Source organism: Pectobacterium actinidiae, from assembly GCF_000803315.1.
Taxonomy (GTDB): Bacteria; Pseudomonadota; Gammaproteobacteria; order Enterobacterales; family Enterobacteriaceae; genus Pectobacterium; species Pectobacterium actinidiae.
Window position 1 is genome coordinate 2995834 of sequence record NZ_JRMH01000001.1, and the last position, 57671, is coordinate 3053504.

At 52.2% G+C, this 57671-nt stretch carries 55 protein-coding genes (2 of these 55 only partly in view); 17 read left to right on the plus strand and 38 right to left on the minus strand.

Annotated elements, in window-relative coordinates; genetic code table 11:
* The 5 genes from cydA to KKH3_RS12810 all read left to right on the plus strand — a co-directional run.
* Positions 1-1390, plus strand: the 3' portion of a protein-coding gene (gene cydA / locus KKH3_RS12795) for a cytochrome ubiquinol oxidase subunit I (RefSeq protein ID WP_039360184.1). It extends 188 nt beyond the left edge of the window; the window shows 1390 of its 1578 coding nt (coding positions 189-1578); its start codon lies beyond the left edge, outside the window; the stop codon is at positions 1388-1390.
* A gap of 14 nt (positions 1391-1404) precedes the next feature.
* Positions 1405-2544, plus strand: a complete 1140-nt coding sequence (cydB, locus tag KKH3_RS12800) for a cytochrome d ubiquinol oxidase subunit II (RefSeq protein ID WP_039362419.1) — start codon at positions 1405-1407, stop codon at positions 2542-2544.
* A gap of 19 nt (positions 2545-2563) precedes the next feature.
* Complete coding sequence (gene cydX / locus KKH3_RS21835; RefSeq protein WP_010295317.1) at positions 2564-2668, plus strand: cytochrome bd-I oxidase subunit CydX; 105 nt, start codon at positions 2564-2566, stop codon at positions 2666-2668.
* Positions 2669-2809: 141 nt separating this feature from the next.
* On the plus strand, positions 2810-3175 hold the full coding sequence (locus KKH3_RS12805) for a YidH family protein (RefSeq protein ID WP_039360187.1): 366 nt from the start codon (positions 2810-2812) through the stop codon (positions 3173-3175).
* 3 nt (positions 3176-3178) lie between these two features.
* Positions 3179-3505: a DUF202 domain-containing protein gene (locus KKH3_RS12810; protein ID WP_039360190.1), complete on the plus strand. Its 327-nt coding sequence runs from the start codon at positions 3179-3181 to the stop codon at positions 3503-3505.
* A 54-nt stretch (positions 3506-3559) separates the two neighbouring features.
* Here the strand turns inward: KKH3_RS12810 and fdhE are convergent, their stop codons facing one another.
* The 9 genes from fdhE to KKH3_RS12850 all read right to left on the minus strand — a co-directional run bounded on the left by fdhE (position 3560) and on the right by KKH3_RS12850 (position 12397).
* Positions 3560-4489 carry a formate dehydrogenase accessory protein FdhE gene (gene fdhE, locus KKH3_RS12815; protein WP_039360193.1) on the minus strand — a complete coding sequence of 310 codons (930 nt, stop codon included), beginning with the start codon at positions 4487-4489 and terminating at the stop codon, positions 3560-3562.
* Between the two features lie 214 nt (positions 4490-4703).
* Positions 4704-4829 carry a hypothetical protein gene (locus KKH3_RS22510; protein ID WP_268807918.1) on the minus strand — a complete coding sequence of 42 codons (126 nt, stop codon included), beginning with the start codon at positions 4827-4829 and terminating at the stop codon, positions 4704-4706.
* Between the two features lie 10 nt (positions 4830-4839).
* On the minus strand, positions 4840-6291 hold the full coding sequence (locus KKH3_RS12820; protein WP_039360196.1) for an aminotransferase-like domain-containing protein: 1452 nt from the start codon (positions 6289-6291) through the stop codon (positions 4840-4842).
* Positions 6292-6400: 109 nt separating this feature from the next.
* Positions 6401-7123, minus strand: coding sequence for a glutamine amidotransferase (locus KKH3_RS12825; protein WP_039360199.1), 723 nt, complete (start codon positions 7121-7123; stop codon positions 6401-6403).
* A 189-nt stretch (positions 7124-7312) separates the two neighbouring features.
* Positions 7313-7789: a YlaC family protein gene (locus tag KKH3_RS12830; RefSeq protein ID WP_039360201.1), complete on the minus strand. Its 477-nt coding sequence runs from the start codon at positions 7787-7789 to the stop codon at positions 7313-7315.
* 157 nt (positions 7790-7946) lie between these two features.
* Positions 7947-8576: an NAD(P)H-binding protein gene (locus KKH3_RS12835; protein ID WP_039360204.1), complete on the minus strand. Its 630-nt coding sequence runs from the start codon at positions 8574-8576 to the stop codon at positions 7947-7949.
* A complete protein-coding gene (gene hutX, locus KKH3_RS12840) occupies positions 8573-9073 on the minus strand; it encodes a heme utilization cystosolic carrier protein HutX (RefSeq protein WP_039360207.1) in 501 nt (166 codons plus the stop codon). Before hutX ends, KKH3_RS12835 begins: the two co-directional genes overlap by 4 nt.
* 14 nt (positions 9074-9087) lie before the next feature.
* A complete protein-coding gene (hutW, locus tag KKH3_RS12845; protein WP_039360209.1) occupies positions 9088-10401 on the minus strand; it encodes a heme anaerobic degradation radical SAM methyltransferase ChuW/HutW in 1314 nt (437 codons plus the stop codon).
* Between the two features lie 403 nt (positions 10402-10804).
* On the minus strand, positions 10805-12397 hold the full coding sequence (locus KKH3_RS12850; RefSeq protein ID WP_072034532.1) for an ABC-F family ATPase: 1593 nt from the start codon (positions 12395-12397) through the stop codon (positions 10805-10807).
* A gap of 117 nt (positions 12398-12514) precedes the next feature.
* On the opposite strand from KKH3_RS12850, the gene KKH3_RS12855 reads away from it, so the two are divergent.
* The 4 genes from KKH3_RS12855 to treC all read left to right on the plus strand — a co-directional run bounded on the left by KKH3_RS12855 (position 12515) and on the right by treC (position 17726).
* Positions 12515-13411 carry a PhzF family phenazine biosynthesis protein gene (locus tag KKH3_RS12855; protein WP_039360215.1) on the plus strand — a complete coding sequence of 299 codons (897 nt, stop codon included), beginning with the start codon at positions 12515-12517 and terminating at the stop codon, positions 13409-13411.
* Between the two features lie 14 nt (positions 13412-13425).
* The gene (locus KKH3_RS12860) at positions 13426-13971 is read left to right on the plus strand and encodes a GNAT family N-acetyltransferase (RefSeq protein WP_039360218.1); all 546 of its coding nucleotides are present in this window, start codon (positions 13426-13428) and stop codon (positions 13969-13971) included.
* 568 nt (positions 13972-14539) lie between these two features.
* Positions 14540-15958: a PTS trehalose transporter subunit IIBC gene (gene treB, locus KKH3_RS12865; RefSeq protein ID WP_039360221.1), complete on the plus strand. Its 1419-nt coding sequence runs from the start codon at positions 14540-14542 to the stop codon at positions 15956-15958.
* A gap of 70 nt (positions 15959-16028) precedes the next feature.
* Complete coding sequence (gene treC, locus KKH3_RS12870) at positions 16029-17726, plus strand: alpha,alpha-phosphotrehalase (protein WP_039360223.1); 1698 nt, start codon at positions 16029-16031, stop codon at positions 17724-17726.
* Positions 17727-17873: 147 nt separating this feature from the next.
* Here treC and elaB read toward each other — a convergent pair whose 3' ends face one another.
* The 15 genes from elaB to lrhA form a co-directional block, all read right to left on the minus strand.
* Complete coding sequence (elaB, locus tag KKH3_RS12875; protein WP_039360224.1) at positions 17874-18185, minus strand: stress response protein ElaB; 312 nt, start codon at positions 18183-18185, stop codon at positions 17874-17876.
* 257 nt (positions 18186-18442) lie between these two features.
* A complete protein-coding gene (gene nuoN, locus KKH3_RS12880) occupies positions 18443-19900 on the minus strand; it encodes an NADH-quinone oxidoreductase subunit NuoN (protein WP_039360227.1) in 1458 nt (485 codons plus the stop codon).
* Between the two features lie 6 nt (positions 19901-19906).
* Positions 19907-21442: an NADH-quinone oxidoreductase subunit M gene (nuoM, locus tag KKH3_RS12885; RefSeq protein ID WP_010278855.1), complete on the minus strand. Its 1536-nt coding sequence runs from the start codon at positions 21440-21442 to the stop codon at positions 19907-19909.
* 99 nt (positions 21443-21541) lie between these two features.
* Positions 21542-23389, minus strand: coding sequence for an NADH-quinone oxidoreductase subunit L (gene nuoL, locus KKH3_RS12890; RefSeq protein WP_039360230.1), 1848 nt, complete (start codon positions 23387-23389; stop codon positions 21542-21544).
* Positions 23386-23688: an NADH-quinone oxidoreductase subunit NuoK gene (gene nuoK, locus KKH3_RS12895; protein ID WP_005969835.1), complete on the minus strand. Its 303-nt coding sequence runs from the start codon at positions 23686-23688 to the stop codon at positions 23386-23388. Before nuoK ends, nuoL begins: the two co-directional genes overlap by 4 nt.
* Positions 23685-24245, minus strand: a complete 561-nt coding sequence (gene nuoJ / locus KKH3_RS12900) for an NADH-quinone oxidoreductase subunit J (protein ID WP_010278881.1) — start codon at positions 24243-24245, stop codon at positions 23685-23687. The genes nuoK and nuoJ overlap by 4 nt, the downstream gene beginning before the upstream one ends.
* A gap of 9 nt (positions 24246-24254) precedes the next feature.
* Positions 24255-24797, minus strand: a complete 543-nt coding sequence (gene nuoI, locus KKH3_RS12905; protein ID WP_039360233.1) for an NADH-quinone oxidoreductase subunit NuoI — start codon at positions 24795-24797, stop codon at positions 24255-24257.
* Positions 24798-24814: 17 nt separating this feature from the next.
* Positions 24815-25789, minus strand: a complete 975-nt coding sequence (gene nuoH, locus KKH3_RS12910) for an NADH-quinone oxidoreductase subunit NuoH (RefSeq protein ID WP_010278889.1) — start codon at positions 25787-25789, stop codon at positions 24815-24817.
* A complete protein-coding gene (gene nuoG / locus KKH3_RS12915) occupies positions 25786-28512 on the minus strand; it encodes an NADH-quinone oxidoreductase subunit NuoG (protein WP_039360236.1) in 2727 nt (908 codons plus the stop codon). Before nuoG ends, nuoH begins: the two co-directional genes overlap by 4 nt.
* A gap of 186 nt (positions 28513-28698) precedes the next feature.
* Positions 28699-30048 (minus strand): NADH-quinone oxidoreductase subunit NuoF, encoded by a 1350-nt coding sequence (nuoF, locus tag KKH3_RS12920; RefSeq protein ID WP_039360239.1) that lies wholly within the window; start codon positions 30046-30048, stop codon positions 28699-28701.
* A complete protein-coding gene (gene nuoE / locus KKH3_RS12925; RefSeq protein WP_052201340.1) occupies positions 30045-30590 on the minus strand; it encodes an NADH-quinone oxidoreductase subunit NuoE in 546 nt (181 codons plus the stop codon). Before nuoE ends, nuoF begins: the two co-directional genes overlap by 4 nt.
* A gap of 2 nt (positions 30591-30592) precedes the next feature.
* Positions 30593-32392 carry an NADH-quinone oxidoreductase subunit C/D gene (gene nuoC / locus KKH3_RS12930; RefSeq protein ID WP_039360241.1) on the minus strand — a complete coding sequence of 600 codons (1800 nt, stop codon included), beginning with the start codon at positions 32390-32392 and terminating at the stop codon, positions 30593-30595.
* A gap of 98 nt (positions 32393-32490) precedes the next feature.
* Positions 32491-33165 (minus strand): NuoB/complex I 20 kDa subunit family protein, encoded by a 675-nt coding sequence (locus tag KKH3_RS12935; RefSeq protein ID WP_005969846.1) that lies wholly within the window; start codon positions 33163-33165, stop codon positions 32491-32493.
* A 17-nt stretch (positions 33166-33182) separates the two neighbouring features.
* Positions 33183-33623, minus strand: coding sequence for an NADH-quinone oxidoreductase subunit A (locus tag KKH3_RS12940; protein ID WP_039360243.1), 441 nt, complete (start codon positions 33621-33623; stop codon positions 33183-33185).
* Between the two features lie 677 nt (positions 33624-34300).
* Positions 34301-35251, minus strand: a complete 951-nt coding sequence (gene lrhA, locus KKH3_RS12945; RefSeq protein WP_039362425.1) for a transcriptional regulator LrhA — start codon at positions 35249-35251, stop codon at positions 34301-34303.
* A 501-nt stretch (positions 35252-35752) separates the two neighbouring features.
* Between lrhA and KKH3_RS12950 the strand changes: the two genes are divergently transcribed.
* Both KKH3_RS12950 and yfbR read left to right on the plus strand, forming a co-directional pair.
* Positions 35753-36967 carry a pyridoxal phosphate-dependent aminotransferase gene (locus tag KKH3_RS12950; RefSeq protein ID WP_014916029.1) on the plus strand — a complete coding sequence of 405 codons (1215 nt, stop codon included), beginning with the start codon at positions 35753-35755 and terminating at the stop codon, positions 36965-36967.
* A gap of 142 nt (positions 36968-37109) precedes the next feature.
* Positions 37110-37709, plus strand: coding sequence for a 5'-deoxynucleotidase (yfbR, locus tag KKH3_RS12955; RefSeq protein WP_039360246.1), 600 nt, complete (start codon positions 37110-37112; stop codon positions 37707-37709).
* A 13-nt stretch (positions 37710-37722) separates the two neighbouring features.
* Here yfbR and KKH3_RS12960 read toward each other — a convergent pair whose 3' ends face one another.
* From KKH3_RS12960 to yfbV, 4 genes are all read right to left on the minus strand, one after another.
* Positions 37723-39555, minus strand: coding sequence for an SLC13 family permease (locus KKH3_RS12960; RefSeq protein WP_039360249.1), 1833 nt, complete (start codon positions 39553-39555; stop codon positions 37723-37725).
* Between the two features lie 196 nt (positions 39556-39751).
* Positions 39752-40408, minus strand: a complete 657-nt coding sequence (locus tag KKH3_RS12965; RefSeq protein ID WP_039360252.1) for a sugar phosphatase — start codon at positions 40406-40408, stop codon at positions 39752-39754.
* Between the two features lie 21 nt (positions 40409-40429).
* Entirely contained in the window at positions 40430-40924 is a 495-nt protein-coding gene (locus tag KKH3_RS12970; RefSeq protein ID WP_039360255.1) for a YfbU family protein, read from the minus strand.
* A gap of 167 nt (positions 40925-41091) precedes the next feature.
* Positions 41092-41547: a terminus macrodomain insulation protein YfbV gene (yfbV, locus tag KKH3_RS12975; RefSeq protein WP_039360258.1), complete on the minus strand. Its 456-nt coding sequence runs from the start codon at positions 41545-41547 to the stop codon at positions 41092-41094.
* A 441-nt stretch (positions 41548-41988) separates the two neighbouring features.
* Between yfbV and ackA the strand changes: the two genes are divergently transcribed.
* The 3 genes from ackA (at position 41989) to KKH3_RS12990 (ending at position 46590) form a co-directional block, all read left to right on the plus strand.
* Positions 41989-43191 carry an acetate kinase gene (ackA, locus tag KKH3_RS12980; protein ID WP_039360259.1) on the plus strand — a complete coding sequence of 401 codons (1203 nt, stop codon included), beginning with the start codon at positions 41989-41991 and terminating at the stop codon, positions 43189-43191.
* A 79-nt stretch (positions 43192-43270) separates the two neighbouring features.
* Positions 43271-45409 (plus strand): phosphate acetyltransferase, encoded by a 2139-nt coding sequence (gene pta, locus KKH3_RS12985; RefSeq protein ID WP_039360262.1) that lies wholly within the window; start codon positions 43271-43273, stop codon positions 45407-45409.
* A gap of 320 nt (positions 45410-45729) precedes the next feature.
* The gene (locus KKH3_RS12990; protein WP_039362428.1) at positions 45730-46590 is read left to right on the plus strand and encodes a DUF817 domain-containing protein; all 861 of its coding nucleotides are present in this window, start codon (positions 45730-45732) and stop codon (positions 46588-46590) included.
* Between the two features lie 71 nt (positions 46591-46661).
* On the opposite strand, the gene yfcD is transcribed toward KKH3_RS12990, so the two are convergent.
* Positions 46662-47327 carry an NUDIX hydrolase YfcD gene (yfcD, locus tag KKH3_RS12995; RefSeq protein WP_076995010.1) on the minus strand — a complete coding sequence of 222 codons (666 nt, stop codon included), beginning with the start codon at positions 47325-47327 and terminating at the stop codon, positions 46662-46664.
* Positions 47328-47450: 123 nt separating this feature from the next.
* On the minus strand, positions 47451-48002 hold the full coding sequence (gene yfcE / locus KKH3_RS13000) for a phosphodiesterase (RefSeq protein WP_039360265.1): 552 nt from the start codon (positions 48000-48002) through the stop codon (positions 47451-47453).
* 262 nt (positions 48003-48264) lie between these two features.
* On the opposite strand from yfcE, the gene yfcG reads away from it, so the two are divergent.
* The 3 genes from yfcG to KKH3_RS13015 all read left to right on the plus strand — a co-directional run bounded on the left by yfcG (position 48265) and on the right by KKH3_RS13015 (position 50451).
* Positions 48265-48891, plus strand: a complete 627-nt coding sequence (gene yfcG, locus KKH3_RS13005) for a GSH-dependent disulfide bond oxidoreductase (RefSeq protein ID WP_010295413.1) — start codon at positions 48265-48267, stop codon at positions 48889-48891.
* A 123-nt stretch (positions 48892-49014) separates the two neighbouring features.
* The gene (gene folX / locus KKH3_RS13010; protein WP_039360268.1) at positions 49015-49386 is read left to right on the plus strand and encodes a dihydroneopterin triphosphate 2'-epimerase; all 372 of its coding nucleotides are present in this window, start codon (positions 49015-49017) and stop codon (positions 49384-49386) included.
* A 159-nt stretch (positions 49387-49545) separates the two neighbouring features.
* A complete protein-coding gene (locus KKH3_RS13015; protein WP_039360271.1) occupies positions 49546-50451 on the plus strand; it encodes a TIGR01777 family oxidoreductase in 906 nt (301 codons plus the stop codon).
* Between the two features lie 414 nt (positions 50452-50865).
* Here the strand turns inward: KKH3_RS13015 and hisP are convergent, their stop codons facing one another.
* The 8 genes from hisP to dedD form a co-directional block, all read right to left on the minus strand.
* A complete protein-coding gene (gene hisP, locus KKH3_RS13025) occupies positions 50866-51639 on the minus strand; it encodes a histidine ABC transporter ATP-binding protein HisP (protein ID WP_039360274.1) in 774 nt (257 codons plus the stop codon).
* 16 nt (positions 51640-51655) lie between these two features.
* Positions 51656-52372: an ABC transporter permease gene (locus tag KKH3_RS13030; protein ID WP_039360277.1), complete on the minus strand. Its 717-nt coding sequence runs from the start codon at positions 52370-52372 to the stop codon at positions 51656-51658.
* Entirely contained in the window at positions 52365-53054 is a 690-nt protein-coding gene (locus KKH3_RS13035) for a histidine ABC transporter permease HisQ (protein ID WP_039360280.1), read from the minus strand. Before KKH3_RS13035 ends, KKH3_RS13030 begins: the two co-directional genes overlap by 8 nt.
* A gap of 140 nt (positions 53055-53194) precedes the next feature.
* Positions 53195-53974, minus strand: a complete 780-nt coding sequence (locus tag KKH3_RS13040; protein WP_039360283.1) for a lysine/arginine/ornithine ABC transporter substrate-binding protein — start codon at positions 53972-53974, stop codon at positions 53195-53197.
* 419 nt (positions 53975-54393) lie between these two features.
* Complete coding sequence (locus KKH3_RS13045; RefSeq protein WP_010298530.1) at positions 54394-54966, minus strand: UbiX family flavin prenyltransferase; 573 nt, start codon at positions 54964-54966, stop codon at positions 54394-54396.
* Positions 54967-55180: 214 nt separating this feature from the next.
* Positions 55181-56698, minus strand: coding sequence for an amidophosphoribosyltransferase (gene purF / locus KKH3_RS13050; RefSeq protein WP_039360287.1), 1518 nt, complete (start codon positions 56696-56698; stop codon positions 55181-55183).
* A gap of 21 nt (positions 56699-56719) precedes the next feature.
* Positions 56720-57220, minus strand: coding sequence for a colicin V production protein (cvpA, locus tag KKH3_RS13055; protein WP_039360289.1), 501 nt, complete (start codon positions 57218-57220; stop codon positions 56720-56722).
* 309 nt (positions 57221-57529) lie between these two features.
* Positions 57530-57671, minus strand: the end of a protein-coding gene (gene dedD, locus KKH3_RS13060; RefSeq protein WP_039360292.1) for a cell division protein DedD. Its footprint extends 593 nt past the window's final position; only the last 142 of its 735 coding nucleotides appear in the window; the start codon falls outside the window, past its right edge; its stop codon occupies positions 57530-57532.

Genomic DNA, 57671 nt, shown 5'->3' on the forward strand with positions numbered 1-57671 from the left:
TGCGCTGGGCGTGGCAACCGGTCTGACGCTGGAATTCCAGTTCGGTACCAACTGGTCTTACTATTCTCACTACGTGGGCGATATTTTTGGTGCGCCGCTGGCAATGGAAGGGCTGATGGCGTTCTTCCTCGAATCCACGCTGATCGGCCTGTTCTTTTTCGGCTGGGATCGTCTGACCAAAGTCCAGCACATGCTGGTGACCTGGTTCGTCGCGCTCGGCTCCAACTTTTCCGCATTGTGGATTCTGGTCGCTAACGGCTGGATGCAAAACCCGATTGCCGCTGAGTTCAATTACGAAACTATGCGCATGGAAATGCTGAGCTTCGCCGAGCTGGTGCTGAACCCAGTCGCGCAGGTGAAGTTTGTGCACACCGTGGCAGCAGGCTACACCGCCGGTGCGATGTTTGTTCTCGGGATCAGTTCTTACTACCTGTTGAGAGGCCGCGATATTGCCTTTGCCAAGCGCTCATTCGCCATTGCCGCCAGTTTCGGTTTGGCCTCCGTGCTGTCCGTCATCGTGTTGGGTGATGAATCCGGCTATGTGATGGGCGACGTACAAAAAACCAAGCTGGCAGCCATCGAAGCCGAATGGGAAACACAGCCTGCCCCCGCCTCTTTCACACTCTTCGCCATCCCCAATCAGGAAACGATGCAGAATGATTACGCGATCCACGTTCCCTATCTGCTGGGGCTCATCGCCACTCGTTCGCTCGACAAACCCGTCGTCGGCATTAAAAATCTGATGGCGCAACATGAGATACGCATTCGCAACGGCATGACGGCCTATGGTCTGCTGGAGGAACTGCGCTCAGGTAACACCGCCCCCGCCGTTCGCGCACAATTTGAGGCCACCAAGCACGATCTTGGCTACGGCCTGCTGCTTAAGCGCTATACCGATGACGTCGCCAACGCCAGCGAAAATCAGATTCAGCAGGCAACCAACGATTCGATTCCTCGCGTCGCGCCGCTGTATATCGCGTTTCGTCTGATGGTGGGCTGCGGCGTGCTGATGCTCGGCATTTTTGCTCTGTCGTTCTGGAGCGTCATACGCGGCCGCATGGGGCAGCGCAAATGGCTGCACCGCGTGGCGCTCTATGGCATCCCCCTGCCCTGGATCGCGATTGAATCCGGCTGGTTCGTCGCCGAGTACGGCCGCCAGCCGTGGGCAGTCGGTGAAGTTCTGCCTACCGCCATCGCCAATTCGTCTCTGGAAGCACACGACATCCTGCTGTCGATGGGGCTGATTTGCGGACTGTATACGCTGTTTCTAATCGCAGAAATGTATCTGATGTTCAAGTTTGCCCGACTGGGGCCAAGCAGCCTGAAAACGGGTCGCTACCACTTTGAACAACCGACGACACAATCCCTCGCGACACCTGCAAAACCTTAACGGGAGCCATAATGATGCTGGATTATGAAACATTACGTCTGATTTGGTGGGGATTGATTGGCCTGTTGTTCATCGGCTTCGCCATCACTGACGGCTTTGACATGGGCGTGGGCATTCTGCTGCGCCTGCTGGGCAAGACCGATACCGAACGACGGGTGATGATTAACGTGATCGCCCCACACTGGGACGGCAATCAGGTCTGGCTGATCACCGCGGCGGGCGCACTGTTCGCCGCCTGGCCGATGGTTTATGCCGCCGCGTTTTCCGGTTTCTACTTCGCCATGATTCTGGTGTTGGCCGCGCTATTTTTCCGCCCGGTTGGCTTTGATTACCGCTCCAAGCTGGAAAACCACCGCTGGCGCAACATGTGGGACTGGGGCATTTTCATCGGCAGCGTCGTCCCCACGCTGGTGTTCGGCATCGCATTAGGCAACCTGTTGCAGGGCGTGCCGCTGAGCGTCGATAAATATTTGCGACTCACCTACCACGGCGGGTTCTTTGGCTTGCTGAACCCGTTCGGGGTGCTGGCAGGTATCGTGAGCGTCGCGATGATCGTCGCACACGGCGCGGTTTACCTGCAAATGCGCACCACCGATGCACTTCAGCGTCGCGCGCAAAAAACCGTCCTAATCGCCAGCGCGCTGATGAGCATCACCTTCTTACTGGCTGGCCTGTGGGTTGTTACCGGAATCGACGGCTACCTGATTACCTCCACGCTGGATAAAGCGGCTCCATCTAATCCACTGAATAAAGACGTGGTTCAGCAGGCCGGAGCCTGGTTAACCAACTTTAATGCGTATCCGTCGCTGTGGGCGATCCCCACATTGGGTGTCGTTTTGCCGTGGTTCACCTGTCTCTTCTCGCGCATGAACCGCTGCGGCTGGGGTTTTCTGACCTCATCATTGACGATTGTCTGCGTGATTCTGACGGCAGGAATTACGCTGTTCCCATTCGTGATGCCTTCCAGCTTCGATCCCAATGTCAGCCTGACCCTCTGGGATGCGACGTCCAGCCAGCTTACGCTTCAGGTGATGACCATTCTGGCCTGCATTTTTGTCCCCACCATCCTGCTTTATACCAGTTGGTGTTACTACAAGATGTTCGGTCGGGTCGATGCGCGTTACATCGAAGAAAATAAGCACGCCCTTTACTAACGATTTGAGGAGAAAGAAAATGTGGTATTTCGCCTGGATACTGGGCACGCTGCTGGCCTGCGCGTTCGCGCTGGTCACCGCGCTGGCGGTTGAGAACCATGAAGCGGGAAAAGATGCCCCTTGAGAGAAGGAAGCGCCACCATCGGGCGCTTCATCATTTCGTACTGAGACAGTCATCAGGGCAGACGAAACCCGCCAAGGGCGCTAGAATGCAGACGCTGTGCCCAATCGGAAGCCCTCTTTTAACCTGAAATCAGACGACGACATGACAACACCCAGACAGGACAAAACACCGTGGTGGCGTCAGGGGAAAACCCCGGACTACCGTTTTTCATTAGCGAATGAGCGCACCTTTCTGGCGTGGATTCGCACCGCGCTGGCGTTTCTTGCGGGTGCCGTGGGTATCGATCAATTTACCGTTCATATCGATCCGCTGGTGCGTCAGGGGCTGGCTCTGCTGCTGGTCGTCTGCGCAGCGCTACTCGGCGGTCTGGCCTATCGTCGCTGGGTCAGCAATGAAAAAGCCATGCGACAGGAAAATGATATGCCGTATACGCCGATGCTGCTGATTGTGACGCTGTTTATCACCCTTATTGCCCTCGCGCTTGCCGCCATGATCCTGTTAGGGTAACGCATGGAAACCACTCGCGACCCGGGGCTACAGCCGCAGCGAACCGGCATGGCCTGGACACGTACCCTGTTTGTGATGTTAATCAACAGTCTGCTGTGTTTTCGCCTGAGTATGGTAGACGGCAGTCGTGCCATTTTTGCCTGCGCCATTCTGCTTCTGTGCGTTTCTGCCCTGATGTCGGTGCTGGCGATTCTGCGCTATCGCTTTAACGCTTGCTGTCAGCCTAGGCTATCACGCGCCAGCCACGGGCTGATCGCACTCACATCCGCATCAATGGTGATTACTGCACTGGTGTTATTACTGCATTTTAGCGGCATGTGGCAGGAGTAGGTTTTCAGAGAGGAAAGGCGGTGAAGCACAAACGCGCTTCACCAATCAGGATGGTTATTCGATGGAACTTTCCGGGAACAGGAAAGGATTGATGCTGCTGCGAGAAAAACCTTCTTCCTCCATTTTCACATCGAGCACCAGAGAAGCCAAATCGTCGGCGACGGCTTCCACTCGGTGATCTTTTTCCTGATATAGCAATTTCAGATACGTGCCGCAGTGGCCGCAGCTTTCTGCTTTAATCGCGGAATTTTCGCTATCCAGCGACCAATAATTCAGTTCGCTCGACTCTTCACAGTTGCTGCATTTCACCCGCACCATGTGCCATTCGCTCTCGCACAGATTACAGTGCAGATAACGCAGACCACTGGAGGTGCCTAATTGCACTACGCCCGATACCGGAATACTGCCGCACACGGGGCAAAACTGGCGATGTTCGCCGGGTACGGCACGCGCTTTACCAGGTAATTGGCTTGCCATCTGCGCCCAAAACAGCGACAGCGCCGCCCAGATGAACGGGGCTTTATCATTGCTCTCGGCACGAAATTCGTGTTGCAGCAGTGCTGTCGCCTGTTCTTCCAGCTCCTGCTCTGAGGCTTTTTCCAGATTCTCCAGCGTGGATAACACCTGTCCGCTGGCATCCGGTTTTAATTCTTCAATCAGTGCACGCAGCAGCGTGTGCCAGTGCGCATCACGCGGGAACACCGCAATATCGAGCGGCGGACGTTCGCCAGACTGTTTCAGCACGTCGCTCAGGTCAAGCTTCAACGGATGATCGTGCAATACCTTCTGCTGGGCCTCCACCACGCCTGCGGCGAAGGTGAGGTAATCTCCCAATGGGTGATTTTCAGCTAACTGACGCAGACGCTCCGCGCGACTGCTGTACAGGCTTTTCAGATTGGCAAAAAGCAGCGGAGGGATATTTCCTTCCATCATCGATTTTTCGTTCTGTTCTAACTGTTCCTGAGGAACAATGCGAATACTCATCAGGGTGGTTTTTCCTGTTGTTTGCGTTGTCTATCCGAGAGATTTCGGGGTGCAGGAAGGCCGCCAGCGCGGTCCGGGTATAATAGCTAATGCCAATCGCTAAAGAGCGAGATACACGGGGCGACCACAGGGGTGAGGCCTCCCTGCGGGAACCTCCCCCTGTGTTTCCCATAAAAACGAGCTTAAATGATCAGCATTCGGGTATCGCTCACCTTTAGCCGGGATTATACGCATCGTGCCTGTCGACTTCCTGATTTCCGGCAAGGTTAGGGCTGTTTTTCGCCATCGATGCCGTCACCTTCCGCCATGACGGAAACAGTAGCAGAAAAGCGGCAAACATCTCCACACCTCTAAAGGGGTGATCGCGTCAGGCGCTCGCCTATCTGCGTCCGAATCAGCGATGCTAAGACGATCGCACTTTGTTCGCAGCGATCGTCCCATTCGTAGGACGCGTTGAAGCGGAAATAGCGATCGTATTTGTCGCCGGTCGTGAACATTTTCCCCGGCGCAATGCTGACGCCCCGCTCCAGCGCACGGCGGTATAGCTCCGTGCTGCTGACACCTTCAGGCAACTCCAGCCAGAGAAAATAACCGCCTTGCGAATGATTAATGCGGACGTCGCCCGGAAAGTGTCGGCGTAGTGACTGTAATGCAGCATGTTTGCGCTGCTCCAGCGCCCGCCGCAGGCGGCGCAGGTGGCTATCATAGCTGCTGGTTGCCAGATAATCCGCAATCGCCAACTGCATCGGTGCACTGGTTGATAATGTACTCATCAGTTGTAAACGCTGAATACTGCCCGCATGGTTCCCTGCCGCTACCCAGCCAATGCGAAACCCTGCCACCAGATTTTTAGAAAACGAGGAACAGTGCAGAATCGTCCCTTTTTTATCCAATGCCTTCGCGGGTCGCGGACGTTGCAGACCGGTATAAAGCTCGCTGTAGACGTCATCTTCTACCAGCCCGACGCCGTGTGTTTCCAGCATCGCCACCAGCCGCTGTTTCTTCTCCCAAGACAGCGTGCAGCCAAGTGGATTATGAAAATTGGTCATCAGCCAACAGGCTTTGATCGGGTAATCATTCAGCGCCTGCTGCAACGCATCAAGATCGATGCCCTGCTGCGGATCGGTCGCTATCGCAATTGCTTTGAGTTTAAGGCGTTCAATGGCCTGTAGCGCGCCGTAAAAAGCCGGAGATTCGATCACCACGTAATCACCCGGCTCCGTCAGCGCCTGAAGACTGAGATTGAGAGACTCCATCGCCCCCGCCGTAATCACAATCTCATCGGGCGAGACAGCAATCCCCTGCAACGCATAGCGCTGCGCGATGTTCTTCCTCAGGCTCTCATTACCCGGCGGCAAATTATCCAGCGCGCTGTGTGGCTGCATATGGCGCGCCACCGAGGCCAGCGAGCGCGTCAACTGACGCTGTGGAAAGAGCTGCGGATCGGGAAAGGCCGATCCGAACGGCATCACTGCCGGATCTTTGCTAGCCTGAAGCACATCAAAAATGAACGCATTGACGTCCACATCTTCAGTCAACTGAACGCGCTCCTGCCCAACGGGCGAACGCAGGCTGTCTGCCGGTAATACGGACAGCTGCGGTGCCGCGTAATAACCCGACTGCGGACGCGACACAATCAGCCCCTGACTTTCCAGCAGTTGATAGGCGTGCAGCACGGTCATCAGGCTCATGCCCGAATGCAGTGATTTTTCCCGCAGCGAGGGCAGTTTGTCGCCCGGCTGCCAGATCCCTTCCTGAAGCTGCTCACGGAGCTGGTGAGCGAGCTGTTCAAACTTTGCCATAGCGTTACGGTTTCGGTGGGATAAATCTGTCATGATTTTTGGCTCGATCCCCACCGAGAGGTAGCGATCGAGAAGGACATTTAGTCGATAATAACGCGTTATTTGAGGGCTATTTCGCCGCGTAGCGTTGTACAAAATCCAGCAGGATCTTGCGCGCCCAAACGGGTTCCTGCGGGATATCCATCATTCGATCGACATCCCAACCGCCCTGTCGCAGCGCCGTTTCATTATGACGCAGGCACGTCAGCATGATGTTCGCGCTGAATTCCGGGTGGAATTGTACGGTCAAGACGTTATCGCTATAGCGAATAATCTGGCAGCCATCCATTTCTGAGCTCGCCAGCACCTGTGCGCCCGCAGGCGGTTCCAGCACGGATTGCTGATGCGTCAAATAAGCGCCAAACTGCTGCGGATAATCACGCAGTAATGGGTCTTGTGCTGCGGCTTCATGAGTTGTCACGACCTGAACGCCAACTTCCTTACCGTTCGGGTTATCCCCTACTTTGCCGCCCAGCGCATCGGCGAGCAGCTGATGCCCATAGCACACGCCCAGCAGCGGAACATCCGCGTAATACGCTTCACGCAGCCAGCCAGCGGTATATTCACTCCAGTCCAGCCGATCCGTGACCATCGACCACGAGCCGGAGATAATCACCGCCGCTAGCGTATCAAACGGCGGCAACAATTCGCCCAGATCGGGACGCACCACCCGTACTGGCTGCGAATTCCCCTGTACCGCATCACTAAACCATTTCCCCTGTTGCCCAACCTGAGACGCAATCCCTTCCGGTGGTTGTCCCAACTGAATCACCAGCAATACCTTTTCGCTCATCGTCCTGTTCTGCCCGTATTTGAAAAACCATCAACCTGAAAAACCACAAGAATGCGGCGCTCGCTGCTTATAACGAACGTAGCACTATGCCTACATGAAAACCAGCCACCATGAAAATCTGCGCATAGGAAAAACTATGCGCATTATTTGCTCATCGCGAAATGGGGCGGTTTGAGGGCAGAAAATCAGCTAAATGGAAGGCTGTTGGCGGTAGGCCAGCGAGAAGACGTCGTAGAAATCAACGTCACCTTTCGTGCGTCGAATCTTCTCGATCCCCGTTTTTACGGCAGCTGGCACCTGCTCGTTGCGTAACAGTTTATCCAGCGTGTCCTGAGATACGTGACGGATGGTAAACCACTCGCCGTTGTAGCAAACGCGTAAATCCAGCGTATCGATGTCTTCAAAACGATAGGTCGGGTTGATATCCACGGAGAGTGCCAGCGTCATCACCAGCAGGAAAACGGTAAAGCCGATCAGGTAGGACAAACCAAAATAAGGGGCATAAAAAAGGATAATTGCGACCGGCACGTAGCTCACCAGCATCGCGGCAAACAGATAGGGGTGAGACTGCATGAATTTGCGGCTAAAACGTATTTTATTGTCGCGTTTTTCTTCCCGATTAATACGTTCGATCTCTTCGGTCAGAAGGCGTTTTACTTCATCCATCGTCATCACCATCGTGCTTGAGGAATACAACACTGCTGGCATCGATTAGAACATAGCCACCTGAGAGATAACAGATACAGTTTTCGACAGATTGGCTATAACAGTTTTCCGATTGCCAGGAAAGATTATCCCGGCAACCTTGATGACAAGACGGCAATTAAGGAATAGCAGGCATCGTGAGATCGGGATCGATCAGATTGTAGATGTGATTGCCAAACACGGGTTGCTGCAACAGCTGATCAACCGCCAGCGCGACATCCCTACGTGACACCAATCCCAGCGTAGCAGCCCCCTGCGTCAGTTTTGCATTGTGCGTTGCGACCACGTCCAGCAGACCGCCGGGACGGACAATACAGTGATCCAACGTACTGCTTTGCAACCAGCTTTCTGCCAACGATTTCTCACGTACCGCGAAGCCAAACGCGGCTCTGGCGCGTGGCGACAACAGCGGCCAGGTATCGCCGCAGCCCAGTGACGTCACCAGCAGCATGCGTTTGATGCCTGCCTGCTCTGCGCCATCGATCACCGTTCGGTGACCCTGATAATTTACCGTGCCGCCGCCCATTGTCGATACCACAATGGCAGAAGGCCCCGCCACACGGCAGGCTTCCGCTACCGTTTCCGGGTCGCAGGCATCGCCTTCCACCACGGCTATACCCTGCTCACGCCAGTGTTTAGCCTGCTCAGGATTACGCAAGACGAGTACAACCGCCTGCTCGCACTCAATAGCGCGCTGTAATAAGCAGGCGCCGACCCCATTGCCTGCGCCGAAAAGTAACCACGTCATACCTGCTCCGGTTGTAATTCACTCGCCAGCGCGCGGAACGCCTCAACCTGAGCGCTCAGCAGTTGGCGGTGGCTGTCTCGTCCAAGGAAAATTTTAAACATCGCTGCACCGCTGGCATTAAAGAACACCACGGACGCCGTGTCCATCCCCATGAACTTACGCTCAATAAATGCAATATGCTGACAGCTCGTTGCACGGATATGACCGCTCAGGCCATTTTTACCGCGCAGGTTAAAATAACCGTGGCGGTGTGTACCGGTTGGCAGCTCGCTCTTGAATTCCAGAATCGCGTCTGCCGTGTGGCTGATGAGCGTCACTTCCCCCCAGGTCGCAATGGTGTCCCAGACCTGATCGAAACGATCGCCCGCCGCCAGCGTACGCTGTGCCGCAGGCAAGGCCTCAACGACAGCAAACAGCGACGTATTATACTTTCCGGCAATCTCTTCCAATGTGCCATCAGGGTTGGTTGCCAGTAATTCATTCAGTGTCATGGTCATCGTTGCGTCTCCGGTTAGTGCGCATGCTCTTCGGCATTAAGCTGGGGGATAATTTGTTGTAATGCCTGCATCAGGTTATTCGCCCAGAAGCGACCATCGTTGGTCAGGCGCAGGCAGGTGGAATCGTCACAGGTCAATCCGGCCTGATGCCACTGGCTGAGCAACGGCTGAAGTTCACGGGCATGTCGAGTAAGTTGAGGAAGTTTGATACGACCGACTTCAATCCCCGCCTGAAGCTGATGCTGCCAGGGTCCGGTAGGGCTGGCTGGCGTCATCATCATGATCGGTTTTTGTCCCTGATCGATATGCTGATAGTAGCGCTCCAGGCTGCGTTCCATCATGTAGGCTTGCCCGTTGATATTGCCACCCGCACCGCTTCCCATTGCCAGGCAGTCCGCGCCTTGTTTAATCAGCAGATTGTACAAGTTGCGTTCACGCGTGGTGCGCGCCCAGTGACTGTTGCTAAGCTGGTGCCAGCCCGCATCGGCCAGAAATGCCGCGCCAGTCCGGTAAAAATCACGACGGGCAACCACATCAGGCAGCGCGACGCGCTGGTTTTCGGCCGCTTTCGCCAGCGGTGTAGTCGGTAACAGATTAAGCGCATACAGATCGACGCCGTCTAACGGTAAATCACTGACGATCGCCAGATCTTTTCGCCAGATTTCCGGTGTTTGGTCCGGCAGGCCGAACATCAGATCGCACACTACGGCGGCTCTGTCTCGCTCGCACAGGCGCTCAAGGAAGCGAATTGACTGCTGTTTATCCGACGTACGCGCCATACGCTGACGAATGCGGGTATCGAACGTCTGAATCCCAATGGAGAAGCGGTTCGCTCCCGCATCCAGACAGGCATCGATTCGATCATCATCAAAATCCATCGCCCGCCCTTCTACTGTGATTTCACAGTCCGGTGCCAGCGGCAGAGAGGTACGGATCGCGCGAATGATCTGTGACAGTTCATCAGCCGCCAGTGCCGTTGGCGTCCCCCCGCCAAAATATACCGCATGAATCGGCGCAGACTGATGCAACGGGCTGTCCGCTTCCATCGCCAATTCCTGCAACAGATAGCGGGTATAGGTCGCCGTGCTGTCATCACGCAGTTTGTTTTGATAAAAGCCGCAGAACGTGCAGTGCGTGGCACAGAAAGGAATGTGCAGGTAGAGCAGACGCTTACGCGCAGGCACAGTCTGCTGCTTCAGCGTCTGCCAGCCGGCCGGAATCTGTTCTGGTGAAAGCGGCACATGGTTACGCCACGGCATTGCCATACGTCGGGCGCTAAAAGGCTGCTCACCGGGCTCGGCATAATACGGCGTCAAATCGATGTTCATTAACGGCCCCCAAATAATCAATAAAATAAATTAAATGATAATTATTTTTATTTGGCAACGAGGAGAAAACGTAAATGAATGGGCTGAATTTGAATACAGAAAAATAGCGACAGGGATTAACAAACTGTTTTCTTTTGTGCAAACTGAAAATCATACCCAAAAACCATACTGCTATTTTATTTCAGAGGGTTACGGTGCATCCTGCTTTGTTTTTTTAACAAGTAAGAAAAAAAAGCAGCGTTTATTAAAGTTCGTTAATTTGGGTAATCAAGACAGGCAGGATCGGTGAATATTTACGTCCGATGAGATCGGCGAAAAGAAATAAAAGAGAATAGAGAGAACGAAAGAAACGAAAAATACCGACCTTCAGGCCATGATTTAGGCCTGAAGGTCGGTATAGAGATTACTGAATACCCTGACTGCGCAGGTAATCTTCATAGTTACCGGTGAAATCGATCACTTTATTTGGCGTAATTTCCAGAATACGGGTCGCCAATGAGCTGACAAATTCACGGTCATGAGAGACGAACAGCAGCGTCCCTTCATACATTTCCAGCGCCATATTCAGCGATTCAATGGATTCCATATCAAGGTGGTTGGTCGGTTCATCCATCACCAGAATATTCGGACGCTGCATCATCAGCTTACCGAACAGCATGCGGCCTTTTTCACCACCGGATAACACCTTCACTTTCTTCTTGATATCGTCCTGGCTGAACAGCAAACGACCGAGTACGCTGCGCACGGCTTGCTCGTCGTCTTTTTCCTGTTTCCACTGGCTCATCCAGTCAAAAACGGTCAGCGTCTCATCGAATTCGTATTCGTGATCCTGCGCGTAGTAGCCAATTTTTGCGTTTTCAGACCATTTCACCGTACCGCTATCCGGTTCGACATCACCGACCAGCGTTTTCAGCAGTGTCGATTTACCGATACCGTTGGCACCCAAAATAGCGACTTTTTCACCCACTTCAACCATCAGACCCAGCTTGCTAAACAGCGGACCATTATCAAAACCTTTGCTCAACGCTTCAACTTCCAGCGCATTACGGAACAGTTTCTTATCCTGATCAAAACGGATAAACGGGTTTTGACGACTGGACGCTTTCACTTCATCCAGCTGGATTTTATCGATCTGGCGCGCGCGTGATGTCGCCTGCTTGGATTTAGAGGCGTTGGCACTAAAGCGGCTGACGAACGACTGCAATTCGGAAATCTGTGCTTTCTTCTTGGCGTTATCGGACAGCAAACGTTCACGAGCCTGCGTCGCTGCCGTCATGTATTCATCATAGTTGCCGGGATAAATACGCAGCTCACCGTAGTCCAGATCCGCCATGTGCGTACAGACCATGTTCAGGAAGTGACGGTCATGCGAGATGATGATCATGGTGCTGTTACGCTCGTTCAGCACCTGCTCCAGCCAGCGGATCGTATCGATATCCAGGTTGTTGGTCGGTTCGTCGAGCAGCAGGATATCGGGATCGGCAAACAGCGCCTGCGCCAGCAGGACACGCAGTTTCCAACCAGGAGCAATTTCACTCATCAAGCCATAATGCTGCTCAACGGGAATCCCCACGCCCAGCAACAGTTCGCCCGCGCGTGATTCTGCGCTGTAGCCATCCATCTCACCGTATTGCACTTCCAGATCGGCAACTTTATAGCCGTCGGCTTCACTCATTTCAGCCAATGAATAGATACGATCGCGCTCTTCTTTTACCGCCCACAGCTCACCGTGGCCCATGATAACGGTATCCAGCACGCTGTATTTTTCAAAAGCGAACTGATCCTGACGCAGTTTACCCAAACGTTCATTAGGATCGAGGAAGACGTTACCGCCGCTCGGCACCAGATCGCCGCCGAGAATCTTCATGAATGTGGATTTACCGCAGCCATTCGCGCCAATCAAACCGTAACGGTTACCACCGCCAAATTTAACGGAAATGTTTTCAAACAACGGCTTGCTGCCGAACTGCATGGTGATATTGTTGGTACTTAACACAGCACTTATACTCGAGTCGGAATGTGATTTGGCGCGCATTATGCCACAAGCGCGCGATAGGGTCGCGGTTAGTTTTGAGTAATATTTAAGCGATAGCGCATACAGGAGAGAAATGCGATGCCTATAGTACGTCGTTTCAAGCAGGTCGACGTTTTCACCCAGCAGCCTTTTAAGGGCAATCCACTTGCTGTCATTATGGAGGCAAATGGGCTGACCGATGCGCAAATGCAGGATATCGCGCGTTGGACAAACCTGTCGGAAACCACGTTTGTCCTGTCTGCCACCGATCCTCTGGCGGATTACCACGTACGTATTTTTACGCCAGAATCAGAAATGCCCTTTGCCGGACACCCTACGCTAGGCACCGCACATGCTTTGCTGGAAGAAGGATTACGTCCTAAATCGCCGGGTCAGCTAGTGCAACAATGTGGTGTTGGCTTAGTACCGATCAATATCAATGATGATGGGAGCCTGGCTTTTCACGCGCCGCAGGCTACCATCATTCCATTCAGCGACGAACACACGCCGCTGCTGGAAAAAACGCTGGGCATTACTGGCGTTGGTTCTGCCTGTATCGATAAACGCTACCCGCCAGCCGCTGTACACATGGGCATTCGCTGGCTTGTGATTCGGGTAGACAGTGCTGACACCTGCCTGAAAACTATACCGGATGCAGAAGCGCTCTCCGCCGTGCAAAACCTCAGTCAGACCAACGGCATCGCCATCTATGGCCCGCATAATAACGGGACACCGGCCGATTACGAGGTTCGCGCGTTTTATATTGAACGTGGCTATCTTAAAGAAGATCCCGTGACGGGCAGCGCCAATGCCTGTCTGGCGGCATTACTTCGCCAACAGCACTCCACAAATACGGTCACTGCGCCACTCAGCTACCTTGCGCGACAAGGCACAATGCTGCAACGCGATGGCCGTGTTACCGTCACTTATCTGAACGATGAACCGTGGATCGGCGGGCACAGCGTCACGATCGTTGACGGCACATTGCAGCGTTAACAGGGAGAGAGTTTATGGAAACGTTATCTGTAGATGCGCTATACGAATTAAAGCCTCTGCCCCACTTGCGTCTGACGATACAAGAAGAGAACGACGCCGACGCGCTCTTTTCCCTGATTCAGCAGGAAAAAGTACGCTTGCGGCGGACGTTACCGTGGCCAGATTCCGTCAAAACCGTCGATGACACGCGTGAAACCATTCGCGCCAACAGAAAGGCATTCTTCGACAAAACAGCCGCCGTGTACGTTATACGCTGGGACGATGCTCTGGCGGGCATTGTCTCCTTCAACACGATTCAGGATAAAGAAGGCGTCATCGGTTATTGGATCGCCGAAGCCTTTGAAGGCAAAGGCATCGTTTCTCAGGCTGTCAGCACGCTGATAACGGCCTATACCGATGCGAGCCTCGTTGAACGCAGTGTCATCAGAGCGTCAACCGCCAACACGCGTAGCAACGCTGTCGCTCAACGACTTGGTTTTCGCTTTCACCATACGGAAAAAGATGCTGAGCAGATTGGCGAGAGGTGGTTCGATCACAATATTTATCGCTATCCTGCCTGATATTACTCCACATACCCTCCATCACCTGATGCGCTGCCTTTCCGGCTACGCATCAGATTCTTTCTCTTCACGACGTATTTCATTTGCCACCTCGTTATATTTTTGTGACTAACATCACAAAAATGTTGAAATCCAATTTCATCTTCGCTACCATCAAAAACGTGATGAATATCACACTTAACTAACCCGTTAGAGGAGACTGCTAATGAAAACGATGCGTAGAATCAGCAAATTCTTTAAAAGAATGGGAGATGTTTATGTCAGTTACTGTGAACGTATTGGGTCAATCATCAGCCCGTTCTGATTGTGATATAAACAATCTCTGAAGCCGCCTTCTCATAGGCGGCTTTTGTTTTTCTGCCGCTTCTACAGGTTTCATTCATCCCCCTTCCTCTTTTGTCTACCTGCACGTTATAGATTTGTGCAGCACAGCGCATGCCTGAACATTCTCTTTAAAAAACAGCTCAATGCGTTTTCCTTTCACAGCAAAACCATCATTAACAGACTATGCTTTTCTGTACTTGCTTCGCGTCCCCGACGTCTGCGCTAAAAGATAAAAGGACTGACTATGAGTAAAGTAAAACAACAGGATATTGATCGTCTGATCGAACTGGTCGGCGGGCGTGAGAATATCGCGGCTGTCACGCACTGCATCACCCGTCTCCGGTTCGTCTTGCACGACGCATCCAAAGCCCATCCGAAGAACATCGAAGAGCTGCGTATTGTCAAAGGGTGCTTCACGAATGCCGGACAATTTCAGGTCGTGATTGGCACTGATGTGGATGAGTACTATAAAGCGTTGCTCGCCACCACGGGAAAAGGCGAAATCAATAAGGAAGAAGCCAAAGTCGTTGCCCGACAGAATATGAGCTGGTTCGAGCGCAGCATTTCACATTTTGCCGAGATCTTTTTTCCGCTGCTCCCTGCACTCATCAGCGGGGGATTGATCCTCGGCGCCCGTAACGTAATTGGCGATATTCCAATGCGCGACGGGCAAACGCTGGTACAACTCTACCCGACCTGGCAAACCATCTACGATTTCCTCTGGCTGCTGGGTGAAGCCATCTTCTTCTATCTTCCCGTTGCCGTTTGCTGGTCAACTGTACGCAAAATGGGCGGCACGCCGATCCTTGGCATCGTGCTCGGTATCACACTGGTATCGCCACAACTCATGAACGCCTACCTCATCGGTCAGCAAACGCCTGAGGTGTGGAATTTCGGCTGGTTCACGATCGAAAAGATAGGCTATCAGGCACAGGTCATTCCGTCCGTCTTAGCCGGGATGGCGCTGGCACTGATCGAAACGCGGCTGAAGAGAATCGTGCCGGATTACCTCTATCTGGTGGTCGTGCCTGTAACCTCACTCATTTTGGCCGTTTTCCTGGCACATACGTTGATTGGTCCGTTTGGTCGTATGATTGGTGATGGCGTCGCCTGGGCGGTTAAGGCGGTCATGACAGGCAGCTTCGCCCCCGTTGGTGCCGCGCTGTTTGGCTTCCTGTATGCGCCGTTAGTCATCACGGGCGTGCACCAAACAACGTTAGCGATTGATATGCAGATGATTCAAAGCATGGGCGGCACCCCCGTCTGGCCACTCATCGCACTGTCCAACATTGCGCAGGCAGCTGCCGTTGTCGGGGTGATCCTCGTCAGCCGGAAAACCAACGAACGTGAAATTTCTGTCCCAGCGGCGATTTCCGCCTTTCTGGGTGTGACCGAACCCGCGATGTACGGTATCAACCTGAAATATCGCTTTCCGATGCTGTGCGCCATGATTGGCTCTGCTGCCGCCGCGCTCATTTGCGGCCTCTACGGCGTAACGGCAAATGGTATTGGCGTAGGTGGATTACCGGGCATTCTCTCCATCAAACCACAGTTTTGGGGAGTCTTCGCCCTTGCTATGCTGGTCGCCGCCGTCATTCCGATGGTATTGACATCGCTGGTCTATAAACGCAAAAGTCGCAATGGCACGCTCGACCCTGCATAGCATTGACATATAATTATTATCTCAACTCAGGCCGTGCAAGCACGGCCCACTGTTATAAAGGAGCGACCTCATGACCGTGATCGCCTCGCTTCCCTGGTGGCAAAATGGCGTAATTTATCAAATCTATCCGAAGAGCTTTCAGGACAGTACCGGTAATGGTATTGGCGACATCGCCGGCATCACCGCCCGACTCGATTATCTGCAACAGCTGGGCGTCGATGCGATCTGGCTGACACCGGTTTACCTCTCTCCTCAGGTTGACAACGGCTATGACGTCGCCGACTACTGCGCCATCGACCCAGCCTATGGCACGATGGCTGATATGGAAACGTTGATCGCGCAAGCGCATCAGCGCCGTATCCGTGTCGTCATGGACATGGTATTCAACCACACGTCGACGCAACACCACTGGTTCCAGAACGCACAGGATCGCCGCAGCCCGTATCGTCATTTTTATATCTGGCGTGAGGGTCATGACGGGGTGCTACCTAATAACTGGCGTTCAAAATTTGGCGGCCCAGCCTGGCAGTGGCACGAAGAAAGCAAACAATACTATCTGCATCTTTTCGCCACTGAACAGGCCGATCTGAACTGGGAACACCCGCGCGTGAGGGATGAGTTAAAACAGGTCTGTGAATTTTGGGCGGATAAAGGCGTGGATGGGTTGCGGCTGGATGTCATCAATCTGGTTTCTAAACAGCAGGATTTTCCGTCAGACGCTCAGGGCGACGGGCGTCGTTTCTATACCGATGGCCCCCTGATTCATGATTACTTGCAGGAATTTAGTCGGGATGTTTTTCAGCCGCGCGACTTGATGACAGTCGGTGAGATGTCTTCGACCTCACTGGAGCACTGCCGCCGCTACGCCGCACTGGACGGTAGTGAACTCTCCATGACGTTCAATTTCCATCACCTGAAAGTCGATTATCCGAATGGGGAAAAATGGACACTGGCGGAGCCTGATTTTATCCAGCTCAAGCAGATTTTTAATTACTGGCAGCAGGGGATGCACAACCATGCCTGGAATGCGCTGTTCTGGTGTAATCACGATCAGCCGCGCATCGTGTCACGCTTTGGTGACGAAGGCGAATTCCGTGTGCAATCCGCCAAGATGTTGGCGATGGTGCTGCACGGCATGCAAGGTACACCTTATATCTATCAGGGAGAAGAACTCGGTATGACCAATCCCGGCTATACGCAGATTGCACAATACCGCGATATTGAAAGCCTGAATCAGTTTGCTGAACAGCACGAACGAGGTCGACCAGACGAACAGACTTTAGCAATTCTCGCCAGCAAATCACGCGATAACGGCCGCACGCCGATGCAATGGGACGCCAGCCCCCACGCTGGATTCACGACTGGCACGCCGTGGATCGCACCATGCGAGAACTTCACCCAAATCAACGCAGGACAGGCGCTGGCAGATAAAGACTCTATTTTTTATACCTATCAGCAGCTTATCGCTATGCGTAAAGCACTTCCACTGCTGACGCACGGAGATTATCAGGATTTGCTACCCGATCACCCTAACGTCTGGTGCTATCAGCGCGTCTGGGAGGGACAGCAGCTTCTAGTTCTGGCAAATCTCAGCAAACAGATTCAGCGCTGGCAGCCTCCAATTGATACCCATGACCACCGCTGGCGACTGTTATTCAGCAATTACGCTGATGCACAGCCTCAGCCCGCAATACTGGCGCTACGCCCGTTTGAAGCCATTTATTGGGTACAAGGGATGCCGGAGAAAGAGGATAAGGTTCAGGGCTAGAAGATATCGTGGGATGTAGCGGGTAATCCCGCTACATTGTCAGGCATTTCACATGATCCATCTGGATGACGTGTTTTACTCGGAAATTCGCCCTATCTTGCTCAGAGTTAATGAGCGATAGAGCGATTCTGACTCAGAATGCAGGAACTAACGCTTAGCCAGCAGCAATCCCAACACCAGACCGACGGTGGCACCAATACCGATACCATGCCAGGGTTTGTCATGCACATAAACATCGGCTTTGTCCGCCACCTGCTTGGCGCGCGCATAATAGCTGTCAGTCACACCGATACGGGCTTTGACTTCCAACAGCGCTTTTTCCGCGCCCTTCTTCAAATCAAGATAGGCTTGATCTGCCTGATCGCCCGTATAGCGTAATACCCCATCCAGCGTTTCAGACAGAAGTTTTAAATCATCATCAACACGAATCTCTTCAGGCTGTTTTTTTGTCGCCGCCATAAGTGCTCCCTTCTGTTATGAAAAGTCATAAGTTTTAAGCCGTACCTTGTTAACTATAGACAACTTTTTCTGACTTTCAGGGATTCAGCAGACCAGATCATTCCTAAAACGCACTTTCCCACCATAAAAAAACGCAGGGAGTGTTTTTCAACGTCGCTTGCGACGATCCAAAGGGTGCCTAGCAGGAAGCTCGCTATAAAAAAACGCCGTTGATTCTCATCAACGGCGCTTCTGTTCAACCTAACTCTCGTCAGTGGTTACATCATCGGCTGTGCCAATTGCACCAAAGAGATAAGCGGCTGTGGGTACAAACCAAAGAACAGCACTGCGATGGAGGAGATCAGTACGACCACCCCACCCGCGGTTAAAGCCCAGTTGTTTGGCGTATCACGCTGTAATTGCTGCGGCGCCGTCAGGTACAAGCTGACCATCACACGCAGGTAGTAATACAGACCAATAGCACTACCCAGTACCACCGCACCAGTCAACCACCACAGTTCAGCATTAACACCGACAGCCAGCACATAGAATTTACCGAAGAAGCCCAGTGTCATCGGGATACCCGCCAGCGACAGCATCATCACCGTCATCACCGCAGACAGAATCGGTTTATGCCAGAACAGACCACGGTAAGAGAACAGCGAATCGGCATCAGCACCACGGTACGGGCTAGACATCAGGCTGACCACACCGAACGCCCCCAGACTGCTGAACAAGTAACCCACCAGATAAACACCGACAGTTTCCAGCGCCAGTTGATGGCTCTGAACCGCGATCAGCGCGACCAGCAAGTAACCCAGATGCGCAATCGAAGAGTAACCGAGCAGACGTTTGATGTTGGTTTGCGACACCGCCATCACGTTACCGAACAAGATCGATGCGAATGCGATGACACCCAGCACGATTCTAACTGACTCGCTGTCAGCCATCGGCGCATACAGGAACAAACGCATGACTGCACCGAAAACGGCAATTTTACCGGCCGTCGCCAGAAAGGTAGACACAGGCGCAGGTGCCCCCTGATACACATCAGGCGTCCACAGCTGGAACGGAACCAGAGACAGCTTGAAGCCCAGACCGACAATCATCATCCCCAAGCCTGCCAGCAACAGCGGCTCATGGATTTGGTGATCGCTCAGGCTCTTACCAAGGCTGGCAAAGCTCATATCGCCTGATTCAGCATAAATCAACGCCATACCAAACAGCAGGAAGGAAGACGCCGCCGCCGACAGCAGCATGTATTTAATACTGGCTTCCAGCGAACGTTTCAGGCGGAAGGCATAGCCAACCAAACCAAACAGCGGGAGAGACAGCAATTCAATCCCGATGAACAGCGAAGCCAGATGGTTGGCGCTCGACAGCAGAATCCCACCCAGCGCAGCAATTAAGACCAGCAGGTAGAACTCATCACGATTGTCTGGGTAGCCTTGCAGCCACGGGTAGGCAAACGTGCTGGTTGCCAGACTGGCAAGCAGAATCAGTCCGGTATAGAACATCGAGAAGCCATCAACACGCAGCAGCGGCGTCACGTCCGTTGGGTCAACCTGACCGACAAAGTACAGTGACAGCAACGCAATATTCAGGCCGATAACCGTCATGGTTGCGTTGACAAAATGGTTGCGTCGCCACGCAATGCACAGCATCACAACCACTACCGTCAATCCGACGATCAACAGCGGCGATAGCGCAATTAGTTGTTGAAGAGTTATTGTCATGGCGAATTACGGCCTTGTTGTTGAAATAATTGAATCTGGAGCAGACGACATAAACCACTGCTGGATATTTGACATCGCGGCACTGGAGGTATCCAGAATCGGTTGCGGGTAAACCCCTAACAACACCAGTAATACCACCAACAGCATCACGATAGACAATTCGCGGAACGACATACTCTTCAATGGTTCATCAGACTTAGGCGTACCGTAATAAGCACGCTGAATCATGATCAGTGAGTAGACCGACGCAAATACCAGACCGAAGGTTGAGATCACCGTAATCACCGGCACAACCTGATAGCTGCCGAACAGAATCATGAATTCGCCGACAAAGTTACCTGTACCCGGCATCCCCAAGGTTGCCACAGCAAAGAACAGAGACAGCGCTGGCAGATATTTCAGACGCGCCCACAGGCCACCCATTTCGCGCATGTCACGGGTATGCAGACGTTCGTACAGTTGACCACACAGAATAAACAGACCCGCAGCAGACAAGCCGTGCGCAATCATCTGAATCACCGCCCCCTGATAAGCCAGTTGATTACCGGAATAGATGGCAATCATCACGAAGCCCATATGGGACACAGAGGTGTAAGCAATCAGACGTTTGATATCCGTCTGTTTGAATGCCAGCCAGGCACCGTAGAAGATACCAATTACACCTAACCACATGGCAATCGGTGCAAAGGCGTGGGAGGCGTTCGGGAACAGTGGCAGGCTGAAACGCAGCAGACCATAGGCTGCCGTTTTCAACAGGATCCCCGCCAGGTCAACTGAACCCGCAGTTGGCGCCTGACTGTGTGCATCCGGTAGCCAACCGTGCAACGGCACGACAGGCATTTTTACAGCAAATGCGATGAAGAAGCCCAGCATCAGCAGGTATTCAACACCATATGACATCGGCGTCTTCAGCAGGTCTTCATAGTTGAACGTCCAGACACCGGTGGCATTGTGGTGCACAAAGACCAGCGCCAGAATCGCAATCAACATGATCAGGCCGCTTGCCTGGGTATAGATGAAGAACTTGGTCGCCGCCGTAATTCTGGTTTTACCGTCGGAGCCTTTATGCCCCCACAGCGCAATCAGGAAGTACATCGGTACCAGCATCATTTCCCAGAAGAAGAAGAACAGGAACATGTCGATGGCCAGGAACACGCCAATAACACCGCCCAGAATCCACAGCAGGTTCAGGTGGAAGAAGCCCTGATAGCGCTGAATTTCATTCCAGGAACAGAGGATTGCCAGCACACCCAGCAAACCGGTCAGTACCACCATCAGCAGTGACAGGCCATCCAGCGCAAGGTGGATACCGATACCGAAGCGCGGGATCCATGGCACATAAAACTCGGATTGCCATTGTGGTACGCCTGTCGGCGCCGTCAGTGAGTAACCGCCTTGCAACCACAGTTGCAGAGACAGAGCGAGTGTCAGCCCCATTGCAATCAACGCTATCCAGCGCGGCACTTTCGTACCAAAACGCTCTAACTGCCAGCACAGCAGACCGCCGATAAAGGGGAGAAGAATTAGCCAAGGTAGTAGCATGGCGTTTTGTGTCCCTAAATTAAAGAAATCTGAAAACTTGCCGTGGCGGGCATTCCTGTCTGCGGAATGCCCTACCTTTATACGTTACCGGATACCGCTTTAGACCAGCAGTAACAAGGCCAGCACCAGTACGGCACCAAAGCCCATAGAAGCAACGTACCAGCGCAACTGACCATTCGCACTGAGCGCCAGCCCACGGTTACCCCAGCGGGTGACCGTAGCCGGAAGCGTCATCAACGCATTTAACGGATCACGCTGCAACAGCTTCGCGATAGCCAGATACGGTTTAACAAAGACATGGTCGTACAACCAGTCGAAGCCCCACGCGTGGAACCACCAGGTCGAGAAGAAACGACCCGGCGCACTCTTCGCGATGCTATTCACCGCCTGACGTTTACCCAGCCACAGCACAGCGGCAAGCAGAATACCGGCAATCGCCACCACGCCAGAGGTAATTTCCAGCGTCATCAACTGGCCATGTTCAAGCTCTGTCGTTGCGGGCAATACACCATGCAACGGCGGAACAATCATCGCACCAATAAAGGTGGACAGAATCATCAGCACAACCAGCGGTAAGTGGTGAGAAATGCCTTTTCCTGCATGCGCTTTGGTTTTCTCTTCACCGTGGAACACGATGAAAATCATACGGAACGTATACAGCGAGGTCATGAAGGCACCAGCCAATCCAGCCACCATCAGATTGATGTGACCATTTGCCCATGCGCCAGCCAGAATCTCGTCTTTACTGAAGAAGCCCGCAGTAACCAGCGGCAGTGCAGCCAGCGCCGCGCCCCCGATCAGGAAGCAGACATAAACCAGCGGAATCGTTTTACGCAGGCCGCCCATCTTGAAGATATTCTGCTCGTGGTGGCAGGCCAGAATCACCGAACCAGAAGAGAGGAACAGCAGCGCTTTAAAGAACGCGTGCGTCATCAGGTGGAAAATTGCGGCATCCCATGCCTGAACACCCAGTGCCAGGAACATGTAACCAATCTGGCTCATGGTGGAATAGGCCAAGACGCGCTTGATGTCGGTTTGAACCAAAGCGGCAAAACCTGCCAACACCAGCGTGACTGCACCCACAATCCCCACCAGATGTAGAACATCCGGTGCCATCAGGAACAGACCGTTGGTACGCGCAATCAGGTAAACGCCCGCGGTAACCATCGTGGCGGCGTGGATCAGTGCAGATACCGGCGTTGGACCGGCCATCGCATCTGCCAGCCAGGTTTGCAGCGGCAGCTGTGCAGATTTACCGACCGCACCACCCAGCAACATCAGCGTCGCCCACGTAATTTCTGGTGAACCTTCAGCCAGTTTCTGCGGTGCTAATACCATCAGCTCGCGGAAGTTAAGCGTGCCCAGCTCTTTATAAAGGATGAACAATGCAAAGGCGAGGAAGACGTCACCCACACGCGTAACGATGAAAGCTTTCATCGCTGCCGCACCGTTCTTCGGATTGGTGTAGTAGAAACCGATCAACAGGTAACTACACAGCCCTACCCCTTCCCAGCCGAGATACATCAGTAACAGGTTATCTGCCAGTACCAAAACGACCATACTCGCGATAAACAGGTTGGTGTAGGCGAAGAAGCGAGAATATCCCTCTTCTCCACGCATGTACCAGGAAGCAAACAGGTGGATAAAGAAGCCGACACCCGTTACAACGGACAGCATCGTCACCGAAAGGCCATCGAGCGTCAGCGTGACGCTAATGTCGAAGTTGCCGACAGCCATCCATGTCCACAGGTGCTGATTAAAGAAGGTCACGCCGCCGTGCTGTTGGCCCATGAAATCGACCACAACCCAAGCGGTAACCAACGCTGCCAGACCAATCGAGCCAACACCGACGGTCGCGGACGTATTTTCCGACCAACGCCCGCGGGAAAATGCCAGCAACAGAAAGCCGAGCAGCGGGAAGAGTATTGTTAAATAGAGTAAGTTCATCCGCGCATCTCACTGACTGTGTCAATATTCAGGGTCTGACGACGACGATACATTTGTAGCAACAGCGCCAGACCAATACTGGCCTCAGCCGCTGCCAGCGTAATCGCCAGAATGTACATCACCTGACCATCCGGCTGCTGCCAGTAACTGCCTGCGACCACAAAGGCCAGCGCGGCAGCGTTGATCATAATTTCAAGACTGATCAACATAAACAGCAGGTTACGACGAATCAACAGACCAGTCAGCCCGAGAACAAACAGAATAGCGGCTAAAATCAATCCATGTTGTAACGGAATCATGCGCGTTCCCCCGTTATTTTCTTCTCAACGTCCTGGTTCGCGCCTTCTTTACTGACAACGTCACCACGTTTATCTTCACGACCAATGTGGAAAGCGACAACCAATCCCGCCAGCAGCAGCATTGATGCTAATTCAACTGCCAGAACATAAGGCCCAAACAGGCTGATACCCACGGCTTTCGCCTCAACAGGCGTCCCCGTGATGCCCTGCTCTTTCAGGCTAAGAATGGCATTGACGACAATCACCAGTAACGCCAGTGAAAGAATGCTCGGACCGATCCAGACGCTGGGTTTCAGCCAATTCCGCTCTTGTTCTTCTACGGAATTACCGAGGTTAAGCATCATGACCACGAACACAAACAGCACCATGATGGCACCCGCATACACGATGATGCTCAGCGCGCCGGCAAAATTAGCCCCCAGCGAGAAAAATACGCCCGCAATCGCCATGAGCGAGGTGACCATATACAACAATGCATGCACAGGATTGGTATGCGTAATGACGCGCAATGTCGCCAGTATCGCAATCAAGCCTGTGGTATAAAAAGCGAATTCCATGCTAGCTCCTTAGGGCAACAGGCCTTTGACATCAATGGGTTTGGCTTCGTTTTCAGCTTCACCTTTATCTTTCCCATCGATTGCCATACCAGCCATCCGGTAGAAATTGTATTCCGGATATTTACCCGGCCCCGATATCAGCAGATCTTCTTTCTCGTACACCAGATCCTGACGTTTGTAGTCGCCCATCTCGAAATCCGGCGTCAGCTGGATAGCGGTTGTCGGGCACGCTTCTTCACAGAAGCCACAGAAAATGCAGCGCGAGAAGTTGACGCGGAAGAACTCGGGATACCAGCGACCATCTTTGGTTTCCGCTTTCTGCAATGAGATACAGCCGACCGGACAGGCCACCGCACACAGGTTGCAGGCAACACAACGCTCTTCACCATCAGGATCGCGCGTCAACACGATACGACCACGGTAGCGCGGCGGTGGATTCACAGGCTCTTCTGGATACATTCTGGTTTCGCGCTTCTTAAAAGCATTCGCTCCCACCATACAGATACTGCGTATCTGGGTGCCGAAACCAACCACTAACTCTTTCAATGTCATGGTTTATTCACCCCTTCTTAAGCGTTGTACAAAATGACGGCGGCTGTCGCCAGCAGATTCAAAAGCGTTATCGGCAGACAGACTTTCCAACCGAAAGACATCACCTGGTCATAACGCGGACGGGGTAACGAAGCACGAATCAGGATGAACATCATCATGAAAAAGCCAGTTTTCAGCGCAAACCAGACAAACGGAGGCAGGATTGGACCATGCCAGCCACCGAAGAATAAGGTCACCATCAGCGCGGAAACAGTCACGATCCCGATATATTCCCCGACAAAGAACAGACCGAATTTCATACCGGAGTATTCAATGTGGTAACCATCTGCCAGTTCCTGTTCAGCTTCAGGCTGGTCAAACGGGTGACGGTGACATACCGCCACGCCTGCGATGGCAAACGTAATAAAGCCGAAGAACTGCGGGATAACGTTCCACAGGTGTTCCTGAGAATCGACGATATCACGCATGTTGAACGAGCCCGCCTGCGCGACAACCCCCATCAGCGACAGGCCGATGAACACTTCGTAGCTCACGGTCTGAGCAGAAGCACGTACCGCACCCAGCAGCGAATATTTGTTGTTACTCGCCCAACCGGCAAACAGCACCGCGTAAACGGCCAAACCCGCCATCATCAGGAAGAACAGGATACCGATGTTCAGATCGGCGACACCCCAGGTTGGCGTGATCGGCACAATTGCGAAGGCAATCAACATTGACGTAAACGCGATCATCGGTGCCAGCGTGAAGATCACCTTATCGGTGAAATTCGGCACCCAGTCTTCTTTGAAGAACATTTTGATCATGTCAGCGACAAGCTGCAATGAACCGCCCCAACCTACCCGGTTCGGTCCATAACGTCCCTGGAAGAGGCCGAGCAGTCGACGTTCACCCATACTCATGAATGCGCCACAGGTCACCACAACCAGCAGAATCACGATCGCTTTTCCGACAGAGATCAGAATCTCGATTAATTCCGGTGTTAACCAACTCATTGTGCGGCCTCCCGCAGATTTTCAACGGTTGCACCCGCCAGCACCGGCGCAATACCCGGTAAGCCCAGCGGTAAACCAACCTGTCCCTGACTCAATGCCGCACTTAAGCGCAGTGGCAGACGTAGCGTTTGCCCTGCACAGGTCAACTCCAGCAATGTACCTGCATTCACACCCAGCGTTGCCGCATCAGCCGGGTTCACCATTACATAAGGCTCTGGCATACGCTGCTGGATCACATCAGAACGCTGTGACATTTCATCACTGCCAAACAGGTGATAATACGGCGCAACGCGCCATTGACCCGCTTGTGGGACGAAAGCCGCAGGAATGTTATCGAAATACGCCAGCGAACCTTCTCCGGCTTCGATCATACGCACACCCGGATCGCCATGACGCAAATGTCCGCCCACTTCGTCCTGGAATTTGTTCCAGGCTTGCGGTGAGTTCCAGCCTGGCGCCCAGGCAAACGGAATCTGCTGACGATGAGCTGTCGGGCTGTTGTTCCCTTCCATTGAGAAGGCAAACATAGTGTCTTTATCGATGGGCTGACGTGGTTCATGCACGCTGATATTGGCACGCATTGCAGTACGTCCGCTGGAACGAATCGGTGAACGTGACAGTTTCTGACCACGAATACGGAACGACGCGTCCGGCGCGGCATCTTTGATTGCAGCCAGTTGCGGCAGAGCAGCAACACACGCATCAATCACGTTATCCAACTGCGTCCAGTCAACCTGACGGCTGTTATAGGTGATATACAGCGAGTGCAGCCAGCGCCAGCTTTCCAGCATCACGACTTTGTCGTTGTAGTACGTTGGGTCATAAACCTGGAAGAAACGCTGAGCGCGGCCTTCCTGATTCACCAATGTACCGTCGCTTTCAGCAAAGCTGGCGGCAGACAGAATGATGCTGGCCTTATCCATGATGCGAGTACGCTGATGGTCAACCACAATCAGGTTCTCAGCTTTTTCCAGCGCCGCATCCACGCGAGCGATTGGAGCATGACGGTAGAGATCGTTCTCCAGAACCACCACGCTATCGGCGTTGCCGTTTTCCAACTGCGCCAGCGCATCATCCAACGAGCCGCCGCCCATGATTGACAACCCGATGCTGTTAGCAGCAGGTGCAACAAAGGTAATACCGACGTCAGAACCGCGATTCTTCAGCGCTTTGGCAACGTTTGCCGCAGCGGAGATCACGTCTTCGCTACCCGCATTGGTGCCGGAGATGATGAGTGGTTTTTTCGCACCAGCCAGCGCCTGTACGATGATATCGACTTTCTGATCGAGTCCCGCAGCCAGATCGGTCACTGCCGGTGCGCTGCTATCCAGACCGTGCGCAATAGCGAAACCAAGACGTGCCTGATCGGCAACTGGCGCACGGTAGTTCCATGCAGCGATGTCGTCCAGACGGGTGTTGTCGACGTTGGTGACAAACAGCGGGTGTTTGGCATGCTGACCAATGTTCATGATCGCCGCAATCTGCCAGTCAGCCACTTTCTGCGCTGCCGCCATTTCGCGGGCTTTGCCTTTAACAGCCTGACGAACGGCCAGTGCGATACGAGCCCCCGTCTGCGTCAAGTCTTCACCCAGAATCAGAACCGCATCGTAGCCTTCAATCTCACGCAGCGCTGGCGTTCTCACACCGCTTTCGCGCAGCACTTTCAGGATCAGTTGCAGACGATTTTGTTCTTCCTGCGCGATACCCGTGTAGAAGTTCTCGGCCCCCACCAGCTCACGCAAAGCGAAGTTGCTTTCAATGCTGGCACGCGGTGAACCGATACCGATCGTTTTCTTCGCCTGACGCAGAACATCCGCCGCGCCTTGCAGTGCCTGATCGGCGTTCAGCGCGATCCAGTCATCACCACGACGTTGCAGCGGCTGGTTCGGACGGTCTTTCTGGTTGACGTAGCCGTAACCAAAACGGCCGCGGTCGCACAGGAAATAGTGGTTTACGCTACCGTTGAAACGGTTTTCGATACGGCGCAGTTCGCCATAGCGTTCACCGGGGCTGGTATTACAGCCGATGCTGCACTGTTGGCAGACGCTCGGTGCAAACTGCATATCCCATTTACGGTTGTAGCGCTCAGAGTGCGTTTTATCGGTGAAGACACCGGTCGGACACACTTCAACCAGGTTACCGGAGAACTCGCTTTCCAGCGTGCCATCTTCCGGACGACCGAAGTAAACGTTGTCGTGCGCACCGTAAACGCCGAGATCTTTACCATCCGCATAGTCTTTGTAGTAACGCACGCAGCGATAGCACGCGATACAGCGGTTCATCTCATGAGAAATGAACGGCCCAAGATCCTGATTGCGGTGGGTACGCTTGGTGAAGCGATAGCGACGGAAGTTCTGCCCCGTCATCACCGTCATATCCTGCAAATGACAGTTACCGCCTTCCTCACATACCGGACAATCGTGCGGGTGGTTGGTCATCAGAAACTCAACTATCGTTTTACGGAATAGTTTCGCTTCTTCATCTTCAATCGCGATGAACGTTCCTTCGGTTGCTGGTGTCATACAAGACATCACCAGACGACCGCGGGTGTCTTCCGCGTTTTGGTACTGTTTTACCGCACAGAGGCGGCAGGATCCGACGCTCCCGAGCGCGGGGTGCCAGCAAAAGTAAGGAATATCAAGTCCCAGAGTCAGGCAAGCTTCCAGAAGGTTGTCTGCTCCATTTACTTCATACTCTTTGCCGTCTACATGAATAGTAGCCATAGTCAGCATGCTTCCATAATGGCCCGTGTTACCACGAGCGCTAATCAAAAATTCTGTATACCCTCACTTTCAAATCGCAAATGCGTTGGTTACCTGCGCCTTGAAATCTATTGGGTTTATGAGGGTGGCTTATTTGCGCCACCCTGCGGATACATTCACTGCATCTCGCACGTATTGAGCGATAACTTACCAGCGCTCTTTCAACAGGTTAGGCTGAATACCGCCAATCGCTTTAACATTGCCTAAATACTGTTTAGAGATACCCGCTTCGAATTCTTCCCGGAAATATTTGATGGCACTTTGCAACGGTTCGACTGCACCCGGCGCATGCGCACAGAAGGTGTTACCCGGCCCGAGGAAACGGCAAAGCTGCTCCAGCGTTTCGATATCGCCAAGCTGGCCTTCGCCCTTCTCCAGCGCACGCAGAATCTTCACGCTCCACGGCAGCCCATCGCGGCATGGCGTACACCAACCACAGGATTCACGGGCGAAGAATTCTTCCAAATTGCGCGTCAGCGAGACCATGTTGATTTCGTGATCGACGGCCATCGCCAGCGCGGTCCCCATACGGCTACCGGCTTTCGCAATGTGCTCAAAATCCATCGGCAGATCGAGATGGTTTTCCGTCAGGAAATCCGTACCTGCACCACCCGGCTGCCAGGCTTTCAGCTTCAGACCATCGCGCATGCCGCCCGCATAGTCTTCCAAAATTTCACGCGCAGTCGTACCGAACGGCAGTTCCCATAGACCCGGGTTCTTGACGCGGCCAGAGAAGCCCATCAGTTTCGTGCCTGCATCTTTACTTTTACCCGCAGACAACCCCTGATACCACGCCGCACCATGCTCGATAATCGCCGGTACGTTGCACAGTGTTTCCACGTTGTTGACGCAGGTCGGTTTGCCCCACACACCCGCAGACGCTGGGAACGGTGGCTTGGAGCGAGGGTTGGCACGACGGCCTTCCAGTGAGTTGATCAGCGCAGTTTCTTCACCGCAGATGTAACGCCCGGCGCCCGTATGCACGAACAGCTCGAAATCGAACCCGCTGCCCAGAATATTTTTACCCAGCAGGCCAGCCGCTTTCGCTTCTTCGATTGCGCGACGCAGATGAACGGCAGCCTCTATGTATTCACCGCGCAGGAAGATGTAACCGCGGTAGGCTTTCAGCGCAAAGGCGCTTATCAACATACCTTCAACCAGCAGATGGGGCTCTTGCTCCATCAGCAGGCGGTCTTTATATGTACCAGGCTCCATTTCATCCGCGTTACACAGCAGATAGCGGATGTTCATGCTTTCGTCTTTCGGCATCAGGCTCCACTTCAAGCCTGTCGAAAAGCCCGCGCCGCCACGCCCTTTCAGGCCAGCGTCTTTAACCAGTGAGACCACGTCATCCTGCGCCATGCCAGTTAGCGCTTTTTGCGCGGCAACATAGCCGTTTTTGCTGCGATATTCATCCAGCCATACTGGCTGTTTGTCTGCGCGTAAACGCCAGGTCAGAGGATGCTGCTCAGCAGTCAGAACAATGTCTTTACTCATTGATACTGCTCCAATAACGATTCAATTCCTTCCGGCGTCACATGGCTGTGGGTATCTTCATCAATCATCATTGACGGCCCCTTGTCACAGTTCCCCAGGCAGCAGGTCGGCAGCAGCGTGAAACGTCCATCAAACGTTGTCTGACCCGGTTTGATGCTGAGTTTACGCTCAAGCGCAGCCTGAACGCCCTGATAGCCATTGATATGGCACACGACGCTGTCGCAATAGCGAATAACATGACGCCCAACAGGCTGACGGAAAATCTGGCTGTAGAATGTCGCCACACCTTCCACGTCACTGGCAGGGATACCCAACAGATCGGCAATCGCGTTGATAGCGCCATCCGGCACCCAACCGCGAGCCTTTTGCACAATTTTCAGTGCTTCGATTGACGCGGCACGGGCATCTTCGTAGTGATGTTTTTCGTGCTCAATGGCGTCACGTTCGGCGTCACTCAATACAAAAGCATTGTCTTTTGTCAGCGAATCAGCAGCAGGTTGTCCCTGAGCGTCAATATGATCGTGATTGTTATGATCATGCATAATTAGCGGTCCACATCTGACATTACGAAATCAATACTGCCGAGGTAAACGATCAGGTCGGATACCAGACATCCACGAATGACAGAAGGAATCTGTTGCAGATGCGCATAGCTCGGCGTGCGAATACGGGTACGGTAGCTCATCGTGCCGCCGTCACTGGTCAGGTAATAGCTGTTGATGCCTTTCGTTGCTTCGACCATCTGGAATGATTCATTGGCAGGCATAACCGGACCCCAGGAAACCTGAAGGAAGTGGTTGATCAGCGTATCGATATGCTGCAACGTGCGCTCTTTTGGCGGCGGCGTCGTCAGCGGGTGATCCGCTTTGAACGGCCCTTCCGGCATGTTCTTGAGGCACTGTTCCAGAATACGCAGGCTCTGACGCAGCTCTTCAACCTTCAGCATCACGCGGCTGTAGCAATCGCTGATGCCGTCGCCTACGGGTACTTCAAAGTCAAAGTTTTCATAACCGGAATAGGGACGCCATTTACGCACGTCAAAACCAATACCTGTTGCACGCAGACCCGCACCGGTTACGCCCCAATCCAACGCTTCTTTCGCATTGTAGGCAGCGACGCCCTGAGTACGGCCTTTCAGAATGGTGTTCTGCAACGCGGATTTGACATAGGTGTCCAAACGAGCCGGCATCCAATCAAGGAACTCACGCAGCAGACGTTCCCAGCCGCGTGGCAGATCGTGCGCCACGCCGCCAATTCGGAACCACGCCGGGTGCATACGGAAGCCGGTAATCGCTTCAACCAAATCGTAAATTTTCTGGCGGTCAGTAAACGCAAAGAACACTGGTGTCATCGCACCGACGTCCTGAATATAGGTACTGATGTACAGCAGATGGCTGTTAATACGGAACAGTTCAGAGAGCATGACGCGAATCGTCTTGACGCGATCCGGCACATCAATACCTGCCAGTTTTTCCACAGCCAGTACATACGGCATTTCGTTAACGCAGCCGCCGAGGTATTCAATACGGTCGGTATAAGGAATGTAGCTGTGCCAGGACTGGCGCTCGCCCATTTTCTCCGCACCGCGATGGTGGTAACCCACATCAGGTACGCAGTCGACGATTTCTTCGCCATCCAATTGCAGGATAATACGGAAAGCACCGTGTGAAGAGGGGTGGTTCGGGCCGAGGTTGAGGAACATGAAGTCCTCATTTTCAGTGCCGCGCTGCATTCCCCACTCTTCCGGTTTGAACGTCAGCGATTCCATTTCCAGATCTTCTTTCTGCTTGGTCAGCTCGAAAGGATCGAATTCGGTCGCACGCGCCGGATAATCTTTACGCAACGGGTGCCCTTCCCACGTCTGCGGCATCATAATGCGCGTCAGGTGCGGGTGGCCATCAAAGGTCATACCGAACATTTCCCAGGTTTCCCGCTCATACCAATTGGCATTCGGGAACAATTTGGTCACGGTCGGTAGATGCAGATCGCTCTCGGACAACGCGACTTTCAGCATGATGTCGCGGTTACGTTCGATGGAAATGATGTGATAAAAGACGGAGTAGTCGGCGGCAGGTAAACCTTCACGATGGGTGCGCAACCGCTCATCCATACCGTGCAGGTCAAACAGCATGACATAAGGCTTCGGCTGTTTTTTCAGGAATGCGACAACATCCAGTAATTGCTCACGCTTGACCCACACAACAGGGATACCTGTGCGGGTTGCCTGTACAGTAAATGCATCTGGTCCAAAACGGTTACACAGTTCGTCAACGACCGGATCGTTAAGGTGATCGCGGGTTTGCCAGCCTGGCTGAGCGAGATCGTGTGTCGTTAAATCTGTCATAAATATGTCACCACATTAAATGTGCTATTTCTGTAGCTGATAATGACCGCACACTATTATCGAGGTATTACACGGCCACCGGGTTTATCATCTACAGGTCAAATCTCATCAGGCGAACGCAGGTTGGTCACAGCGATTCGCTCGCCGCGTTTGCGCTCACGCTCAGATTGCATGTTGGCGCGGTAAACGCCCTGTTCACCCACCACCCATGACAGAGGGCGGCGTTCTTTACCGATGGATTCTTTCAGCAGCAACAGTGCTTGCATGTAGGCTTCAGGTCGCGGCGGGCAGCCTGGAATATACACATCAACAGGCAGGAATTTATCTACGCCCTGAACGACGGAATAAATATCGTACATGCCGCCGGAGTTAGCGCATGCGCCCATGGAGATAACCCATTTAGGCTCAAGCATTTGCTCGTACAGGCGCTGAATAACGGGAGCCATTTTGGTAAAACAGGTTCCCGCTACTACCATGAAGTCAGCCTGACGTGGCGACGCACGCAGAACCTCAGCCCCAAAACGCGCGACGTCATGGACTGCGGTAAATGACGTCACCATTTCTACGTAGCAACAGGACAGGCCAAAGTTGTACGGCCACAGGGAGTTCTGACGACCCCAGTTAACCGTATCGTGTAATGCATGTTCCAGTTTGCCCATGTAGACACTGCGGTGAACATGTTGCTCCAGAGGGTCGGAAACGATCTCCTGACGTTGCAGGGGATAACGGTCATTCTCACCGTCCGGCTCTATGCGGGTGAGCGTATAGTCCATCTTAAAATGCCTCGCTGTTACTGCGGATGATTGTTGGTAGTGTTGATGATGTCTGATTTAACGACTTGTCTCTTGGAACGTACCGGGGTCCAGTCAAGTGCCCCAACGCGTACCAGATAAATCAAACCAGCCAACAGCACCAAAATGAAAATGGTTGCTTCAATGAAGCCAATCCAGCCGCTTTCTTTGATAGACACAGCCCAAGCGTAGAGATAGAGGGCTTCAACGTCGAAGATCACGAAAAACATAGCGACAAGATAAAATTTAGCGGACAGGCGTAACCGCGCTGAACCTACGGAGTCAATACCGGATTCATAAGGTACGTTTTTGGCTCTGGCTTTGGCTCTCCCCCCCAGCAAGAATCCACCGGTCAGCATGAAGACGCAAAGGCCTACGGCAATGATAAGGAATAGCGCAAACGCCCAATGATGGGCGAGGATTTCAGTAGTTGTTGACATTCTCTTTGCTTACTCATCAAAAGTGGCGGGTAACACCTCTGCTCTATTATCGGCAGTTAATGCGCCACATCGATTAAAAGGAAGGATTAATAACCACAAAAAAGCATGGAAACGTATCAGGTAAGCCTTGCTTGGTATGGTTGAGCCCCTAAATTTGTAACCTTTTTTTCAACCTTACTAAAAATAACAGTACATTACTTTACATGCACGCTGTTTTGTTAACATTTTGTGTTCTCACCCGCAGCTAAATCGAGTCAGTACTTTTGTCAATTAACCATTGTTTAGCAGCACAGGAAGCAAGTTCACTGCGTCACTATACCATTTTCACAGAAAATGCCTGTTCCCCCATGTGGTTATTAGGGGTATTTTTTGATCCAGCACACATTTTTACCAATTTAGTTAGTAAAAAAATCAAGATGATGCTGGACAAGGTTTGACGCTATTTTCCATAACATCTTTTTAAAAAAAAAGAACCGGTGTTTTATAAAGCAGATAGGGGCATGAGCCTCGCCGCGCCTAGCCTATTGATGTGGAATGGAAAACGCGAAGTGGGATCGGCGTGAAAAAATGAGGCCGAGAAGCCTCTACCGATGTGGGTTTAACACCTTATTCATAAATCATCATCATTCGGGGTGCATCCCTACCCTCCCCGAATGATCGTTAACTCGCCATTATGATTAGATCGCATCCTTCAGCGATGGGTCGGAAGGCAGTTTTTCATTCACGCTGTTTGCCAACACGCTGACAGGCGTAATGTGAGAGGGCTTCCCTGATTCAATCACATTGAAAATTGCCGTTGCCAGCTCATTCTCCTGATTAGGATTCTGGCAGAGGAAATAACGTGTTTCAGGCAATCTCGGCAACCCTTCCTCTTCGCCCAACACTCGCAATTCAGGGCTCATCATTTCCACTGACCGCACGGTAATCCCCATGCCGGCCTTCACCGCGGCGCGTACCGCAGACAGCGTTGAAGCCACATATGCAATTCTCCAGGGGATCCCAGCGGCCGTCAGTTGCTGTGTAGCCAACGTACGGAAAGGGCTTGGCTCATCGAGAACAACCAGAGGTACAGGTTCTTGCGATCGGAACTGATAATCCGCCGCGCAATACCATAACGTTGGAGAACTACGTAATAACACATGAGGAAACACCACACCGTTCATTGTGGTAATAACCAGATCTATTTTTCCCTGATTCAACATTTCCATCATTTCAGCGCTACGTTTTACGCTGACATTGACGGAGAGTTTAGGAAATACGGATGTCACCCGATGTAAAATATAAGGAAGAATGGTGTCTGCGGTATCGTCAGACGCCCCGATGGTCAGCGTACCCTGAATATCGCTGTACATTAATGAAATACAAGCTTCATCATTGAATTGTAATATTTTTCTGGCATAACCCAGAAACTGGATGCCGTGTTCGGTCAGCAATTTATTACGCCCGTGTCGGGCAAAAAGCTCCTTTCCGATGAGTTGCTCCAGCCGCTGCATCTGTTGGCTGACAGCCGATTGGGTTCTATTGACTGCGGTCGCCGCCGCTGCAAATGTATTTAAATCTGCAACGGCAACAAACGTCCTCAGTAAATCAAGATCGAGATTAAGTACTGGTCGATTTGCACTGGTCATACGATTTTTCACTTATCTATTTTAATTTTAACAAAATATTCCTGGTGTTTTATTACATGTACAGGTAATGACCGATACATTTAAAGACACTATCGCAGACGCACGATAAGGGCAAAAAAATACTTATATTTCGTTACCACTATCGCCTTTCCATTGGTAAGACATCATGTAATTAAATGACTCACCAGTCTTAATCCTTAATTCAATAACAACGGCACCTTCCCTTTATTTCATCTTGCGAAATAAATACGCTCCACACTTAAATAAACACGCTCTCCCTGTCACCCTACTCTGGCGCTAAAAAAGTACGGTATGAATAGTTGTCCGCCCCCTACCATATCGCACCATCCAACGAGTACACAACCATATAGTGCAGATGCGCAACCATTTGCAGCAAAAGCGATAATCATTCTTCAAAAGGTACTACAGGAGGAGTACATTAAGCAGGTTATGCTATTCCGTCTGGGAATATGCGCTCTCTGCAGAAGGTTCGTACTATTTATGTCTCCGATTGAAAAATCCAAGAAACTGGAGAACGTATGCTATGACATCCGTGGCCCAGTCTTAAAGGAAGCCAAGCGGCTTGAAGAAGAAGGTAATAAAGTCCTTAAACTGAACATTGGCAACCCGGCGCCTTTCGGCTTCGAGGCACCGGACGAAATTTTGGTCGATGTGATCCGTAACCTGCCTACCGCGCAGGGCTACTGTGATTCCAAAGGTCTGTATTCCGCCCGCAAAGCTATCGTTCAGCACTATCAGGCGCGGGATATGCGCGATATTACGGTTGAAGACGTCTATATTGGTAACGGTGTTTCTGAACTCATCGTGCAATCCATGCAGGCGCTGCTTAACCCAGGCGATGAAATGCTGGTTCCTGCGCCGGACTACCCGCTTTGGACCGCAGCGGTTTCCCTGTCTAATGGCAACGCCGTTCACTATCTTTGCGATGAGTCCTCCGATTGGTTCCCCGATTTGGATGATATCCGCAAAAAGATCACGTCTAATACGCGCGGTATTGTCATCATCAACCCGAACAACCCAACGGGTGCGGTCTACAGCAAAGAACTGCTGCTGGATATCGTGGCGATTGCACGCGAACATAACCTGATCATCTTCGCCGACGAAATTTACGACAAAATTCTGTATGACGATGCGCAGCACCACTCCATTGCCGCACTCGCGCCGGATCTGCTGACCGTCACATTCAACGGGCTTTCCAAAACCTACCGTGTGGCTGGTTTTCGTCAGGGCTGGATGGTACTGAACGGCCCGAAAAAGCACGCAAAAGGGTATATTGAAGGGCTGGAAATGCTGGCCTCTATGCGTTTGTGTGCCAACGTGCCAATGCAGCATGCGATTCAGACCGCGCTGGGCGGCTATCAGAGCATCAGCGAATTTATTCAGCCTGGCGGGCGCCTGTACGAGCAGCGCAACCGTTCCTGGGAACTGATCAATCAGATCCCCGGCGTATCATGCGTAAAACCACGCGGCGCGCTCTATATGTTCCCACGCATTGATGCCAAGCGCTTTAATATCCACGACGACCAAAAGCTGGTGCTGGATCTCCTGTTGCAGGAGAAAGTGTTGCTGGTTCAGGGAACCGCGTTTAACTGGCCTTACCCAGACCACGTACGCATCGTCACACTGCCGCGTATTGATGAGCTGGACATGGCGATCCACAAATTAGGGCGTTTTCTGGGACACTATCACCAATAGCCCAGCGGTAATCGAACCTACCCTCGCCGGGCAATCGTCGCTCGGCGAAAACCTGACCTTCGTTTGCATAATCTCCGGCAAATGCCCACAATAGACGCCCACGATATCGCTATTTCACCGTGCTGTTGTCTGAGAGAACGCCATGAATCAGAGCCACTTTTTCGCCCATTTATCTCGTCTAAAACTGATCAGCCGTTGGCCACTGATGCGCAATGTGCGCACGGAAAACGTCTCCGAGCACAGTCTTCAGGTCGCTTTCGTCGCTCACGCGCTGGCGGTAATCAAAAACCGCAAATTCGAGGGTAACCTGAACGCAGAACGCATCGCGCTGCTGGCGATGTACCATGATGCCAGCGAGGTACTGACCGGTGACATGCCGACGCCTATTAAGTACTACAACGCGCAAATCGCACATGAGTACAAGAAGATAGAGAAGATTGCACAGCAGAAACTGGTTGAGATGTTGCCGGAAGAGTTGCAGCAGGATTATCGCATGCTGTTGGATGATCACTACACCAGCGAAGAAGAACGCGTCATCGTTAAACAGGCAGACGCGCTCTGCGCCTACCTGAAATGTCTGGAAGAATTATCAGCAGGCAACGCGGAATTCACGCTTGCCAAGGCCCGACTGGAAAAAACATTGCAACTGCGCCACAGCCCGGAAATGGACTATTTCATGACGGTTTTCGTTCCCAGCTTTAGCCTGTCGCTGGACGAAATCAGTCAGGATTCGCCGCTATAACGGGCTGGCTGTATCAGAACGGATATAGCCACGGCACCATCACCACGCTGACCAACATCACCAGAACGGTAAAGGGGACGCCAACGCGCACAAAGTCCCCGAATTTATACCCACCCGGCCCCAATACCAGCGTATTCACGGGTGATGACACCGGTGTCATAAATGCAGCAGATGCCGCCACGGCGATGATCATTGCAAAAGGATAAGGTGACACGCCCATCTGTTTCGCTGCGGCAATCGCAATGGGTGCCATCAGCACCGCCGTCGCCGTGTTGGAAATAAACAGGCCAATCACGGCACACAGCACAAACAAGCACACCAGCATCACATGCGGCCCGGCGTTCCCAGCGACATCCATCAACCCTTTAACGATCAGCGCCACACCGCCCGTTTGTTGCAACGCTAGCGCAAACGGCATCATCCCGACGATAAGAATAATGCTCGGCCAGTGAATAGCCCGATAAGCGCTTTCCATGTCGATACAGCGGAACTTGCCCATCAGCAAACAAGCAATCAGCGCAGCAACCGCATTCGGTATTTCATCCGTCAGCATCATCGCCACCATCAGCGCCAGACAAAACAGCGCGTGTGGCGCCTGACTCACTGAGGGTGCAACGTCATCCACTTCAGCAGGGAGATTAAGCAACAGGAAGTCGTTTTTCTGCGTGTGCAGTTGTCGAATCATGCGCCAATCGCCCATCACCAGCAGAATGTCACCGAGCTGGAGCGGCTCATCAGCCAGAATACCTTCCATCGCTTCACCTGACCGGCGAATCCCCACGACACTCAGACCGTAGCGGCTTCGGAAACCGACGTCATACAGCGTTTTCCCCAGCAGCTCGGAATCGGGAATCAAAGAGACTTCGGCCATTCCCACATCACGCGCCTGCTCAGAGAAATATTCACCGCGCAGCACCATCGGTTCAAGCCGCTGCGCGGTGCAAAATTCGCGTAAATCCACCTCAGACGCCGACATGTCGATCAGTAAGACATCATTCAGGCGAAGTTCAGTATTGCCCGCCACGCTGATCATCACGCGGCGAAATTTACGCCAGCGCTCAATCCCGACCACGTTCGCCCCAAAGCGCTGACGCAGGCGTAAATCATCCAGACGGTGGCCGATAAAAGGCGATCCTGGCCGAATCGCCAGCCGACGCGCCCTCCCCGTCAATCGGTAATCACGAATCAGATCGCGAAACGTTCTTCTCTTCCACATCTCTTTTGCCGTTGCCGTCTCAGCGTCGCCAAGCCAGTAACGCGCCACCATCATATACGCCACGCCCAACAGCAATACCACTATCCCTATCGGCGTCACGCTAAAAAATCCAAAACCCGCAACACCTTCACGCATCAGCTCGCTGCTCACCACCATATTCGGCGGCGTGGCGACCAACGTCATCATGCCGCTAATCAATCCGGCAAAACTCAGCGGCATCATCAACCTTCCGGGAGAAACTTTCATCCGGGCGGAAACACTCAGCACGACGGGAATAAAAATCGCAACAACGCCAGTGGAGCTCATGAAAGCCCCCAGCAGCGCAACGGTGACCATCAGTAAGATCAGCATCTTCATCTCACTGCTGCCCGCCACGCGAACCAGCCAATCACCAACCTGGTAGGCAACACCGGTACGAACCAACCCCTCACCAATCACAAACAGGGCTGCAATCAATATCACGTTAGGATCGCTGAACCCTACCAACGCTTCAGATAGCGTCAGCGTACCGCTCAGTACAAACGCGATGATGACCAACAGCGCGACGACGTCCATGCGTAATTTATTGGTGGTAAACAACACAATGGCGATCAGCAACAGGGATAACACCCAGAGAAGTTCGCTATTCAAAACGTTTCCCCTGACAGAAAAATGCATGTTGAGAGGTAGTGGTTCAGCATGCCATAAAAAATGCAGGAGCATTTTTCAACACCGCACAGCGGTGACCCAAAGGGTGGCAGACAGGGATAGTCTGCCATAAAAAAACCTCGCGGATGCGAGGTCTGATCATCTTTAGTCACAGTTTTGTCATTATGTTACAGGCGACCTACTGGCGCAGAAGCACCTTAGCGCCGTTCGGCAATGGTTCTATTTCTATCTGCTCCAGCGAATCCAGAATCAGATCGACCTGATCCAACTTCGGCGTATCCACGGGTGCCTTCACCGCAATGACCTTGCAGCCAGCCGCCAGACCCGATAACACGCCCGCGGGTGCATCCTCAACAACCACACACTCTTCCGGTTTCAGTCCTAACTGCTGTGCGCCAAGTAAATAGGCATCGGGAGCAGGTTTACCTTTAGCAACCTGTTCCGCTGTAATAAAGGCACGAGGAGCAGGCAGTTCCCCGCGGTGATGACGTGCGCTGGCAATCGGCACCGTGCCAGATGTCACAATCGCCCAGGGAATATCCAGTGCATCCAAACGATCCAACAGCGCCTTCGCCCCAGGCATGGCAACAATACCCTGCGTATCAGATGCTTCTGTTTTCTCCAGCGCATCAAACTCTTGTTGAATCGTTTCTTCGCTTTGCCCTTGAAGAAAATGACGCAGGGAGGTGATTGCCTGCTTGCCATGAATAAAATCCAGCACTTCCTGTGGTTCAATATCGTGATCTTTTGCCCAGTTAATCCACGCACGTTCTACAGCAGGCAGTGAATCAACCAGCGTACCATCGAGGTCGAACAGAAAACCTTTACACTCCACAGAAAGCCCCTTTTTCATTAATCAGGCGTTGATGATCTGTGCGATCTCAACCGCACTCAAGTGATACTGGCGCGGGCAAGATTGCCAGACAGCCAGCATTCTGTTGTATTTTTCCCACATTTTTGTCTGAGCGTTAAACCCATGTGTGCCCGCATCAAAATGAGGATAGCGACCTTCCACATGTACCATGAAGCGTACAAAACCGAGGTAGCGTGCTTCCGTTGCGGCATCAAAGCCCAGGAAAGTCAGGCGACGCTCGTCCAAATCCTGCTTATCTTTCAAATTGGTCCACGACACCTGCAAGGCATGATGCATTTCCATGATGTTAATAATCGAGCGGCACACCTCTTCGGTAAGCTCACCAAACTCACGATCCAGTTCGCGCATCTGCAAACCATAACCACGCTCGATAATCGTTTGTAACCGGCGATAGCGCTCGGCGTTATCAGGATCGAGCATCGTCATCATTTTATATTGATTTGAAAGGATCAATCTCTGGGCATTTGTCATTTCCATGGTGCTCTCCTGAACCTCTTTGGTGTAAGCCAATATCGCTAAATAGGTATTGTCCTCAGAATCGCATACTGAATCGTGTCACGGTAGCGGTAGCCACCGCTTCTTTGATTTGAAACAGGGGAAAGAAAAAAATAGCCACCAACACGCACACAGCAGCCTGACGCCGATCACAAATCATCCAGGAAGGTTTTATCAAGCTGGTTAAACGCACGCTTCAGCACATCCGCTAGCGTTTGGTAAGTTGGCGCTTCTTCTAATGGCGCTAGTGCCTGACCTGACTCCAATAACTTATGGCGAATCTCATGGAACCACTGTGCTAGCGTCGGCGGTAAAGGCGTCACAGAACGGCGACCCAGCCACCAGAGCCCCTGCAACGGCAGGCTACAGGCAAACAGCGCGGTCGCAATGGCGGGGCCAAGCTGGCCACCGAGCGCAATCTGCCACGTTAAGGTAAACACCGCTAGCGGCGGCATGACGCGGATGCCAAACCGTGTCGCCCGCGCCACACGGTTTTCAGGAAATACGGGCGCCAGCCGCTTTTCTGCTGGCCACGTTTTCATATAATGCTGCCCACGTTGGAGTAGCTGTAGCCAACTGATTCTACTGTCTGGTTTCGTCGCCATAGCCACACCTCAACTTTACAGATAAAAAATAAAACTTTTGCACAAATCAACAACTCAAGTTGATAAGGTTAAAATATATTTTGTGTTTAGCCTACGCTATCGGTATCCTAGATCGGCCTTTTGGCCGCTGTATACCTAAAGTAGTATGACTACACGCAAGGAGTATAATTCCCTTTGCGACATAAGCGCAGCCAACGGCCATAACGCGGTTATCCATCGCTTTAAAGCTGCGGTTTACATCCGGTCGATGTCACGTTGTTGTAGAGATTAGTTATATCGATTATCCGATATAACCTACATCATAATGTCGACCCTATTTCATCATCGTGTCTGGTGTATCACACCAAGGTATGATGTTAATCATAAATGCCAGCAGCGGTATGCGATATGCTATGCCCTGTGTGACATTTTTTTAACCATGTATAACAAGTAGGTACTTCCATGTCGAGTAAGTTAGTACTGGTTCTTAACTGCGGTAGTTCATCCCTGAAATTCGCGATCATCGATGCGATTAACGGAGAAGAGTACCTGTCTGGTTTAGCCGAGTGTTTCAACCTGCCTGAAGCCCGTATCAAATGGAAAATGGACGGCAGTAAACAAGACGCCGAACTGGGTGCCGGTGCAGCTCACAGCGAAGCGCTGAACTTCATCGTCAATACCATTCTGTCTCAGAAACCGGAGCTGTCAGCTCAACTGGTTGCTATTGGTCACCGTATCGTTCACGGCGGTGAGAAGTTCACCCAATCCGCGATCATCACTGATGATGTTCTTCAGGGTATCAAAGATTCCGTGCCTTTTGCACCTCTGCACAACCCGGCGCACCTTATCGGTATCGACGAAGCACTGAAATCGTTCCCGCACCTGGCTGATAAGAACGTCGCTGTTTTCGACACCGCGTTCCACCAGACGATGCCGGAAGAATCCTACCTTTATGCACTGCCGTACAAACTGTATAAAGAAAACCACATCCGTCGCTACGGCTTCCACGGCACCAGCCACTACTTTGTTTCTCGTGAAGCCGCCAAAGTGCTGAACAAACCAGTAGAAGAGCTGAACGTAATCACTTGCCATCTGGGCAACGGTGGTTCCGTTACTGCAATCCGTAATGGCGAATGCGTTGACACCTCAATGGGTCTGACCCCGCTGGAAGGTCTGGTGATGGGTACGCGCTGCGGCGATATCGACCCGGCTGTGATTTTCCACCTGCACGATGCACTGGGCATGAGCGTTGAGCGCATCAACACCCTGCTGACCAAAGAATCCGGTCTGCAAGGTCTGACTGAAGTGACCAGCGACTGCCGCTACGTTGAAGATAACTACGAGACGAAAGCAGACGCTAAACGTGCAATGGACGTTTATTGCCACCGTCTGGCTAAGTACATTGGTTCCTATGCGGCACTGATGGAAGGTCGTCTGGATGCGGTGATCTTCACGGGTGGTATCGGTGAAAATGCGGCAATGGTTCGCGAGCTGTCACTGAAAAAACTGGGTCTGCTGGGCTTTGACGTCGATCACGAACGCAATCTGGCTGCACGCTTCGGTAAAAGTGGCAACATCGCTAAAGATGGCACCCGCGCGGCGCTGGTTATCCCGACCAATGAAGAGTTGGTCATCGCCGAAGACGCTTACCGTCTGACCGCGTAAAACACGTAACTCCCAACACCGTCAGCCAAGGCTGACGGTGTTGTTTTTGACTAACGAGCAACCGTAAAGAGGTTCGGCCGTGTCCCGTATAATCATGTTGATCCCCACTGGCACCAGCGTTGGTCTGACAAGCGTCAGCCTGGGTGTCATCCGTTCCATGGAACAGAAAGGCGTCCGCCTGAGCGTGTTCAAACCTATTGCCCAGCCGCGTAGTGGCGACAATACGCCAGATCAAACGACCACCATTATTCGTGCCAATTCCGCCATCAACGCCGCCGAGCCACTGGCGATGAGCCGCGTTGAAGCCCTGCTGAGCTCCAACCAGCAAGACGTGCTGATGGAAGAAATCATCGCGCGCTACCACGAAAACACCAAAGACGCAGAAGTCGTTCTGGTTGAAGGCCTGGTTCCTACCCGTAAGCACCAGTTTGCTAACGCGTTGAACTATGAAATCGCCAAAACGCTGAACGCAGAAATCGTCTTCGTACTGGCGCTGGGTAACGATTCCCCGGCACAGCTGAAAGACCGTATCGAACTGGCGCGTTCCAGCTTCGGCGGCAGCAAAAACAAAAACATCACTGGCGTGATCATCAACAAACTGAATGCGCCAGTAGACGACCAGGGCCGTACTCGCCCTGACCTGTCTGAAATCTTCGATGACTCCACGAAAGCCAGCGTTGCCAACATTGATCCGAAGCAGCTGTTCGCTAACAGCCCGCTGCCGGTTCTGGGCTGTATCCCGTGGAGCTTTGACCTGATAGCTACGCGCGCCATCGATATGGCGAATCACCTGAATGCGCGTATCATCAACGAAGGCGACATTCAGACGCGCCGCGTTAAGTCTGTCACTTTCTGCGCACGCAGCATCCCTCACATGCTGGAGCATTTCCGTCCAGGTTCACTGCTGGTGACCTCCGCTGACCGTCCTGATGTTCTGGTTGCTGCCTGTTTGGCTGCCATGAATGGCGTGGAAATCGGTGCCCTGCTGCTGACTGGCGGCTACGAAATGGATCCGAGCATTGCCAAGCTGTGCGAGCGTGCCTTCCAGACTGGCCTGCCGGTCTTTATGGTCGACACCAACACCTGGCAGACCTCACTCAGCCTGCAAAGCTTCAACCTTGAAGTTCCGGCTGATGACCGTCAACGTGTTGAGAAAGTGCAGGAATATGTTGCACGCCACATCGACACCCAGTGGATCGATTCACTGAGTGCAGAATCTGAGCGTTCACGCCGTCTGTCTCCACCAGCGTTCCGCTATCAGCTGACTGAGCTGGCGCGTAAAGCAGGCAAACGTATCGTTCTGCCTGAAGGTGATGAACCACGTACCGTTAAAGCAGCATCTATCTGTGCTGAACGTGGTATTGCTCACTGTGTGCTGATCGGTAACCCAGAAGAGATTCAACGTGTTGCTGCCGCTCAGGGCGTAGAACTGGGCAAAGGCATCGAAATCGTCGATCCGATTGTCGTACGTGAGCGCTATGTTGCACGTCTGGTTGAACTGCGTAAGAGCAAGGGCATGACCGAAGTGGTTGCGCGTGAACAGCTCGAAGACAACGTGGTTCTGGGTACGCTGATGCTGGAACAGGGTGAAGTTGACGGTCTGGTTTCTGGTGCCGTTCACACCACCGCTAACACCATCCGTCCGCCGTTGCAGTTGATCAAAACTGCACCGGGCAGCTCACTGGTGTCTTCTGTGTTCTTCATGCTGCTGCCTGAGCAGGTTCTGGTTTACGGCGACTGCGCCATCAATCCAGACCCAACCGCAGAGCAATTGGCTGAAATCGCTATCCAGTCTGCGGATTCCGCTACCGCATTCGGTATCGACCCACGCGTGGCGATGATCTCTTACTCTACCGGTAACTCCGGCGCGGGTAGCGATGTTGAGAAAGTGCGTGAAGCGACCCGTCTGGCGCAGGAAAAACGTCCTGATCTGGTCATCGATGGCCCGTTACAGTACGACGCCGCTATCATGGCTGACGTTGCACAGTCCAAAGCACCGAACTCACCGGTTGCGGGTAAAGCTACCGTGTTCATCTTCCCTGATCTGAATACCGGTAACACCACGTACAAAGCGGTACAGCGTTCTGCTGACCTGATCTCCATCGGGCCAATGCTGCAAGGCATGCGCAAACCAGTTAACGACCTGTCTCGTGGCGCACTGGTAGACGACATCGTTTACACCGTTGCCCTGACCGCCATTCAGGCTACACAGCTCTAATCTGTATCCTAACTAATTCGAGTTGCTTGGCAGGTGGCAACTGCACGAATCCCCAGTCACTTACTCAAGTAAGTGACTGGGGTGACAAATCTGCTGGGAGCAGATTTGAACGCTGCTTGCAGCGGCCCTTTAGGGCGAGGCCCACGACGGGCCGAGTATTTAAAGGAAGCCAGCGCACAATCAGCTTGAAGTATGACGGATATATTCAGATTAATTCTGTTATCTTCTATGCCAGCCTCAGCGCTGGCATTTTTTTATTGCTCTTCGCACAAAAAACCACACCGAGCAGGCTCAAGAATAACCATAAACAGGGTCCATGGATGACTGTAATACGATTATTAGATCAACACTTTCAGCGGCAGTTGGAAAAAGGGATCACGCCTTCATCGCCAACAGGGTTAACCCGATTTTTGGTTGAATTTCTCTATTTCGGAGCCAAAGAAGCCCGCGCTTGTATCTTCGTTGGCCTGTTCTTTCTTGCTGTTTTCAGCGTGCCGAAATCCGGCTGGTTCGCTATCCCGCGCTATGATTTGCTGTTGATATTCGCCATTGTGATTCAGGGATGGATGATCGCCAGCAAGCTGGAAACCTGGGATGAGTTAAAAGCCGTTACGCTGTTTCACCTCGTAGGTTTTGCGCTTGAGGTGTTTAAAACCTCATCAGGTATTCGCTCCTGGTCTTACCCTGATTTCGCCTACACCAAGGTACTGGGTGTGCCGCTGTTTGCCGGATTCATGTACGCCTCTGTAGGTAGCTATATCATTCAATCCTGGCGGCTATTCGATCTTAAAATTCGTCATCACCCGCCCTACTGGCTGGCGACGCTGGTCGCGCTACTTATTTATGCCAATTTCTTCACTCACCACTATATCGGCGATTATCGCTGGTACATTGCCGCACTGGCTGTCGGGCTCTATGCGCGTACCACCGTCATTTTCACGCCTTACGATCGGGAACGACGAATGCCGCTGTCATTGGCCTTTATTCTGATCGGCTTTTTTATCTGGCTGGCTGAAAATATCAGTACGCTTTTCAGTGTCTGGAGTTATCCAGAACAGCTCGGAGCCTGGTCGATGGTTCACGTAGGGAAATGGAGCTCGTGGGCTTTGCTAGTGATCATGACGTTCACCATCGTGATTTATCTGAAGGACATCAAGAAGAGTATTCATGTTCCCGAGTGATAACCGCCGTTGATCACTCGGAAAAAGTGACGCCGCAGCGGAGAAAAAGCAGCGGCGAGACAGGGGAGATATTATTTCTGTGAACCAGCGTCTGATGGAGCAACGCCGCTGTTGTCATTTTCATCATGAGCATTTTCATCATGAATACTTTTATTAACCGCAGGAGTCGCAGCAGCTTCTACCGCCTCGTTCAGCTTACGTGAAATCGGCTTACCATATTCCTGATCGCTATAGCGCGTCAGCCACAGCGATAGCGCTTTCAGCGAGTCCGGCGTAAATTCATCACAGCGTGCGGTGATTTCTTGCGGCGTCAGCCAGCTGACCTCATCAACCTCTTCTTCCTGTAGCGCAAACGGTCCGTGGGTGACGCAGCTAAACAGCCCACCCCACACCCGGCAATTTTCGCCTTCGTAATAGAACAGGCCATGTTCTGCAAATGGCACACCCGCAATGCCAAGCTCTTCTTCGGCTTCACGGCGTGCAGATTCCAGCATTTGCTCACCGCTTTGAACTACGCCGCCAGCGGTCGCGTCCAGCCAGCCGGGATAGAAATCTTTGACTTGCGTCCGGCGCTGCACCAGAATTTTACCCATGCCATCATGTACAACAATGTAAGTAGCTCGATGACGAAGGGTCTGAGCACGCATCTGCTGACGACTTGACTGAGCAATTACCTCGTTGTTTTCATTGACGATATCAACCCACTCTGTGCCTGCTGCCTGACTTTGTTCCGCCATCCTCTGAAACCCTTTAGTATTGGCACGTTGCTACGCGCGTCTGTTTTAAATGATCGATCTTTGCTGCGAATATTCCCTGCTACCTTGCCGTTATTCAAGGTCAAAAACAGGGTATACGCTAAATTAGTGCCTAATCGCGACCTGTGCAATAGGCTCACCGCCGTGTAAGGGTAGAACCCGCAGTTCATCTTGTTCAAATAAACCGTAGCTCGCGGGGTATCCCCCTTTCGGCAAGCTCACTGAACCGGGATTAAAAAAATAATATTCACCGCGTTGCTCAGCGAATGGGATATGAGTGTGGCCATATACCAGCACATCCCCCGCATGTAACGGCGGCAAACTCTCTGGATGATAAAGATGACCGTGCGTCAAGAAAAGGCGATTCTGCGGCAACAGCACATGTTGCCACGGTGCCGTTATCGGAAAGGTCAATAACATCTGATCAACCTCGCTGTCGCAGTTCCCACGCACGGCAACGATACGTGATGCATAAGCGTTCAGTCGGGTAGCCACTTCCGTAGGTTGATACGCCTCCGGCAGCGGGTTGCGTGGGCCATGATTGAGAAAATCGCCCAGCAAGATAAGCCAGTCGGCATGACTCTGCTCAAAAATGTCCAGCACGCGTTCCGTCGCACTGAGGGAACCGTGTATGTCGGACGCAAACATCAATTTCATCGTTATCTCCACAACGTTTATATCAACAATGCTACACCCACAGCACCTGCCACCTTTATCGGACGTAGTCTACCAAAGTTGGCAGCACGCTTCCGGTAAAGATCGTATAACAAGGTACACCATCGCTTATTTTTCACTCGTAGAAGTGGTAGGGTAAGAACCCGTTTCTCAATACGCTATTCTGACAGCGCATCGCTCTCTGATGCGATCAACTGCCATACAGTCCATGATGTTTTTCTGAATTAAAACGGAGACGTGATTCATGATTGACCTGTATTACGCACCAACCCCTAACGGACACAAGATCACCCTGTTTCTGGAAGAAGCTAATCTCCCCTACCAGCTCCATCGCGTGAATATCAGCAAAGGCGAACAGTTCAAACCGGAGTTTTTGGCTATCTCGCCTAACAACAAAATCCCCGCGATTGTCGATACGCAGCCCGCGGAAGGTGACACGCCAATTAGCCTGTTTGAATCTGGCGCGATTCTGCTCTATCTGGCGGAAAAACACGGCGTGCTATTGAGCACGTCATTACGTGAGCGTACGGCTACACTACAGTGGCTGTTCTGGCAGGTCGCCGGTTTCGGGCCAATGCTCGGGCAGAATCATCATTTTAACCACTATGCACCTCAGCCAGTGCCTTACGCCATTGAACGCTATCAGCAGGAGACACAGCGCCTGTATCGCGTGTTGGATAAACACCTACAAGACAGTCCTTGGCTAGCAGGTGAAAATTACAGCATCGCCGATATCGCGACCTACCCGTGGGTGGTTTCTTATGCCCGCCAGCGCGTCGACCTTGATGATTACCCGGCAGTGAAGGCGTGGTATACGCGTATCAGCGAGCGCCCGGCCACGCAACGGGCTTACCAGCTCGCTGAACAGTAAAATTCTGGCATCATCTCATTCGGCCTTTGGGTATCTTCTGCTATGGTAATCAACATATTGTCGTTAACGATACCCTGACGCTGCGCTTTAGTCGCAGTAACAGAAGCAACCGAGGGCCGAACAATGCCACATCATCCTTCTGACGCCATTATTCGTATAAAAAATCTGCGGCTACGCACCTTCATCGGTATCAAAGATGAGGAAATTACGAATAAGCAGGATGTGATCATCAACGTTGTGATTCACTACCCAGCAGCACAGGCACGCAACAGCGAAAATATCGCCGATGCGCTGAACTACCGCACCATCACTAAAAACATTATTCGCCACGTAGAAGATAACCGCTTCGCGTTGCTGGAAAAATTAACGCAGGATGTGCTTAACATCGCCAGCGAACACGAATGGATAACCTATGCTGAAGTAGAAGTCGATAAACCGTTTGCCCTGCGTTACGCCGATTCGGTTTCCATGACCCTGCGTTATCACAAGGCATAAATACTATACTCTCAATAATTCGAGTTTCAGGACAAAACGTTAACGTTTTGAACAACGCAAAGCGTTGGCCCTTTAGGGCGAGGCCCACGGCGGGCCGAGTATTTGAGCGAAGCCAACGCACATGAAACTTGAAGTATGACGAGTATAAGGGAGCGCACGATGCAACTACTCATAACAGGCGGAACCGGCCTTATTGGCCGCCATCTTATCCAACGATTACAGCTGCTTTCCCATCACATCACCGTACTGACACGCGATCCTGAACGCGCTAGAGGCGTTCTCGGCAATCAGGTGGAATATTGGTCCACGCTGAGTAATGTCACCTCACTGAACGACTTTGACGGCGTCATCAATTTGGCGGGCGAACCTATCGCCGACAAGCGGTGGACGCCACAACAGAAACAGCGTCTGGCAAAGAGCCGCTGGAACATCACCGAGCAGCTTGCCACGCTGATAAAAGCGAGCAGTAAGCCGCCAGCGGTTTTTATCTCGGGTTCTGCTGTCGGGTATTATGGCGATCAGGGAGAAGCACTGGTCACGGAAGATGAATCCCCAGCCGATGAATTTACACACTATCTATGCGCCCGCTGGGAATCACTGGCACAGTCCGCCGAAAGTGATAAAACTCGTGTCTGTCTGCTACGCACTGGCATTGTTCTTTCAGCGCAGGGCGGCGCGCTGGCAAAAATGCTGCCGATTTTCCGCCTCGGGCTTGGTGGGCCTATGGGTTCCGGCAAGCAATATATGCCGTGGATTCATATTGATGACATGGTGAACGGCATTCTCTATCTGCTGGATCAGCCGACATTAAGTGGCCCGTTCAACATGGTTGCGCCCTATCCGGTTCATAACGAACAATTTTCCGCCACGCTGGCACACGTCTTGGATCGCCCAGGCTTTCTGCGAGCACCGGCTTTCGCGATCAAACTACTGATGGGGGAAGCTTCAACGCTAGTACTGGGAGGGCAGCGCGCCATTCCGCAGCGATTAGAAGCCGCAGGCTTTGGTTTTCGTTTCTTTGAGTTGGAAGAAGCCCTACAGGACGTCATCAAGAAACCGAGCTGAAGTTTGATAAAATGCCCAAATATTCTGCACTGCTGGCGTAAAAATTGTGCTGAGGTCGGCATGACCGCCGGGGGAGCCGCATGGATGCGGCGAAAGGCAGTGCCGCGTCGGACAAAAACGTCAGAGACGTTTTTGAACAGCACTTGTGCTGGCCCGAAGGGCGAGCCCCGTTAATGGGGCGAGTAAACGCGTCACTGGCGGCCCGGATAGCGGTCAGGAACGCCGAAGGCACCGCGCAGCGGCACGATTCTCGCCCAAAAGCCAGTGGTCAAGGAGCAGCGGCAACTGAGCGCTCCTTGTCGGGCGAGTAGATAAAGTATAAGAATACTCGATGGTTAACACGCACGAAAATTTTGCACTATCCGACATAGAATGGTGAAAAGGCTAGAGGCTGATAACCATCAGCCCCAAAACCTACTTCAACACACCGGACAAAAACTGCTGCAAACGTGCACTTTTCGGGTTTCCGAAAAGCTGCTCCGGCGGCCCTTCCTCTTCAATTACCCCCTGATGCAGGAAGATAACATGGCTGGAAACATGACGGGCAAACTCCATTTCATGCGTCACCACCACCATCGTTTTCCCTTCCTCCGCAAGCTGCTGCATGATACGCAACACCTCACCGACCAGTTCGGGATCGAGCGCTGACGTAGGCTCATCAAACAACAAGACTTCCGGCTCCATCGCCAGCGCCCGTGCAATGGAAACGCGCTGCTGTTGACCACCGGAGAGATCCGACGGGTATTTCTGTTGGGCAGCATCCGTGATCCCGACCTTGTTCAGATAGAACACCGCCCGCTCACGCGCTTCCGCTTTACTGAGCCCTAACACCTGAATTGGCGCTTCCATCACGTTCTCTAACGCCGTCATGAAGCTCCACAGGTTGAAGTGTTGAAATACCATCGTCAGACGCGTCCGCAGCATCTGAAGCTGCTTTTTATCAAATACCTTTAATTGCCCGTCAGTGTCGCGCACCATGCGAATTTCCTGATCGCTGACGTAAATCGCCCCTTCGCAGGGTTTTTCCAGAAAATTAATACAGCGCAGTAAAGTACTTTTTCCCGAACCGGACGACCCGATAATCGAAATAACGTCACCCGCTTTCGCCTGTAATGAGATCCCTTTCAGCACCTCATGCTGGCCATAACGTTTACGCAGTTCCGTCACCATCAGTTTGTTATTCGACATACTCTTTTTCCTGCGTTTAATGAGATGAACGGGTATAAAGATGACGTAACCAGTGCCGTTCCGCCTTTCTGAACAGCCCAATTAACACAAACGAGATCGCCAGATAGATAACCGCCGCGATGCCAAAGGCATAAAACGGCTGGTAGGTTGCCGCATTAATATCACGGGCAATCTTCAGAATATCCGGCACTGTTACAGTGAAGGCCAGCGCCGTTGAATGCAGCATCAGAATCACTTCGTTGCTGTAAGCGGGCAGTGCAATACGCAGCGCACCCGGCAAAATAATGCAGCGATACTGCTTAAAGCGGGAGAAGCCGTATGCTCTGGCCGCTTCAATTTCACCATGCGGTACCGAGCGGATTGCCCCCGCAAAAATCTCTGTCGTGTACGCACAGGTATTCAGCGCCAGCGCCAGAATGGCGCAATTTAGCCCGCTGCGGAAAAAGGCATTCAGTAGGTCGGTGCCGCGCACAATCTCCAGGCTATACACGCCGGAATAGAACACCAGAAGCTGTACGTAGAGCGGCGTACCGCGGAACACATAGGTAAAGAGCCAAACCGGAAAGCTGAACCGACGCCGTGGAGACACACGGGCAATCGCCAGCGGCAGCGCCATCAACCCGCCGATAACGACCGACGAGATGAGCAGCCAGAGCGTCATCGCCAGCCCGGTCAGGCGGTAACCATCGCTCCACAGTAGCGGCTGCCAATATTGTTGCAGGATCTCACTCATAGTTTATTTTTTTGACTCCCTGCGAATAGTGCCTTTCCAGCCACCACAACACGCCGTTAGAAACGGTGGTAAAAATCAGGTACATCGCCCCAGCAACCAGCGCAAAATAAAACGGTTCGTGTGTGCCCTTGCCGGCCAACTGCGTCGCCTTAATCACATCATTCAAGCCAAGCAATGACACCAGCGCCGTTGCTTTCAGGATCACCTGCCAGTTATTGCCGATGCCCGGTAGCGCAAAGCGCATCATGGAAGGAAACAGAATACGGCGGAACACCTTCATGGGAGAGAAACCGAACGCGACGGCAGCTTCGATTTGCCCACGCGGCACAGCAAGGTAGGCACCACGAAAGGTTTCCGTGAAATACGCACCGTAAATAAAGCCCAGAGTAATGATTCCAGCAGTCAACGGATCGATGTCAATCTGATCCAGACCGATCGATTCCGTCACGCCGTTTAAGGCAATTTGCAGACCATAGAAAATCAGCAGCATCAGTACCAGATCGGGAATGCCACGAATCAGCGTGGTATAGCAGGAAAAACACCCTGCCAACAGACGGTTGGAAGACAGCTTCGCCGACGCACCAATCAGGCCGATAGCCAGTGCCAGCAGTAACGAACTCGCGGCCAGCTCCAGCGTCATGATGGCACCATCCAGAATTAGCTGGGAATAGCCATAGAGCATCAATGATTTCCGTTGAAATAGCGGTTAATGGCACGCTGCGTCATCAGTCAGGAATACGGCACGAGAGGAACGATCCCGTGCCGCATGCCCTACGATCCCGCTACACATGTGGTAAAGAAATGAGAGTCACGGTGGCAACATTAGCCGCCGTAAACGTCAAAATCGAAGTATTTTTTCGCGAAGGTATCGTAGGTACCATCTTTACGCATGTCTTCAAATGCTTTATCCAGCGCGGCCTTCAGCTCAGTATCCGCTTTACGCAGGCCCATTCCGGTTCCGACACCGAAGAATTTGTCATCTTTTACCGCCGGGCCGGCAAATTCATAGTCTTTACCTGCATCAAGTTTCAGGAATCCTTCACTTGCTGCGACTTCATCCTGAAAAGCGGCATCAATACGGCCTGCGGCCAGGTCTGCATAAATCAGATCCTGATTTTGGTAAGCGACAACGTCAACGCCTTTCGGCTGCCAGTTAGCATTGGCAAAGGCTTCCTGTGTTGATGCCTGCAATACGCCAACACGTTTGCCGCCCAAAGAAGCCAACGTGGGTTCAATGCTCGTCCCTTTCTTCGCAATCAGGCGTGAGTTGGCCGCATACAGCTTCTCGGTGAAAGCAATTTCCTGCTGGCGTTTTTCGGTGATGGACAGAGAAGAAATGATGGCATCGATTTTTTTAGCTTTAAGGGACGGAATCAACGCATCAAAGTCGCTTTCTACAAACGTACAGTTAGCCTGAATGCGTTTGCACAGCTCTTTCGCCAGATCGATATCAAACCCAACCAGTTCACCGCTGGCGTTTTTCGATTCAAAGGGAGCATAAGTAGGATCGGTACCAATTTTAATATTCTTAGGAATCTCCGCCATCGCACTACCCGCAGCCAGAATAAGTGCCAACGGCAAGACTTTGAACAGTTTCTTCATATTGCTACCCTTATCATGAGTGATTGATGTCATGTGTCGTCAATGTCGGAACAGATTTCGATTTATTGCTTTAAAAATGAACGATATGAATGCTATTAGTTTTTTAATACCGACGATTACCGTTTTCATTAGCAAGCAGTTTTCATGCCACAATGAACGCAGGGACATCGTAAAAGCCGCATAGGCAGTTCATGCAAAAACTAATGAATAACTGTTTGATTATGAAATATTTTCTTAATCATTTTTTGGCGCATAACAATAAGGATAGATAACATTGGCACGAAAACAAAAACTCACACGCACCATTTAAGTGCTTTAACGCACAAAATCAGTGCAATACGATAAAAAGGCACAAAAAAAGGGCAGTAAACGTTTACCGCCCCGAGAGAAAAAAATAGCGTGCCTGAGTCTCTACCCTGCTACGACGCACCTTGCCAGCGGATGAAGAGATCTTTTGGCAGGTCGATATCAAACTGGTCCAGAATACGATTCACCGTCTGATCGACAATATCCTGCACACTTTCTGGGCGATGATAAAACGCAGGCACAGGCGGCATGATTATCGCACCCAGCTCAACGGCGGTGGTCATCAACCGTAAATGCCCTAAATGCAGCGGCGTTTCACGTACTCCCAGCACCAGAGGACGACGCTCCTTCAGCACCACATCGGCCGCGCGGGTCAATAGATTGTCACTGTAGCTGTGCACAATACCGGACAGGGTTTTTATCGAACAGGGTAAAATCACCATGCCTGCCGTTTTAAACGACCCCGAAGAGATACTGGCAGCAATATCACGCGTGTCGTGTACCACATCAGCCAACGCCTGTACGTCACGCAGGCTAAAATCCGTTTCTAACGCCAGCGTCTGCCGGGCGGCCTGGCTCATGATCAGATGGGTTTCGATACCTTCCAGCGTCTGTAAAACCTGTAGCAGTCGGATGCCGTAAATGACGCCGCTGGCACCGGAAATTCCTACAATGAGTCGCTTCATTCATACTGCCTCTGGCTAGCCGCGTAAGCAGAAACGCGGAAAAATCATCTGCGCAAACTTTGCCGCATTGATCAGCGATAAGCAAGGATAAGCACCGAAACCCTGTTTTCTCTATGCAATTTTTCTCTAGATACAAATTTTCTCTAGATACAACAAGGGGGAGGACACTTTCGCGCCCTCCCCCTTCAATACAGCCGTAATGTGCGACTAGCGATTAACCTTCGTTGTGCAATTCCAGATCTTCGACTTCATTCTGGCTACGCAGCGCTTTGGCATCGTCGTTACGCAGCATTTCCAGATAATCCAGATAGCCTTGATCGACATCCTTCGTCACGTAAATGCCGTTGAACACCGAGCATTCAAACTGGGAGATATCCGGGTTATCTTCACGCGCGGCTTCAATCAGATCGTCGAGATCCTGGAATATCAGCTCATCTGCGCCAATAATTTTACAGATCTCATCCACTTCACGACCGTGGGCAATCAGTTCATTGACGCTTGGCATGTCGATGCCGTACACGTTAGGGAAGCGAATTTCCGGTGCAGCGGAAGCCAGATAAACACGCTTAGCCCCAGCTTCACGCGCCATCTCCACAATCTGCTCCGACGTTGTACCACGCACGATGGAGTCATCCACCAGCAGCACATTCTTGTCACGGAACTCAGCACGGTTGGCGTTCAGCTTACGGCGTACCGATTTCTTACGCGCCTGCTGTCCCGGCATGATAAACGTGCGGCCAACATAGCGGTTTTTCACAAATCCCTGACGATACGGCTTGTTGATAATGCGCGCGATTTCCAACGCAATATCACAAGAGGTTTCAGGGATCGGGATCACGACATCAATATCGAGATCTTCCCACTGGCGTGCAATTTTTTCACCGAGCTTCTGACCCATGCGAACACGCGCGCTATAGACCGAAATTTTATCGATGAAGGAATCTGGGCGAGCGAAGTAGACATATTCGAACAGGCACGGGTTACTCTTTGGATTCTCTGCGCACTGGCGGGTAAACAACTGCCCTTTTTCCGTAATGTAGATCGCTTCTCCCGGCGCCACATCGCGTAAAAATTCAAAGCCCAGCGTATCCAGCGCGACACTTTCTGACGCCACCATATATTCGCTACGGCCATCTTCCAGATCGCGCTTACCGATAACCAGAGGACGAATCCCATTAGGATCGCGGAAAGCCACCATACCGTGACCGATAATCATGCCAACACAGGCATAGGCACCGCGAATTTGCTGGTGCGTCGCGGCAACGGCCGCAAAAATATTATCGGCTTCCAGCGGGTAGTGTTGGAAACGATCCAGCTCTCTGGCGAAAATATTCAGCAGAATTTCAGAATCAGACGTGGTGTTAACGTGACGACGCTCCTGTTCGAACAACTTTTTACGCAGTTCGTGGGCGTTAGTCAGGTTACCGTTGTGAGCCAGCGTGATACCGAACGGAGAGTTAACATAGAAAGGCTGTGCTTCCGAAGCGCTGGAACTGCCCGCGGTCGGATAACGCACATGGCCAAGCCCCATGTTTCCCTGCAAGCGTTGCATGTGCCGCGCTTCAAACACATCCTTCACCAGGCCATTGGCTTTACGCAGGCGAAAACAATTAAAGGCATCGATGGTCACAATACCCGCAGCATCCTGCCCACGGTGTTGCAACACCGTTAACGCGTCATAAATCGACTGGTTGACCGGTGTAAAACCGGCGATACCGACAATACCGCACATGGTGTCTTTTCCTCATCAGCGCTACCGCAGCGTTAAATGCTGCGGCAAGAAACTTGACGTGCTTTGCAGGTAGTCAAAAAACCACCTGATAATATAACTGAACTGCGGGATTAACTGGGATTGTTTCCAGTCATCACTTTGTGAAAAACCAGTGAACGTATCCAGAAAGAATAGCAGTGCGGAAACGATCAGCACCCCGCGCAGCGCACCAAAACAGATGCCCAGAACGCGATCGGTGCCGGATAATCCAGTACGTTCAACCAGTGAACTAATCACATAGTTGACGATAGCTCCCACAATCAACGTTGCAATAAACAGAATGGCAATCGCAATGCCGTTACGCACCAGCTCATCATCAAAACGGGTGAAGTAGACCGCAAGGTAAGCGTAGTAATGACTGGCAACAAAAAAAGCACATCCCCAGGTTACTAACGACAGCGCTTCGCGAACAAACCCCCGGATCAGGCTAACCAGAGCCGAAAATCCGATGATGCCAATAATGACGTAATCAACCCAAACCATGAACTATCCTAATAATGAACGATGCTACCGATAAGCCGCTACGTCATCCTGTTCGCGGCGCATTCTAACAGAAAAAGAAAACGTTTGCGTAGCGTATTTCCGCCGATTTCATCGATAGATGATCAGGCGAAAAAACCGACAAGACGTCATGCCTGATTCTATCAACGATCGGCATTTCAAAACTCATAGCAGGCATCTTAAAACAGATGCGGGGCGACGTATCACTGATGTGAACCTCATCCCCGCAGCCTGCTTTTACTTACGTGACCGACTGCGAACCATCCATCACGTAATCATCACGCTACGACGTTAACGAACAGAATGTGCTCGTACCTGCCCGCTTAGCCCGCTGAGCTGTTTCAACTCGCCCAGTGAAGACTCCAGCTTCTGCTTCGAGGCATCTGGCCCCACGTAAATACGGGTAATTTCGCCTGAAACCGGCGTTGATGGC

Bases quoted from the DNA above. Each gene is read 5' to 3' on its own strand.
- cvpA (WP_039360289.1), bottom strand. From the start codon at position 57,220: ATGGTTTGGGTTGATTACGTCATTATTGGCATCATCGGATTTTCGGCT.
- hutW (WP_039360209.1), bottom strand. From the start codon at position 10,401: ATGAACATCGATTTGACGCCGTATTATGCCGAGCCCGGTGAGCAGCCT.
- KKH3_RS12860 (WP_039360218.1), top strand. From the start codon at position 13,426: ATGGAAACGTTATCTGTAGATGCGCTATACGAATTAAAGCCTCTGCCC.
- yfbR (WP_039360246.1), top strand. From the start codon at position 37,110: ATGAATCAGAGCCACTTTTTCGCCCATTTATCTCGTCTAAAACTGATC.
- KKH3_RS12825 (WP_039360199.1), bottom strand. From the start codon at position 7,123: ATGAGCGAAAAGGTATTGCTGGTGATTCAGTTGGGACAACCACCGGAA.
- KKH3_RS13040 (WP_039360283.1), bottom strand. From the start codon at position 53,974: ATGAAGAAACTGTTCAAAGTCTTGCCGTTGGCACTTATTCTGGCTGCG.
- nuoE (WP_052201340.1), bottom strand. From the start codon at position 30,590: ATGCATGATCATAACAATCACGATCATATTGACGCTCAGGGACAACCT.
- nuoK (WP_005969835.1), bottom strand. From the start codon at position 23,688: ATGATTCCGTTACAACATGGATTGATTTTAGCCGCTATTCTGTTTGTT.
- yfbV (WP_039360258.1), bottom strand. From the start codon at position 41,547: ATGGCGACGAAACCAGACAGTAGAATCAGTTGGCTACAGCTACTCCAA.
- KKH3_RS12950 (WP_014916029.1), top strand. From the start codon at position 35,753: ATGTCTCCGATTGAAAAATCCAAGAAACTGGAGAACGTATGCTATGAC.
- nuoM (WP_010278855.1), bottom strand. From the start codon at position 21,442: ATGCTACTACCTTGGCTAATTCTTCTCCCCTTTATCGGCGGTCTGCTG.
- fdhE (WP_039360193.1), bottom strand. From the start codon at position 4,489: ATGAGTATTCGCATTGTTCCTCAGGAACAGTTAGAACAGAACGAAAAA.
- nuoF (WP_039360239.1), bottom strand. From the start codon at position 30,048: ATGAGTAAAGACATTGTTCTGACTGCTGAGCAGCATCCTCTGACCTGG.
- KKH3_RS12940 (WP_039360243.1), bottom strand. From the start codon at position 33,623: ATGTCAACAACTACTGAAATCCTCGCCCATCATTGGGCGTTTGCGCTA.
- nuoC (WP_039360241.1), bottom strand. From the start codon at position 32,392: ATGACAGATTTAACGACACACGATCTCGCTCAGCCAGGCTGGCAAACC.
- yfcE (WP_039360265.1), bottom strand. From the start codon at position 48,002: ATGAAATTGATGTTTGCGTCCGACATACACGGTTCCCTCAGTGCGACG.
- hutX (WP_039360207.1), bottom strand. From the start codon at position 9,073: ATGACCATGACACTGAATGAATTACTGGCAACCAACCCTGATGGCACA.
- nuoH (WP_010278889.1), bottom strand. From the start codon at position 25,789: ATGAGTTGGTTAACACCGGAATTAATCGAGATTCTGATCTCTGTCGGA.
- treC (WP_039360223.1), top strand. From the start codon at position 16,029: ATGACCGTGATCGCCTCGCTTCCCTGGTGGCAAAATGGCGTAATTTAT.
- KKH3_RS13015 (WP_039360271.1), top strand. From the start codon at position 49,546: ATGCAACTACTCATAACAGGCGGAACCGGCCTTATTGGCCGCCATCTT.
- KKH3_RS12855 (WP_039360215.1), top strand. From the start codon at position 12,515: ATGCCTATAGTACGTCGTTTCAAGCAGGTCGACGTTTTCACCCAGCAG.
- KKH3_RS13035 (WP_039360280.1), bottom strand. From the start codon at position 53,054: ATGCTCTATGGCTATTCCCAGCTAATTCTGGATGGTGCCATCATGACG.
- hisP (WP_039360274.1), bottom strand. From the start codon at position 51,639: ATGTCGAATAACAAACTGATGGTGACGGAACTGCGTAAACGTTATGGC.
- cydB (WP_039362419.1), top strand. From the start codon at position 1,405: ATGCTGGATTATGAAACATTACGTCTGATTTGGTGGGGATTGATTGGC.
- KKH3_RS12810 (WP_039360190.1), top strand. From the start codon at position 3,179: ATGGAAACCACTCGCGACCCGGGGCTACAGCCGCAGCGAACCGGCATG.
- lrhA (WP_039362425.1), bottom strand. From the start codon at position 35,251: ATGACCAGTGCAAATCGACCAGTACTTAATCTCGATCTTGATTTACTG.
- yfcG (WP_010295413.1), top strand. From the start codon at position 48,265: ATGATTGACCTGTATTACGCACCAACCCCTAACGGACACAAGATCACC.
- cydX (WP_010295317.1), top strand. From the start codon at position 2,564: ATGTGGTATTTCGCCTGGATACTGGGCACGCTGCTGGCCTGCGCGTTC.
- KKH3_RS13045 (WP_010298530.1), bottom strand. From the start codon at position 54,966: ATGAAGCGACTCATTGTAGGAATTTCCGGTGCCAGCGGCGTCATTTAC.
- purF (WP_039360287.1), bottom strand. From the start codon at position 56,698: ATGTGCGGTATTGTCGGTATCGCCGGTTTTACACCGGTCAACCAGTCG.
- KKH3_RS12970 (WP_039360255.1), bottom strand. From the start codon at position 40,924: ATGGAAATGACAAATGCCCAGAGATTGATCCTTTCAAATCAATATAAA.
- folX (WP_039360268.1), top strand. From the start codon at position 49,015: ATGCCACATCATCCTTCTGACGCCATTATTCGTATAAAAAATCTGCGG.
- nuoG (WP_039360236.1), bottom strand. From the start codon at position 28,512: ATGGCTACTATTCATGTAGACGGCAAAGAGTATGAAGTAAATGGAGCA.
- ackA (WP_039360259.1), top strand. From the start codon at position 41,989: ATGTCGAGTAAGTTAGTACTGGTTCTTAACTGCGGTAGTTCATCCCTG.
- KKH3_RS22510 (WP_268807918.1), bottom strand. From the start codon at position 4,829: ATGTTTGCCGCTTTTCTGCTACTGTTTCCGTCATGGCGGAAGGTGACG.
- nuoJ (WP_010278881.1), bottom strand. From the start codon at position 24,245: ATGGAATTCGCTTTTTATACCACAGGCTTGATTGCGATACTGGCGACA.
- KKH3_RS12935 (WP_005969846.1), bottom strand. From the start codon at position 33,165: ATGGACTATACGCTCACCCGCATAGAGCCGGACGGTGAGAATGACCGT.
- nuoI (WP_039360233.1), bottom strand. From the start codon at position 24,797: ATGACATTGAAAGAGTTAGTGGTTGGTTTCGGCACCCAGATACGCAGT.
- KKH3_RS12835 (WP_039360204.1), bottom strand. From the start codon at position 8,576: ATGACGTGGTTACTTTTCGGCGCAGGCAATGGGGTCGGCGCCTGCTTA.
- yfcD (WP_076995010.1), bottom strand. From the start codon at position 47,327: ATGGCGGAACAAAGTCAGGCAGCAGGCACAGAGTGGGTTGATATCGTC.
- KKH3_RS12805 (WP_039360187.1), top strand. From the start codon at position 2,810: ATGACAACACCCAGACAGGACAAAACACCGTGGTGGCGTCAGGGGAAA.
- KKH3_RS12830 (WP_039360201.1), bottom strand. From the start codon at position 7,789: ATGGATGAAGTAAAACGCCTTCTGACCGAAGAGATCGAACGTATTAAT.
- elaB (WP_039360224.1), bottom strand. From the start codon at position 18,185: ATGGCGGCGACAAAAAAACAGCCTGAAGAGATTCGTGTTGATGATGAT.
- nuoN (WP_039360227.1), bottom strand. From the start codon at position 19,900: ATGACAATAACTCTTCAACAACTAATTGCGCTATCGCCGCTGTTGATC.
- KKH3_RS12820 (WP_039360196.1), bottom strand. From the start codon at position 6,291: ATGGCAAAGTTTGAACAGCTCGCTCACCAGCTCCGTGAGCAGCTTCAG.
- nuoL (WP_039360230.1), bottom strand. From the start codon at position 23,389: ATGAACTTACTCTATTTAACAATACTCTTCCCGCTGCTCGGCTTTCTG.
- KKH3_RS12990 (WP_039362428.1), top strand. From the start codon at position 45,730: ATGACTGTAATACGATTATTAGATCAACACTTTCAGCGGCAGTTGGAA.
- treB (WP_039360221.1), top strand. From the start codon at position 14,540: ATGAGTAAAGTAAAACAACAGGATATTGATCGTCTGATCGAACTGGTC.
- KKH3_RS13030 (WP_039360277.1), bottom strand. From the start codon at position 52,372: ATGAGTGAGATCCTGCAACAATATTGGCAGCCGCTACTGTGGAGCGAT.